The sequence below is a fragment of the Actinomadura livida genome (assembly GCF_014648675.1).
Classification (GTDB): domain Bacteria; phylum Actinomycetota; class Actinomycetes; order Streptosporangiales; family Streptosporangiaceae; genus Spirillospora; species Spirillospora livida.
On record NZ_BMRO01000021.1, the window covers coordinates 1 to 56,056 of the forward strand.

A 56,056-nucleotide genomic window follows, 5' to 3' on the forward strand; every position below is an offset into this window, starting at 1 on the left:
CACGCTGTTGAGTTCTCAAGAAACGGACACCCACCGCGCCGAACCCCGCTCCCGCGGACCCCGGCTCCGGGGCAACCACTCCAGCCTACCCGATCTGTCCCGCTTCATCCAACTCTGGGATAGTTCGGCCCAGTGCGTCCTTTTTCAAGCGGAGACATGTCTCCACCTGGTGAGTTCGTAGTGGGTTCCCCTCGGGCCGGCCGCCTTTCGGCGTCTCGCTTCCCCTTGGGGCGAGTAGAACATTAGATCCGCCCGCCGGGACCGTCAAATCAGCCTCGCCGAGCGCGAAACCCCAGGTCATCACAGCTTTCAAGGCTCTTATCCTGCCCTGGGACCCGGCCTTGTAACCGCACTGTGACGTGTGTTTGCCGAAGTTTGCCCTCGCGATGGCGACGGCCCACCCGGTTCACTCCGGGTGGGCCGTCGCACGGCGGTTCAGGACGAGGTCACCTCGACGCCGCCCACGTTGCGCTTGCCGCGCCGCAGGACGAGGAAGCGGCCGTGGAGGAGGTCGGAGGCGGCCGGTGCGGCGTCCTCCGATTCGACCTTGGCGTTGTTGAGGTAGGCGCCGCCCTGGGCGATGGCGCGGCGGGCCTCGGACTTGCTCTTGCACAGGCCGGACGCCGCCAGGAGGTCCACCACGGGCGGCAGCTCCCCCGGTGACACCTCCGCGCGCGGCACTTCGGCGAGCGCGGCGCGCAGCGTCCGCTCGTCCAGCTCCTCCAGGGCGCCCTGCCCGAACAGGGCCCGGGAGGCCGCCACGACGCGCGCGGTCTCGTCCTCGCCATGGACGAGCGTGGTCATCTCCTCGGCGAGCGCGCGCTGCGGGGCACGGGCGGCCGGGCGGTCGGCGCCCTGCTTGACCAGGTCCTCGATCTCCTCCCGGGAGCGGAAGCTGAAGACCTTGAGGAAGTTCTCCACGTCCCGGTCGTCGGCGTTGATCCAGAACTGGTAGAACGCGTACGGCGAGGTCAGCTCGGGGTCGAGCCAGTAGGTCTCGCCGCCGGCCGTCTTGCCGAACTTGGACCCGTCCGCCTTGGTGAGCAGGGGTGTGGTGAGCGCGTGCGCGGTGCCGCCCTCGACGCGGCGGATCAGGTCGACGCCCGCGGTGAGGTTGCCCCACTGGTCGCTGCCGCCGGTCTGCAGCCGGCACCCGTACCGCCGGTACAGCTCCAGGAAGTCCATGGACTGCAGGAGGACGTAGCTGAACTCGGTGTAGCTCATACCGGAGCTGTCGAGGCGGGCCCGGACCGTCTCGCGGGCCAGCATCCGGTTGACCGGGAAGTGCTTGCCGATGTCGCGCAGGAACTCGATGGCCGTCATCTGGCCGGTCCAGTCGAGGTTGCTGACCATCGTGGCGCCCGTCGGGCCGTCATGGAAGTCGAGGAACTTCGACACCTGGCCGTGGATCCGCTCCACCCAGGCGGCGACGGTCTCCTCGGAGTTCAGGACGCGTTCGGCGCTCTTCCCGCTCGGGTCGCCGATCAGGCCGGTGGCGCCGCCGACGAGGCCGAGGGGCCGGTGCCCGGCCCGCTGGAAGCGGCGCAGCATGAGGATCTGGATGAGGTTGCCGAGGTGCAGCGAGGGCGCCGTCGGGTCGAACCCGCAATAGAGCGTGACCGGTCCCGCGGCGAGCAGCGCCCGCAGTTCGTCCAGGTCGGTGGACTGCGCGATCAGGCCGCGCCACGCGAGATCGTCCAGGATGTCGGTCACGGTCTCCCTCGTCTCAGTTTCCGCGTTCGGTGTGCCCACCAGAGTGCCGGGTGGGCACGTGTCAGGCCAACGTTATTCAGCGCGCGCCGACGAAGGCATCGGCTGGGACGAACACCTCGTGCCCTGTCGTGAAGGTTACGCGGACGCCCCTGGCGTCCCAGGTCACCGACTTGACGGCGGGCGGTCCGCCGGGGCCGGCGCCGTGGTCGAAGTCGATGAAATGCCCGTACCCGAAGTTCGGCTCGGGGCCTACGAACAACTGGTAGGCGCGGTGCCGGCCGAAGACGAAGCTGCGTTCGTGGAGCAGGCCGACGTAGTGGGCCCTGGGCCCGCCGTGTTCGTCCTCGTAGGTCACCGACGCCGGCTGGCGGTGGACGTCGCCGAGCTTCTCGGTGCGGTGCAGCCAGCCGCTCGTGTCGAGAACGAAGAGCATCAGCAGCACCGCGAAGGCGATGTAGCCCGCCGTGCCCGCGAGGATCGGTGCCATCCTTGCCGGAGGTAACGGCGACGGTGTTGACCCGGCGCCCGCCGTCTGCGGAGCGGCGTCAGTCATCGGCGGTGACCTTCTTCCGGGGGACGTGCCGGCGGTACGGGGAGACGGTCGGGTCGCCGTCGATCCAGTAGCGCCACGGGACGTCCTTGGCGCCGTTCACGCCGGTGCGCGGCCCCGTCCTGATGAGGGCCGGGTCGGCGGGTTCACCGGCGTGGACGGTGAGCGGCCCTTCGGGGGAGCAGACGTCCAGCCCGTTCTGCTCGCGGGCGACGCCGAGCGCCTGGCAGAGCCGGGCGGGCCCCCGGGCAAGGTCGCGGACGGTGGAGCGCGGGCGCCGGGCCCGTGCCGCCTCCTCCCCCGCGACGATCTCGCCGGCGCGGAGCAGCACCGCCATGGACGTCCCGTCCGGCCCGCACACGAGGTTCATGCAGAAGTGCATGCCGTAGGTGAAGTAGACATAGGCGTGGCCGGGCGGCCCGAACATCACGGCGTTGCGCGCGGTCTTCCCCCGGAAGGCGTGGGAGGCCGGGTCCAGTGGGCCCGCGTACGCCTCGACCTCGCTGAGCCTGACCGCGACGTCCCCCTCGGGCGTGCGGTGCCTGACCACGTGCCCGAGCAGCGACGGCGCGACTTCTTCGACCGGCCGGTCGAAGAAGTCGCGTGGCAGCGGCTCTCCGCTCATCGAAATCACCTCGGGGGCGGCGTCACCGCCGTGTCGGCCGGATCTGGACGATCCGCGTGCGGGGGGTGCGGGTCAGCCGTCGGAGCCGGCGGCCCAGGCGGCGTGCTCGTTGACCAGCGTGCGCAGGGTGTCGAGCTGCTCGCGGACGCGGTCGGGGGCGGTGCCGCCGTACGCCTTCCGGGACGCCAGCGCACCCTGGACGTTGAGGACCTCGCGGACGTCCGGGGTCAGGTGCGGCGACACCTTGCCGAGCTCCTCGTCCGTCAGGTCGTCGAAGTCCTTGTCGTGGACCTGGCACCACACGACGAGGTGCCCGACGACCTCGTGGGCGTCGCGGAACGCCACGCCGCGGCGGACGAGCAGCTCGGCGAGGTCGGTGGCGAGCGCGAAACCGTCCGGCGCGAGGGCCTCCAGCCGCTCGGTGTTGACGCGCATCGTCGCGATGAGGCCGGACATGGCGGGCAGGACGAGCAGCAGCGTCTCGACGGCGTCGAACGCGCCCTCCTTGTCCTCCTGCAGGTCGCGGTTGTAGGTGAGCGGCAGGCCCTTGAGGGTGGTGAGCAGCCCGACGAGGTGCCCGATGAGGCGGCCCGCCTTGCCGCGTGCCAGCTCGGCGACGTCGGGGTTCTTCTTCTGCGGCATGATCGACGACCCGGTGGCGTAGGTGTCGTCCATCTCGATCCAGCGGAACTCCTGCGACGCCCAGAGGCAGATCTCCTCGCCGAGGCGCGACAGGTGGACGCCGATCAGCGCGGCGGCGAAGAGGAACTCGGCGACGAAGTCGCGGTCGGCGACGGCGTCCATGGAGTTGGGCGCGGCGGAGTCGAAGCCGAGCTCGGCGGCGGTGGCCTGCGGGTCCAGCGGCAGCGACGAGCCGGCGAGGGCGCCGGAGCCGAGCGGCGAGACCGCGGCGCGCCGGTCCCAGTCGCGCAGCCGCTCGACGTCGCGGGTGAGCGGCTGGACGTGCGCGAGGAGCTGGTGGGAGAACAGCACGGGCTGGGCGTGCTGCAGGTGCGTCATGCCGGGCGCGGCGACGCCGAGGTTGTGCTCGGCCTGCGCGATCAGCGCGGTCTCCAGCTCGACCAGCCGGGACACGATCTGGCGGGCGTGGTCGCGCAGGTAGAGGCGCAGGTCGGTGGCGACCTGGTCGTTGCGGCTGCGGCCCGCGCGGAGCTTGCCGCCGAGGGCGCCGAGCCGTTCCAGCAGGCCCCGCTCCAGGGCGGTGTGGACGTCCTCGTCGGCGACGGCGGGCCGGAACTCCCCGGACCGGCACGCCTCCTCCAGGTCGTCGAGGGCGCCGAGCATGCGGTCGAGCTCGTCGTCGGTGAGCAGCCCCGCCCGGTTGAGGACGCGGGCGTGCGCGCGCGAGCCCATCAGGTCGTACGGGGCGAGCCGCCAGTCGAACTGGACGCTCACCGAGAGCCGCGCGAGCGCGTCCGACGGGCCGCCTTCGAACCGTCCGCCCCACAGCCGCGTCGGTGCCTTGGTCACTGGTTTCCTCTTCTTCCCACCGCTGGACTCTGCTTCCATCTCACCACGCCGAGGGCGTATGCGCGCGGGCGTGGGGACGCCGCGCACGGCGTCCCCACGCGGTGACAAAGGCGCCTGCCACAGGGTACGGCGAAACCGTCCTCCGCCTTCACCCCGTTGCTTGCGGACGCCTGCTCAGGCGTCGCGGTCCCGCTTCGCCGCGATCTTGCTGGGCAGGCTCCACAGCTCGACGAAGCCCTTGGCGAGGCTCTGGTCGAAGGTGTCGCCGGTGTCGTAGGTGGCGAGGTCGTAGCTGTAGAGGGACGCGTCGCTGCGCCGCCCGGTGACGACGGCGCGGCCGCCGTGCAGGGTCACCCTCACCTCCCCGGACACGTGCTTCTGCGTGTCGGCGATGAACGCGTCCAGGGCGTCCTTCAGCGGCGAGAACCACAGGCCGTCGTAGGCGAGCTCGCCCCACCGCTGGTCGACGGACCGCTTGAAGCGGGCGAGGTCGCGTTCGACGGTGACGTTCTCCAGCTCCATGTGCGCGTTGATGAGCACGATCGCGGCGGGCGCCTCGTAGACCTCGCGGCTCTTGATGCCGACGAGCCTGTCCTCGACCATGTCGATCCGGCCGACGCCCTGGGCGCCGGCGCGCCGGTTCAGCTCGGCGATGATCTGGTACGGGGTGAGGGGGCGGCCGTCGAGCGCGACGGGGACGCCGGCGGCGAAGGAGATGACGACCTCGTCGGCCTCGCGCGGGGCGGCGGGGTCGGCGGTGTAGTCGTAGACCTCCTCGGTCGGGCCGTTCCAGATGTCCTCCAGGAACCCGGTCTCGACGGCGCGACCCCACAGGTTCTGGTCGATGGAGTACGGCGACTTGGCGGAGACGTCGATCGGGAGGCCCTTGTCCTCGGCGAACGCGATCGCCTTGTCGCGCGTCCAGGCGAAGTCGCGGGCGGGCGCGATGACCTTCAGGTCCGGGTTGAGCGCGGACAGGCCGGCCTCGAAGCGGACCTGGTCGTTGCCCTTGCCGGTGCAGCCGTGCGAGACCGTGGTGCCGCCGAACTCGCGGGCGGCCGACACCAGGTGCTTGACGATCAGCGGCCGGGACAGCGCGGACACCAGCGGGTAGCGGTCCATGTAGAGGGCGTTGGCCTGCATCGCGGGGACGCAGAAGTCCGCGGCGAACTCCTCCTTGGCGTCCACGACGACGGCCTCGGCCGCGCCGCACGCGAGGGCCCGCTTGCGGATGGTGTCGAGGTCCTCGCCGCCCTGGCCGACGTCGACGGCCACGGCGATGACCTCCCCGCCGGTCTGCTCGGCGAGGTACGGGATGGCGACGGAGGTGTCCAGGCCCCCGGAGTACGCCAGGACGACGCGCTCGCTCATGATCGTTATCTCCTGTGTGTGAAGTTTCCGTGGATGCTGGCTGGGACCGGGCCGTGCGGCCCTAGCTTCGTCGTTCGCGCCCGCCGGTGAGCCGCAGCAGCGCCTGCGCGACGTCGTCCCCGCCGTTCGGGTCGCGGGCGATGACGAGGATCGAGTCGTCGCCCGCGACGGTGCCGAGGATGGTCGGCCATTCGGCGTGGTCGATCGCCGAGGCCAGGTACTGGGCGGCCCCCGGCGGGGTCCGCACCATGACCAGGTTGGCGGACGCCTCGGCCGAGACGAGCAGCTCCGCGGCGAGCCGGGAGAGCCGTCCGGTGAAGGTCTCGGCGGTGCCGGTGCGGGCCCGCCGGATCCGCTCGCCGCCCTCCCCGGGGACGGCGTAGATCAGGCTGCCGTCGTCGGCGCGCAGCCGCACGGCGCCGATCTCCACCAGGTCGCGCGAGAGCGTGGCCTGGGTGACGTCGACGCCCTCGTCCGCGAGGAGCTTGGCGAGCTCCCCCTGCGAGTGGACGGGGTGCCGGGTCAGCAGCTCGATCACCCGGGCGTGCCGGGCGGCCTTGGTCATGGGGGTCGTCACCGGGCGCGCTCCAGGAGCCAGACGAGCAGCGCCTTCTGGGCGTGCAGCCGGTTCTCCGCCTCGTCCCAGACCCGGCTGTGCGGGCCGTCGAGGACGGACGCGGCGATCTCCTTCCCGCGGTAGGCGGGCAGGCAGTGCAGGACGATCGCGTCGGAGGCGGCACGGGCCAGCAGGTCCTCGGTGACGGCGTAGGGCTCGTACAGGGAGGTGTCCTTGCCGTCCTGGCCCATCGACACCCAGGTGTCGGTGGCGAGGACGTCGGCCCCGGCCGCGGCCTCGCCGGCGTCGTCGGTGACCGTCACCGACCCGCCGGTCTCGGCGGCGATCCCGGTGGCGCGGGCGACGACGGCGGGGGCGGGCGCCAGGGACGCGGGCGCGCCGATCCGGACGTGCATCCCGGCGGTGGCGCAGCCGAGCAGGTAGGAGTGCGCCATGTTGTTGGCGCCGTCGCCGAGGTAGGCGAGGACGGCGCCCGCGAGGCCGCCCTTCGCCTCCTTGACGGTCTGCAGGTCGGCGAGGACCTGGCAGGGGTGGAACTCGTCGGTGAGGGCGTTGACCACGGGAACGGTGGTGCCGGCGGCCATCTCGTCGATGCGCTCCTGCCCCGCCGTCCGCCACACGATGGCGCTGACCTGGCGTTCCAGGACCCGGGCGGTGTCGGCGATGGTCTCGCCGCGGCCGAGCTGGCTGGTGCCCGCGTCCATGATGAGCGGGTGGCCGCCGAGTTCGGCGATGCCGGTGGCGAAGGAGATCCGGGTCCGGGTGGACGGCTTGTCGAAGAGGACCGCCACGGACCGCGGGCCGTCGAGCGGCCGGAACCCGAACCGGTCCTTCTTCGCCTGGGCGGCCAGGTCCAGGACCTCGGCCTGCTCGGCGGGCGAGAGGTCGTCGTCGCGGAGGAAGTGCCTGGTCATCGTCAGCCCTCCTTTCCGGAGGCGGCGGCGTCGAGGATGGAGGGGAAGGCGTCGGTGAACGACCGCGCCTGCCCGGCGGTGAGGGTGAGCGGCGGGGCCATCCGCAGCGCGTCCGGCTGGAGCGCGTTGATCAGGAAGCCGGCGTCGCGGGCGGCGGCCTCCACGGCGGGGGCGTGCGGCCCGGTGAGGACGGCGGCGCGCCAGAGCCCGCGCCCCCGCACCCCCGCCAGCAGCGGGTGGTCGACGGCGCCGAGCCCGGCGGCCAGGGCCTCCCCCACCGAGACCGCGTTGCCGAGGAGGCCGTCCTTCTCGATCGTGGTGAGGACGGCGAGGGCGGCGGCGGCGCAGACGGGGTTCCCGCCGAACGTGCTGCCGTGGTCTCCCTTGGCGAACAGCTCGCCGTGGGCCCCGAACGCGATGCACGCCCCGATCGGCAGCCCCCCGCCGAGTCCCTTGGCGAGGGTGAGGACGTCCGGTTTCGCGTGCTTCATTGTCACGCTCCGCGCGACGGCGGGCGGGCGCCGAGACGCGACGCCTTCCCTCGTCGCTCGTTCCTCGCTCCTCGGTCCAGGCGTCGCCGCCCGCCCGAGCTCATGCTCGAAGGCGAACCAGGTCCCGGTGCGGCCGATCGCGGACTGGATCTCGTCGGCGACGAACAGCGCGCCGGTGGCGTCGCAGATCTCGCGGACGGCGGCGAAGTACCCGTCCGGCGGCGGGACGACCCCGGCCTCCCCCTGCGCGGGCTCCAGGAAGACCGCCGCGCAGTCCTCGCCGACCGCGGCCTTCAGCGCGTCCGCGTCGCCGTAGGGGACGAACCGGACGTCGATCCCGAACGGGCCGAACGGCTCCCGGATCGACGCCTTCCCCGTCAGCGCCAGCGCCCCCATGGTCCGGCCGTGGAAGCCGTTCTCCGCCGCGACGATGTACGACCGGCCGTTCGCTTTGCCGTACTTGACGGCGAGCTTGAGCGCGCACTCGTTGGCCTCGGTGCCGCTGTTGGCGAGGAACACCCTGCCGCCGCCGCCCAGCAGGTCCAGCAGCCGCTCCGCGAGCAGCACCTCCGGCTCGTGCAGGAAGAGGTTGGACGTGTGGGCCAGCGTCGTGACCTGTGCGGACACCGCCTCGACGAGGGCGGGGTGGCCGTGCCCGAGCGAGCTGACCGCGATCCCGGCGATCAGGTCGAGGTACTCGCGGCCGGCGGTGTCCCAGACCCGGCAGCCCTCGCCGCGCGCCAGCGCGAGCGGCGGGACGCCGTAGTTCGGCATGAACGCGGCCTCGAACCGCTCCCTGAGGCCGCTCATGCGGGATTCTTGCGGGGGGACGACCCCCCGCACCCCCCGATTCGCTCCGCTCATGTCGGTTCTGCTCCCGGTCCGCCGGGCAGCACCATCGTTCCGATCCCTTCGTCTGTGAAGATCTCCAGCAGCAGCGAGTGCGGGACGCGCCCGTCCAGCACGTGCGCCTGCGGCACGCCGCCGCGCACGGCGGTCAGGCACGCCTCCATCTTCGGCACCATCCCCGCCGAGAGGTCCGGCAAAAGCACGGCCAGCTCATCGGTGGTGAGGCTGTCGATCACGTCGTCGCTGTCCGGCCAGTCCGCGTACAGGCCCTCGACGTCGGTCAGGACGACCAGCTTCGTCGCGTCCAGGGCGACGGCCAGCGCCGCCGCGGCCGTGTCTGCGTTGACGTTGTAGACCTCGCCGTCGTCGCCGCGCGCGATGCTGGAGATGACCGGGATCCGGCCGTCGTCCAGCAGCGCCCGCACCGCCCCGACCTGCACCTCGACGATCTCGCCGACCTGGCCGATGTCGACGGGCTCGCCGTCCACCACCGCGTGCTTGCGCTCGGCGGTGAACAGGTTCGCGTCCTCGCCGGACATGCCGAGCGCGAACGGCCCGTGCCGGTTGATCAGCCCGACGACGTCGCGCTGGACCTGGCCGGTCAGCACCATCCGGACGACCTCCATGGCCTCCGGCGTGGTCACCCGCAGCCCGGCGGTGAACGTCGAGTCGATGCCGTTGCGGGCGAGCGCCGCGTTGATCTGCGGGCCGCCGCCGTGCACGATCACCGGCTTCAGCCCGGCGTAGCGCAGGAACACGACGTCCTCGGCGAACGAGTGGCGCAGTGCCTCGTCCGTCATCGCGTGCCCGCCGTACTTGATCACGACGGTCCGGCCGTGGAACCGCTCCAGCCACGGCAGCGCCTTGATCAGCGTCTCCGCCTTGCTGAGGACGCCCGCCCGGTTCTTGCGCATCTGCGCGCCCGACGTGATCGCGCTCATGTCGAGTACGCCGAGTTCTCGTGGACGTAGTCGGCCGTGAGGTCGGTCGTCCAGACGGTCGCGCTGTGCGTGCCCGCCGAGAGGTCGACGGTGATCGTCACGTCGCGGGGACGCAGGTCGACCTTGTCGCGGTCGTCGCCGGGCGCGCCGTTGCGGCACACCCAGACGCCGTTGATCGCGACGTTGAGGTGGCCGGGCTCGAACACCGCGTCGGTGGTGCCGACCGCGGAGAGCACCCGGCCCCAGTTCGGGTCCTCGCCGTGGATCGCGCACTTCAGCAGGTTGTTGCGGGCGATGGAGCGCCCGACGGTGACCGCGTCGTCGTCGCTCGCGGCGCCGACGACCTCTATCGCGATGGCCTTGGACGCGCCCTCGGCGTCCACGAGCAGCTGCCGGGTGAGGTCGGCGCACACCTCGGTGAGCAGCGCGGTGAACTCGTCCTCGCCCGGGGCCGTTCCGGCGGCGCCGGACGCCAGCAGCAGGACGGTGTCGTTGGTGGACATGCAGCCGTCGGAGTCGAGCCGGTCGAGGGTGACGGACGTGGCCGCGCGCAGCGCCCGGTCGAGCGTCTCGGCGGGAAGGTCGGCGTCGGTGGTGATGACGCACAGCATGGTGGCCAGCGACGGGGCCAGCATGCCCGCGCCCTTCGCCATCGCGCCGATCATGTAGCCGCCGGCGCCCTGCCGGAAGGAGATCTTCGCGACGGTGTCGGTGGTGCGGATCGCGTCGGCGGCGGCGAGGCCGCCGTCCCCGCGCGACAGCTCGGCGGCGGCCTTGCCGACGCCGGGCAGCAGCAGGTCCATCGGGAGCCGCTCGCCGATGAGGCCGGTGGAGCAGACCGCGATCTCGCCGGCCGAGTCCGCCAGCAGCTCGGCGGTCTTCTCGGCGGTGGCGTGGGTGTCCTGGAAGCCGGGGGCGCCGGTGCAGGCGTTGGCGCCGCCGGCGTTCAGCACGACCGCGCGGACGCGGCCGCCTTTGAGGACCTGCTCCGACCACAGCACGGGCGCGGCCTTGACGCGGTTGCGGGTGAAGACCCCGGCCGCGGCGCGGGACGGCCCGTCGTTGACGACGAGGGCCAGGTCGCGGTTCCCGCTGTCCTTGAGCCCGGCGACGACGCCGGCGGCGCGGAAGCCCCGCGGGGCGGTGACGCTCAAGGGGACACTCCGATCGTGGTGAGCCCGAGTTCTTCCGGGAGGCCGAGGGCGATGTTGGCGCTCTGCACCGCGCCGCCCGCGGTGCCCTTGGTGAGGTTGTCGACGGCGGCGACCACGACGATGCGGCCGGCGAGCTCGTCGAGGGCGACCTGGACGAGGACGGTGTTCGCGCCGAGCGTCATCGACGTGGCGGGCCACTGCCCCTCGGGCAGCAGGCCGAGGAACGGCTCCCCGGCGTAGGCGTCGCCGTAGGCGGCGCGCACCGCCGCGGCGGTGACGCCGGGCCGGGCCTTGGCCGTGCAGGTGGCGAGGATGCCGCGGCTCATCGGGGCGAGCGTCGGGGTGAAGGACACCGTGACTGGCTCCCCCGCGACCGCGCTCAGGTTCTGGATCATCTCGGGTGTATGCCTATGCGTGCCGCCGGCGGCGTACGCGGAGACCGAGCCCATGACCTCGCTGCCGAGCAGGTGCGGTTTGAGGGCGCGTCCCGCGCCCGACGTGCCGGACGCGGCGACCACGACGACGTCGGGCTCGGCGAGCCCGGCGGCGAACGCCGGGAACAGCGCGAGCGACACCGCGGTCGGGTAGCAGCCGGGGACGGCGACGCGCCGGGCGGCGCGCAGCGCGTCCCGCCCGCCGGGCAGTTCGGGGAGACCGTAGGGCCAGGTGCCCGCGTGGGGCGTCCCGTAGAACGCCTCCCAGGCGGCGGGGTCGGTGAGCCGGTGGTCGGCGCCGCAGTCGATGACCAGGACGTCCTCGCCGAGCCGCGCGGCGATCTCCGCGGACCGGCCGTGCGGCAGCGCGAGGAAGACGACGTCGTGGCCGGCGAGCGTGCCGGGGTCGGTCTCGGCCAGGACGCGCCCGGCCAGGGATCGCAGGTGGGGCTGGTGCGCGCCCAGTTCGGTGCCCGCGTTGGAGCCCGCCGTCAGCGCGCCGATCTCGAACTCTGGATGTCCCGCCAGGATGCGCAGCAGCTCGCCGCCCGCGTAACCGCTGGCGCCGGCGACCGCCGTCCGGATTCCCATGTCCACCCTGCCCTTCGAAAGCAATGAGTAAGAGTATGCATGAGCTTGGATTTCTATACAACTCGAATCCGGCCGGGGCAATTCGTCAATCAGGGTTGACACCCTCCGACTTGTCAACCTACATTGACGCCGTGCCAGGGAAGCTAATTAGCCATCTAAAGATTTGCTGTCTAATCATCAGGGCTCTAACATCACCCGCATGAAGAACTTCGGCTTCGACGACCTGGAAGCGTTCCCGTCGATGGAGGAGTGGCCGATCGGCCGCCTGTTCGGGCTCGCCTCCCGGCTGTCCGGGCCGGTCGTGTGGCGGATCATCGAGCGGCACGGCATCAGCCCGACCGGGTTCTTCCTGCTGCGGCTGCTCATCGTCGAGGACGGACTGCGCCCCGGCGAGGCCGCCAAGCGGCTGCTCGTCACCCCCGCCACGGTCACCTCCGTGGTCGACACCCTGGAGCGCAACGGGCACGTGCGGCGCGAGCGCTCCTACCGGGACCGGCGCGGGGTGATGCTGCGCATCACCGACTCCGGCCGGCGGCTGCTCGCCGAGAAGTCCGGGCCCATCGGCCGCGACCTGTCGCGGCTCTACGACGTCGCGGACGAGGCCGACGAGGCCGCCGTCCGCAGGTTCCTGCTCGCCCTGATCAGGCAGTTCGGGGACCACCCCCACCAAGAGACCTGCTCCCGCGGAGAGGGAGCGGAGGGAGAAGGCGCATGACCGACCCCTCGGAGGCCGCCGTCCGCACGGCCGGCCTGGAGAAGACCTATCCCCCGTCCGGGCCCCGTCCGGCGGTTCCCGCCGTGCAGGGCATCGACCTGGACATCCCGCGCGGCGAGTTCTTCGGGCTGCTCGGCCCGAACGGCGCGGGCAAGTCGACCACCATCGGGATGCTCACCACCCTGGTCGTCCCCACCGGCGGCAGCGCGCGCGTCCTCGGCCTGGACGTGGTGCGCGACGCCGTCGAGATCAAGCGCCGCATCGGGGTGGTGTCGCAGAACAACACCCTCGACAGCGACCTGACCGTCGCCGAGAACCTGGAGTTCCGCGGCCGGTACTTCGGGCTCGGCGCCCGCGACGCCCGCGCCCGGGCGGCCGAGCTGCTGGACCTGTTCGGGCTGGCCGACCAGCGCGGCGGCAACCCGTTCGAGATCTCGGGCGGGCAGGCCAAGCGCGTCATGATCTGCCGGGCCCTGATGCACGGCCCCGAGGTGCTGTTCCTCGACGAGCCGACCGCGGGGCTCGACCCGCAGACCCGGACCAACCTGTGGGAGGTGCTGCGCGGGCTGCAGGCCGCCGGGCAGACCATCGTGCTGACCACCCACTACATGGAGGAGGCCGAGGCCCTCTGCGACAGGGTCGCGGTCGTCGACCACGGCAAAATCCTCGCCAGCGGGACAGTGGACCATCTGAAGTCCAGCGCGGGCGCCGACACCGTCATCACCGTGGCCTACGACGCGGCCGTCCCAGAGAAGATCAGGGCACTCGCCGACCGTAAGGGCATCAGCAAGGTCGAGATCAACGACGGCCAGGTGCGCGTATTCGCCGCCGAACCCGACGGCCTCCTCGGCGAACTGGTCGAGCTGGGGTCTGCGGCTGGCGTCGGCGTTACCGACGCCAGCCAGCTGCGCCCCAGCCTGGAGACCGTCTTCCTCGCCCTCACAGGAAGGGACTACCGCGATTGACCTCTTCCCCCTGTTGAAACAGTGGGCTTCAACCTTCGCAGGTTGAGGTTTCTGCTTCTCAGACGGCAGCCGACCCGAATCAACGGCAAGGGACAGAGTGCTGCCCATCGGTCTTACGCCAGCTCCACAGACCTGACATTCCGCCGGCCCGGCGGTAGACCCGGCCGACTTGGCTCTCCCCGACCGGGCGTTACTCAACGTATCACTTGCTCCACGAGCAGTGGCCAGAATGGAGATATCCGGTGAGCACCACCGCCCCAGCCCCGCCGCCTCCGGCGCGGGCGACGCTCCCCCGCACGTTCGCCGCGATGATGGCGCGCGAGGCGCGGGTGATGCGCAAGAACTTCCTGTCCACGTTCGTCCGGGTGCTGGTGCAGCCGGTCATGTTCGTCTTCGTGTTCGCCTACGTGCTGCCGAAGCTCGGCGGCGGCGCGATGGCGGTCCCCGGCGGGCCGACGTTCTCCACGATCCTGCTGCCGGGCCTCGTCGGGTCGTCCATCATCATGCAGGCGATGATGGCGGTGATCTTCCCCCTCATGATGGAGCTGAACTGGCAGAAGTCGATCACCGACCGGGCGCTGGCCCCGGTGCCGATCCCGCTGCTGGCCGCCCAGAAGATCGTCGCGGCGGCGGTCCAGGGGCTGATCGGCGGGCTGCTGGTGTTCCCCGCGGTGCTGCTCATCCACGCCGAGGGAGAGGCGCCCAGCGTGGACGTGGCGAACTGGCCGGTGCTGGTCCTGGTCATGGTGGCCGGGTCGCTGCTGTCGGCCGCGGGCGGCCTGCTGCTCGGCACGCTGATGAACCCGCAGAAGGTCCAGGTGCTGTTCGGGATGGTGCTGCTGCCGATGACGATGCTCGGCTGCGTCTACTACCCGTGGTCCGCGCTGGACGACATCCGCTGGCTGCAGATCCTCAGCCTGTTCAACCCGCTGGTGTACATCAGCGAAGGGCTGCGCAGCGCCCTCACGCCGGACGTCCCGCACATGCCGGCGTGGGCGTTCCTGCTTGCCCTCGTCGGCGGGACGGTCCTGGTGACGTGGGCCGCGACCCGCACCTTCACCAAGCGCGTCCTCACCTGACGGACGCCGTCAGCGGCGCGCGCCGGGGCCGGTGATGCGGACGTCGCCGCGGGTGGTCACCACGAAGACCTGCCAGTTGTAGTAGGCGTAGTAGGCACGCGGGTCGCTCTTCATCCGCCTCGCGTGCCGCTGCACCGCGTCGACGTACAGCGGGGTCGGGTTGTAGGCGTGCAGCGCCCGCCGGTAGTCGTCCGGCGCCCCCGACGCCTTCAGGTAGTTGGCGGCCCCCATGACCGCGTCGCGCGGGTCGTGGATGTCGCCGCCCATCCCGTACTGCCGCCAGGTCGCGGGCAGGAACTGCATGGGGCCCTTCGCCCCCGCCCAGCTCGGCGACTTGATCCGGCCGTACTTCGTCTCCACGAGCATGATGGCGGCGAGCACCTGCCAGTCGATGCCGAACCGCTTCCCGGCGTCCTTGAAGTGCTTCAGCAGCACGCCCGCCGGGAGCGGCTCCCGGGTCCGGAACTTGCCGAGGTCGTCCTCCGGCTTCGCCAGCTCCAGGAGCTTGCGGACGGCGACCGTGTTGTCGCGCGTCGCGGCGGCGACCCCGCCCGGGAGCAGGTCGCGCGTGCGCTTCTCGAGCCCGTCGTCCTTCGCCAGCACCCGGTAGATCCGCTGCTGCCGCAGGGCCAGGTGGACGACCGCGTCGGGCGGCCCGGTCCGGGACGGGTCGCTGCGCACCCACTCGTCCACCGCGAGCCGCAGGGCCCGGTCGGTCCGCTCCAGGTCCTGGGCCAGGCCCGTGGGGTTCTTCGCCAGCTTGCCGTCGGGCTCCGGCAGGGGCGTCGCCGTGGGTGAGGCCGACGGCGACGCGGCCCGCGGCGCGGGGGCCCGCTCGCGCTCGCCGCCCCCTCCGCCGCCGCATCCGGCCGCCGCCAGCACCACCGCGGCGGCCAGGGCGCCGGACCGGCGTGTCGAGATCCGCATCATCCAGGCGACGATGCCCATCCCGGCGGCGCCGGTCAACCCGGAGGACGTACCCGGTTCGGCGGACCCGGCCCGGAGGACCCGGCCCGGAGGCGCGAGCGGGGCCCGGGGGTCTAGCCGCCCCCGGGCCCCTGAGGTTGCCGCCCAATTCGCACGCCGGCACATGAATGGACGCGGATCAGTCTCAGACCGTCGCGCGATCCCGTTACGCCATCGCCCTCCGAGCAGAGCGAGCCGGATTCGAACCGGCATCTCGACGGTTTCCGTCCACGTCCGCGCGATCCGGCGATCGGCGGCGAATGCTGAGTCTGGAGCGAGAGTCTGAGATTGAGCGGGCGGCCGCCTCTACCTGTTGGGCTACCCCGGCACGGGTGCCGGGGGCGGGAGTCGAACCCGCACTGTGTCGCACACCCTGGTCAGCTTCGGCTTCAGCTTCAGCTTGCGCTCCTCGCGCACCCCCCGCGCAGCGGCGGGGGGATCCTATTGAGTTGTCACTCGAGCCGTCCGCGGCCCCCGGAGGGCCGCGGGAGGCCGGTCACCCGAACAGGTAGCCGAAGACCGCCTCACCGACGCGCTGGTCGGTGACCTCGGTCCCGTTGGCCTCCTCGCGGGCGAACTTGACCGCGTCCTGCAGCCGCTCGACGCGGCCGAGCAGCTCGTTGACCCGCCTGGCCGGCAGCGCGCCCGAGAACTTCACCGTCGTCCAGTGGCCGACGCTGACGTCCTCGTAGTACACCTCGACCTGGGCCGGGTGCTTCTCGGTCGCCTCCGCCTTGACGTGGTTGCGGGGCACCTTCTTGGTCTTCACCGTGCGGACCGCCTCGGTGCGCCACACGTCGGTGGACGGGTCGAACGTCCACGTCTCCGCGGCGTCCAGCACCGGCAGCTTCTTGACGAACGTGTGCAGGTCCTTGAGCTGCTTCTCCAGGAAGAGCAGGTAGGAGACCGGGACGTCGCGCAGGAGCGTCGTGCCGTCGACCGTCACGTCGGCGCGGGCGACGCAGTTCGCCCAGTCCTTGGTGGCGGTGACGTCGAACAGCCGCGTCAGCGAGGCCGTCACGTCGCGCAGGACGTCGTCGACCTTCACCTGGACGCGGGTCGACTCGGCCGGCAGCTGCTCGCCCTCCTCGTCCTTCGGCTGGTAGGTCCGCGAGATGCCCGACAGCAGCGGGGCCTTCTGGACCGAATGGTGCGCGGCGGTCAGGTCCTGGAAGGACTTGCTCTTGACGCCCTTCTCGACCGCGATGATCTGGTTCAGCTTCGTCGGCACCCCGTCACTCCCCTCGATGCAGGACGACGCTAACAGCCCCTGATCGCCATATCACCGGGTTTTTCTACATGGGTCCTGCTTCGGTGATGCCCGCCGCGCGGTCCACGCGCAGCCGGCGGGTGATGCCGAGGGTGCGCAGGAACGGCACGTCGTGGCTGGCCACGACGAGCGCGCCCTCGTAGGCCGCGAGGGCCTGCGCGAGCTGCGCGGCGCTCGCCAGGTCGAGGTTGTTGGTCGGCTCGTCCAGCAGCAGCAGCTTCGGGGCCGGTTCGGCGAGCAGCAGGGACGCCAGCACGGCGCGGAAGCGCTCGCCGCCCGACAGCGTCCCCGCCCGCTGCTCGGCCCGCGCGCCGCGGAACAGGAAGCGCGCCAGCCCGGCCCTGATCCGCGCCGGCGGCACCGACGGCGCCTGTGCGCGGACGTTGTCCAGCACGCTCAGCTCCTCGTCGAGGACGTCGAGCCGCTGCGGCAGGTACCGCACGCCGTCCACGCCGATCCTGACGTTCACCCCCTCCTGGACGCGGTCGCCGACGAGCGTCCGCAGCAGCGTGGTCTTGCCCGAGCCGTTCGCGCCCTCCAGCGCGATCCGCTCCGGACCCCGGACGATCAGCTCCGACAGCGTCCCGGCCTCCGGCTCGGGCGCCGCCAGGCCCGTCACGGTGAGGACCGTCCGGCCGGCCGGGACGCGGGTGGCGGGCAGCTCTATGCGGATCTCCGCGTCGTCCCGGACCGCCTCCTCCGCCTCGGTGAGCCGGGTCCGGGCGCCGGCGAGCCGCTCCTCGTGCATGATGCGGTGCTTGCCGGCCGCCTCCTGCGCCTGCCGCTTGCGCGCGCCCATGATGATCTTCGGCTCCCGCTTGTTCTCGTACATCTTCTTGCCGTAGCGCTGCCGCCTGGCCAGCTTGACGTGGGCGTCCTCCAGCTCGCGCTTCTGGCGGCGCAGGTCGGTCTCGGCGGCCCGCACCGCCCGCTCCGCCGCCTCCCGCTCCACTTCGAGCAGTTCCTCGTAGGCGGACAGGTTCCCGCCGAACGACCGGACCGCGCCGTCGCGCAGGTCGGCGATCTCGTCGACGCGGTCGAGCAGCTCCCGGTCGTGGCTGACCACGACGAGGACGCCCGTCCAGGACGCGACGGCGTCGTACAGGCGTTGCCGGGCGTCCAGGTCGAGGTTGTTGGTCGGCTCGTCCAGCAGCAGGACGCCGGGGCGGGCGAGGAACAGCGCCGCGAGCGCGACCAGCACAGCCTCGCCGCCCGACAGCGTCGGGACGGCCCGGTCCAGGCCGAGGTGGCCGAGGCCGAGCCGGTCGAGCTCGGCGCGGGCGCGCTCCTCGACGTCCCAGTCGTCCCCGACGGCGGTGAAGTTCTCCTCGGTGGCCTCGCCGCGCTCGATGGCGTGCAGGGCGGCGCGCGTCGCGCTGATCCCGAGCAGGTCCGAGACCGTGGCGGTGTCGTCCAGGACGAGGTTCTGCGGCAGGTAGCCGATCTCCCCCTCGACGGACACGGTCCCCGACAGCGGCCGCAGCTCCCCGGCGATGATCTTCAGCAGGGTGGACTTGCCGGAGCCGTTGACGCCGATCAGGCCCGTCCGGCGGGTGCCGAACGCGGCGTCGAGGCCGTCGAGAACGGCGGTGCCGTCCGCCCAGGCGAACGACAGGCCCGAGCACACGATGGCGAATGACATGGGTGGCCTCCATGGGCGGTGAGCAGGTCAGGTGCTGGACACATGGAGACACCGCGGGTCACGCGACGTGCCGGCGGGCATGAGAAAGCCCGGCGGTACGGAGTCCGCTCTGAGGTCACGTGCGCGGGCCGATGACGGCCGGACGCGCGGTGTCGGACCTCAGATCCTCAATGGACTCCCCTGCCGGGCGGCGATGTGACGGAGTCGAGACTACCTCACCGCTTATCGCTACACAAGTAGCGTTAAGAAGTTCGCGAAAATGGAGGTGCCCCGGCCCGGAGTCGGGCCGGGGCACCTCCGTGCCGGTGGGTCAGGCGCCGCGCAGGACCGCGCCGGTGCGGTCGGACGCGGACGCCACGGCGGCGGCGCGGGCCCGCGACGCCTCCTCGGCGGTGAGGGTGCGGTCGGGCGCGCGGAACCGCAGGGCGTAGGCCAGGGACTTGCGGCCCTCGCCCACCTGCTCGCCGGTGTAGACGTCGAACAGCCGGATCGCCTCCAGCAGCTCGCCCGCGCCCTCGCGCAGCGCCGCCTCCACCTCGCCCGCCGGCACCGAGGCGTCGACGACCAGCGCCACGTCCTGGGTCGCGACCGGGTAGCTCGACACGTGCGGCGCACGGACCGTCGCGGGATCGCCGAGGCGACGCAGTTCCAGCTCCATCGCGCAGGACCGCGCGGGCAGCCCGTACGCCTTGAGGGTGCGCGGGTGCAGCTCCCCGGCGTGGCCGACGAGGATGTCACCGGCGTAGAGCGCCGCGCAGCGGCCCGGGTGCCAGGGGGCGTGCCGGTCGGCCTTGGCCGTCAGCTCGACACCGACCTCGCGGGCCACCGTGCGGGCCGCCTCGATCGCGTCCGCCCACAGCGCCGGGCGGCCCTCGCCCCACCAGCCGGACGGCTCGCGGTCGCCCGTCAGGACGACGGCCACCCGGTACGGCTGGTCGGGCAGCGCCGCCTCGAGAGCCGCCAGCTCCTCCTGCGTCGGCCCCCGGTCGACCGGTAGGCGGGGCGCGCGCTCGGGCGCGTCCGGACGCGGCCGGAAAACCACGCCCAGCTCGTACAGGGCGGTGTCGCCGAAGCCGCGTCCCACGTTGAGCGCCAGCACCTTGAGCAGGCCCGGCAGCAGCGTGGTCCGCAGCAGCGGCTCCTGCTCCGACATCGGGTTCGCGAGACGAAGCGTCCGGCGGCGGGCGTCGTCCTCGGGGAGCTGGAGGCCGTCCAGGTCCTTGCCGGCGACGAACGGGAAGGTCAGCGCCTCGACGTAGCCGGCGCCCGCGAGGGCGCGGCCGACGCGGCGGCGCAGCCGCTGCGTGGCGGTCAGCCCCTTCCCCGCGACCGGGCGCGGGGCGCGGGCCGGGATGTCCTCGTAGCCCTCCAGCCGGATGACCTCCTCGGCGAGGTCGTTGGGGTCGGTGAGGTCGTGGCGCCAGGACGGCGGCGTCACCGCCAGCGTCCCGTCCCCCTCGACCGTGCAGCCGACCTGCTCCAGGCGGCGGACGACCGCGTCCCGCCCGTAGGTCACTCCCGCGACCCGGTCGGGGTGGCCGGCGTCCATCGTGACGGTCACCGGCTCGACGGGCACCTCCGCGTGGGTGACGCCCGGCACGATCTCCGCGCCGCCCAGCTCGGCCAGCAGGCGGACCGCGCGGTAGGACGCGTACAGCGGCAGCTCGCGGTCGACGCCGCGCTCGAACCGGTAGGACGCCTCGCTGTGCAGCCGGTGGCGGCGGCTCATCCGGGCGGTGCCGATGTCGTCGAAGTGCGCCGCCTCGATGACCATGTCGGACGAGCGGTCGTCGATCTCGGTGGCGAGGCCGCCCATCGTGCCCGCCATCGAGATCGGGCCCGACTCGTCGGTGATGAGGATGTCCTCGGTGTCCAGCTCCCGCGTGACGTGGTCGAGCGTCTCCAGCTTCTCGCCGGACGCGGCGCGCCGCACGACGATCGGGCCGGTGAGCTTGTTCCGGTCGAAGGCGTGCAGCGGCTGGCCGAGCTCCAGCATCAGGTAGTTGGTGATGTCGACGGCCAGCGACACCGGGCGCATCCCCGCGCGGTGCAGGCGGACCCGCATCCACATCGGGGTCGCCGCGTCCGGGTCGAAGCCGCGGACCTCCCGCAGCACGAACCGGTCGCACGCGGACGGGTCGGCGATGCTCGCCGGGTAGGCGTCCCGGTCCTCCTCCGGCCCCCGCGGCAGTTCCACGTCGGCCGGGTCCTTGAACGGCACGCCGTAGGCGGTCGCGGCCTCGCGGGCGACGCCGCGGATCGACAGGGCGTAGGCGCGGTCGGGGGTGACCGCGATGTCCAGGACGTCGTCGCGCAGGCCGAGCAGCTCGATCGCGTCCGCGCCGACGGGCGTGTCCGGCGGCATGACGAGGATGCCGCTGTGGTCCTCCCCGATGCCCAGCTCGCTGACCGAGCAGATCATGCCCTCGGACACCTTGCCGTAGGTCTTGCGGGCGCCGATCTCGAAGCCGCCGGGCAGCACGCCGCCCGGCAGGATCACCACGACGCGGTCGCCGGCGGCGAAGTTCGTCGCGCCGCACACGATGTTCTGCGGCTCGCCGGTGCCGTTGGCGTCGCCGACGTCCACCTGGCAGTAGCGGATCGGCTTCTTGAAGCCGGTCAGCTCCTCCACCGCCAGGACCTCCCCGACGACGAGCGGGCCGGTGATGTCGGCGCCCGCCCGCTCGACGGTCTCGACCTCCAGACCCGCCGCGATCAGCTCGGCGGCCAGCGCGCGGCCGTCCACGCCGGCCGGGAGCTCGACGTACTCGCGCAGCCAGGAAAGCGGGGCCCGCATCAGATCTCCATCCCGAACGGGAGGGTGAACCGCACGTCGCCCTCCACCATGTCGTACATGTCCTCCACGCCGTGGCGGAACATCAGCGTCCGCTCGACGCCGACCCCGAACGCCCAGCCGCTGTAGCGGTCCGGGTCGACGCCGCAGGCCACCAGCACCCGCGGGTTGACCATGCCGCAGCCGCCCAGCTCGATCCAGCCCTCCGAGCTGCAGGTGCGGCACGGGTCGCCGCCCGGCTCGGCGGACGCGCCCCGGCACACGAAGCACTGCATGTCGACCTCGGCCGACGGCTCGGTGAACGGGAAGTACGACGGACGGAACCGCGTCTTCAGGCCCGCGCCGAACATGCCGCCCACGAACGCGTCGATGCCGCCGCGCAGGTCGGCCATCGTGAGGCCCTCGTCCACCGCGAGACCCTCCAGCTGGTGGAAGACGGGGCTGTGCGTGGCGTCCAGCTCGTCGGTGCGGAACGTGCGCCCCGGCACCACGACGTACACCGGCAGTTCACGCGACAGCAGTGCCCGGATCTGCACCGGCGAGGTGTGCGTCCGCAGCACCAGCCCGGTCTCCTCCGAGCCGACGAAGAACGTGTCCTGCATGGTGCGGGCGGGGTGGTCGGGCTTGAAGTTCAGCGCGTCGAAGTTGAACCACTCGGCCTCGACCTCGGGCCCCTCGGCGACCTCGAAGCCCATCGAGACGAAGACGTCGGCCATCCGCTCCTGCATGGTGGTCAGCGGGTGGCGGGCGCCCCGGGGGGCGCGGTCCCACGGCAGCGTGACGTCGACGGTCTCCTCGATGAGGACGCGCTGGTCGCGCTCCTCCTCCAGTTCGGCCTGGCGCTCCTTCAGCGCCTTGGACACCGCGCCGCGGGCGGCGCCGATGCGTTTGCCGGCTTCGGCGCGGGCCGCTGGCGGCAGCGCGCCGATCTCGCGGTTGGCGAGCGCCAGCGGCGAGCGGTCCCCGGCATGGGCCAGGCGGACCCGCTTCAGCTCGTCGAGGTCGGCCGCCGCGGCGATGGCCGCGAGCGCCTCCTCGCGGGCCCGCTCCAGCTCCTCCGGCTGCAGCGCGGACACCTCGACGGGGTCATAGGACTTGTTGGGTGCAGACATGGTGGTGTGATCGACTCCGGTCGGCGTGGGACGCCCGCAGTCTAGTGCGCGGGCGATGAGGATCCGGAAAACGTGCGCGTGACGCGCTGGCCCTGCGGGACCCGGTGGCGCCTCCGCCCGTGTCGCCGGGCGGCCGCGCGGCGTGCGCCGCGCTCAGGTGGCGTAGTCGGGGGCCCCTGCGGGCACGGTAAATCGGAACTCGGCGCCGCCGCCGGGCGCCCGCCGCACGGTGATCACGCCGCCGTGCGCCTCGACCAGGCCCTTGACGATGTAGAGCCCGAGGCCGGTGCCGCCGCGGCGGTTGCCGCCGGGGCCGCGCCAGAACTGCCGGAAGACGCGCTGGGCGGCCTCGGGCGGAATGCCCTCGCCCTCGTCGCGCACCGACACGGCCGCTCCCTCCTTGTGCGCATCCGGCTCCACCACGATGGTGACAGTGCCGGCTCCATGGCGCACCGCGTTTTCCACGAGGTTACCCAGGATCTGGCCCATCTTGTCGGGATCGAGCCACATCTCCGGCAGGACGCCGCGGGACTCGAAGCGGAACCGGTCCTCCGGCTCCCCGGCGGCGACGCGGCCCGCGATGACCTTGCGGACCTCCTCGGGCAGGTCGACGACCTGGCGGTGCATCTCCAGCCGGCCGGCCTCGATGCGGGACACGTCCAGCAGCTCGGTGATCAGGCGGGTGACCCGGTCGGCGTCGGCGTTGACCGTCTCCAGCATCACGCGCTTCTGGTCGTCGTTGAAGCGGTGCCACTTGGCCAGCAGCGTGGCGGTGAAGCCCTTGACGCTCGTCAGCGGGGACCGCAGCTCGTGCGCCACGGTGGAGACGAGGTCGGCGCGGTCGCGTTCCTGGCGGGCGCGGTGCAGCGCGTCGCGCAGGCACACGGTGAACCGTTCCACGCCGCCATCGGCGTCCCGCCGGTACGCGGCGGTCACCAGCAGTTCGGTGCCGCCGGGCAGGAACAGCACGCGCTCGGGGTGGCGGGTGCGGGTGCGGAGGCCGTCGTAGGGGGCCAGGCACTTCCACCAGTCGCGGCCCTCCGCGTCGTGCAGCGGCAGGACGTCGCGGAAGTCGCGGCCCAGGGCGGACGCGGCGGCGATCCCGGTCATCCGCGCCGCGGCGGCGTTGAAGACGACGACCCGGGCGTCGCGGTCGGCGACCAGCATCCCGTCGGGAAGGTCGTCCGGCGACACCCCCGCGGAGTCCGGCCCGAGCCCGGCCGCGGGCGCGCGCGCGGCCACGCGAGGGGGTTCCTCTCCGCCCACAGCGGCCTCCACAACACCGAAGAGAACGCGGCCTGTCGAGAAGAGACTCTAGCCGCAGTCGGGCATATGACGGGAGCCGGAAACCGCCCCGCGGAAAGGGATGTGTGGCACTCGGGCGGCGTTCCGGCGGGGACGGGACGGGGCGTCACCGGGACGCCGGGGACGTCAGCCGGACGCGGTGGACGAGTCCAGCGCATCGAGCGCGCCCTGCACGTCCGCGTGCACGCCGAACAGCCGGTGCAGCCCGGTGATGCGCAGCAGGCGCAGCTGTGCGGGGCGCACCCCGGCGAGCACGATCTCGCCGCCGGTCGCGGCGATCTGGTTGTGCGCCGCGACCAGCGCGCCGAGCCCGGCCGCGTCGCAGAACGGCACGGCGGTGAAGTCGGCCACCAGCCGGCGCGGCCCCGCGGCGTGCAGCTCCACGAGCCTCGCCCGCAGGACGTCGGCCGTGCGCAGGTCGATCTCGCCGTTGACCACGATGACGGCCGCGTCGCCGCGGACGCGGGCGACGGCGAGGTCCAGCCCGGCCTCGGGCTCGGCGACGGCGGCCCCGACGCCGGGGGCCGCGGCCGGTCGCGGAGCGGCCGGCGCGGAGGGCGCGGTGGGCGCGGTGGGCGCGGCGGCTCCGGGCGGAGCGGCCGTGCGGCACCTCACCTCCGGCACGCGCCGGCCCGCCGCCCTCCTGGACGGCCTGAACTCGTCGGTCATCACGTTTCGCCCCCAACTCTGCACGGCGCCGTCGCCGCCCCTGGTCAACGCACTGATCATCACCGTAGGCCGCGGAACCGGCCGGCGCACTCCCTCGCCGGACCCGTATCCCGCTCCTACCTGCGAAGGAGCCCCGCATCGCGGCGGACCCCCTGCCCGCCGCACGTGCGCAGAACATTTTCGCAGCTCACCGGCCGGAAAACGACACCGGAGGCGACCGATTGCGGCCATCCGATCACGCAACGCATCGAATCGCCGCACCAGCCCTCACGTTCGGTCGTCCCGCCCGGTCCTTCTCATCCCGGCGGAACCGCCCGGCCCGCCGGGCCGGCGCTCCGCTGGGCGCGTGCCGAGGCGTACAGGCATACGGCCGCCGCCGTCGCCAGGTTCAGGCTCTCCGCGCGCCCGTAGATGGGGACCCTTACGACCTCGTCGGCGTGGGCGAGGATCTCCTCGGGGAGCCCCCACGCCTCGTTGCCGAACACCCAGGCGGTCGGCCGCGCGAGCAGGCCCTGGTCGATCGCCTCGTCCAGGGTGCGGCCGCCCGCGCCGTCGGCGGCCAGGACGGTGAGCCCGGCCCCCTTCAGCTCGGCGGCGAGCTCGCCGAACCGCGGGCCGACGACGACCGGCAGGTGGAACAGGCTGCCCGCCGAGGCCCGCACGCACTTGCCGTTGTACGGGTCGACGGACGCGTCGGTGAACACGACCGTCTCCGAGCCGGCGGCGTCGGCGGTGCGCAGGACGGTGCCCGCGTTGCCGGGGTCGCGGACGTGCGCGAGGACGGTCACCAGCCGCGGCCCCGCCTTCAGCGCCTCGTCCAGCGGGACGTCGACGAACTCGCAGACCGCCAGCAGCCCCTGCGGGGTGACGGTCTGGGCGAGTTCGGCCATGATCTCGCCGCTGACGCGCAGGACCGGCGCGCCGGCGCGCTCCGCGGCGAGCACCAGATCAGGATGGCGGGCCTCGGCCTCGGCCGTGGTGAACAGCTCGGCGAGCCCGCCGGGGATCTCCAGCGCCTCGCGCACCGCCTGCGGCCCCTCGGCGAGGAACCGGTGCTCGCGGCGCCGGAATGCCCGCTTGGCGAGCCGGCGAGCGGCCTTCACCCGTGGTGATCGGAGGGAGGTCAGCTCGCGGCCCGCCATATCGCTGTGATCGCCTGTCGCCGGGATCCCGGGGTCAGGCGGCCTCCGAGCCCTCGGCCGGAAGCGCGTCCTTGGCGACCTTGACCAGCGCGGTGAACGCCGCCGGGTCGTTGACCGCCAGCTCGGCGAGCATGCGGCGGTCGACCTCGATCTCCGCGGCCTTCAGGCCCTGGATGAACCGGTTGTAGGTGATGCCGTTGGCGCGGGCCGCGGCGTTGATCCGCTGGATCCACAGCCGGCGGAACTGGCCCTTGCGGTCCTTGCGGTCCCGGAACGCGTAGGTCATCGAGTGGAGCTGCTGCTCCTTGGCCTTGCGGTACAGGCGCGAACGCTGACCGCGGTAGCCGCTCGACCGCTCCAGGACGACCCGACGCTTCTTGGCGGCGTTGACCGCCCGCTTCACGCGTGCCACGTGCTGAACTCCTTCGTGGGGGCCGGGGCCATGCCAGCCTCGGCCGGTCGCTGATGTTGCAGATCGAGGGCTACTTGCGCAGCAGCTTCTTGATGTTCTTGGCGTCGGCGTCGGCCACCACGGCCGGGCCGTCGAGCCGCCGGGTCCGCTTGGACGGCTTGTGCTCGAGCAGGTGGTTCTTGTTGGCGCGGCGGCGCATCACCTTGCCGGAGCCGGTCACCTTGAAGCGCTTCTTGGCGCCGCTGTGCGTCTTGGTCTTCGGCATGGTCGCCGTCGTCTCCTTCTTCCCGGCTCCCGTGCGGAACGCATGGGAGCGCGCCTGATCGGCGCATCGCACGGGGTTCCGTGGACACGCCAGGTCAGGCATCAATGTACGTGCGCCGCGACCCCGCTCCGGTGCGAGGTCGCGGAGTCCGGGACCGCCGCGTGGCCGGTCCCGAACGGCCGTCAGGCGGTGCTCTCGGCCTCCTGCCCGCGGGCCGTCTTCTTCTTGTGCGGACCGATCACCATGATCATGTTCCGGCCGTCCTGCTTGGGCCGCGACTCGACGAAGCCGAGCTCCTCGACGTCGTCGGCGAGCCGCTGCAGCAGCCGGTAGCCGAGCTCCGGACGGGACTGCTCGCGGCCACGGAACATGATCGTGACCTTCACCTTGTCCCCGGCCTTCAGGAACCGCACCACGTGACCCTTCTTGGTCTCGTAGTCGTGCGGGTCGATCTTCGGGCGGAGCTTGATCTCCTTGATGACCGTGTGCGCCTGGTTCTTCCGCGCCTCACGTGCCTTCATCGCGGACTCGTACTTGAACTTGCCGTAGTCCATGAGCCGGGCGACGGGCGGACGCGCGGTGGGCGCCACCTCGACCAGGTCGAGGTCCGACTCACGCGCGATCTCAAGGGCCTTGGCGATGGGCACTATGCCCACCTGTTCGCCGTTCGGGCCGACGAGCCGGACCTCGGGCACGCGAATGCGGTCGTTGATACGCGGTTCGGCGCTGATGGGACCTCCTTGGGGCCGTTCTCAAGTTCGTTGGACCGGTCGTACCCCGAGGCTTCCACAGGAAAAGCCCCGCACGACTCACGCACGGGGCCACCTTCGGTCTCCTGGACGGCGGAGCCGTCCGAGGACGACGGCGCTACGGGCGTGGAGCCCGCTCGCCGGACCGAGGACCCACCGGCTTCTGGGTCTGGGGTCGTCCCCAGACCGACACCGCGGGTTCCGGCGAGCCGCCCTGATGGGCGGCGAACAGGAACCGCGGCCTCTTCGGCCGGTCAGGTGGGAGGTGGCCTCCGCTTTGAGCGCCCGGTCCGCGCCACCGCATCGGTCGCGCGCACAGGGCCGGTCGGCCAACCACATTACCATCTGCGGGCACCGTGTGCCCCGGTCGATGGCCTGCGATCTCGCGGCTTTCGCGGCCGGTCGGCGTGAGGTACGCCACCTTCGTCAACGTGCCGGGACGCCGGCCCATTCCCGGACCGGGTGATGAGGTTGTGGCGGGATCGGCCTCTCGGCGTCCCCGGCCCCGGCTGTTACCGTGAGGCGACGACGGCCCGGTGGGGCCGGCACCAGGGAGGTGGTTCCCGCCATGCCCCCGGCAGGGGCCGGCGCCCCCGGTTCCCGCAGCTCCCTCGCACCGGTCAGGCTGGAGTTCGCCCAGAAGGCGTTCATCGTCTCCGGCGGGCGGCTGCTGCTGGTCCGCAAGGCCGCGTCCGACCCGTTCCATCCGGGGCGCTGGGAGGTTCCGGGCGGGCGCCTGGAGGTGGCGGGCGACCTGGACCTCGACGACCACATCCGCCGGGAGGTCTGGGAGGAGGTCGGCATCAAGATCGAGCCGGGGCCGCCGTTCCACCTCTGGCAGTGGTTCATGCCCGACCGCACGGCGCCCTCCCCGGGCGGGCGGATACGCGTCGTGGCGGCGGCCCGCCGCTGCCGGCCGCTGACGCTCGACGCCGGCCTGGAGAACCAGGACTCCGGCGACCACCTCGACGACTGCGCCTGGGTGCCGCTGGAGGAGATCGGCGCCTACGACCTCATCCCGAGCCTGCGTCCGGTGATGCGGGCGTTCCTGCTCCCGCCCCGCTGAGCCGCCGCGACATGGCCCCGACCCGACCGCCGGTGGAGTGGCCGGGCCTGGCGGGCACGGGCGAGCGCCGGTTCAGCCTCCTGATCATCGGGGACGTGGGGATCGAGGTCCGCGCGTCGCTCCCGGACGTCCGCTTCGCGGAGTTGCACGCGGATCACCTCTCCTACGCGCCGACCCGGGCCATGGTCGCCGGGACGGCCGTCAACCTGGCCCGGCGCGCGACGCGCCACTTCCGCCGGGTCGGCGTGCTGGCCAAGGTCGGCGACGACGACTTCACGCCGGTGATCCGCGGCGAGCTGCGGCGGCTCGGCGTGGCCGACCACCTGCGCGTCGAGGCGGGCGCGCCCAACGGCGTCGCGGTGATGCTGCGGGACCGGCCGTGCGGCGGCGGGCCGGGCAGCCGGCTCCTGGTCGTCCAGGACGAGCCGCCGGGCCGCCGCCTCACCGGGCCGGAGGTCCGCGCGGCGGCGGGCGTGATCGGGGGCGCGGACGTCCTGGCCGCCGACGGGTACTCGCTGCTGTCGCCGGTCTCGCGGGCGGCGCTGCACGCGGCGGCCCGGACGGCCCGGGACGCGGGGACGCCGGTCGCGTTCGACCTCGTCCCGCACGACGTCGACGCGCGGCTCCCGCCGGACGCCGTGCTGCCGATGCTGGGCCTGGCCGACCTCGTGATCTCCGAGGCTCCGACGCTCGCGCGGCTGCTCGGCCGTCCGGCGCCGGTCGCCGCGCACGAGGTGCGGGAGCTGCTGCCGGCGCTGGACCGCGCGGTGGCCGGGCGCCCGCTGTGGCTGCTGCGGTTCGGCGCGACGTCCCTGGAGCGGACGATCGCCTACCGGCGGGAGGGGGCGCCGCTGGAGTACCCGACCGGGTACGGGGACGGGGTCGAGCGCGTGGGCTTCGGCGACCGGCTGGCGGCGGCCGAGCTCTACTGGTGGCTCTCCTCGCCGTCGGCGGCGGCCTGAACGTTCTCCAGCCGGCCGGCCGCCGTGCGCATGGCCTGGAGGGTCCGGAAGAAGCTGCGCCTGCTGCCGGGCAGCCCGAACGTCTCCTGCCAGCGCCAGGTCCCGCCGCGCCCGGCGGAGGTGACGGCCCAGCGCAGGAACTGGCTGCGCACGCCGTCGCCGGCGTGGACGGTCGCGACGCCGTCCTCCTCCACCAGAAGGTAGGAGCGGCCCTCGCGGATGTACGCGCGCAGAGCAGCGTGGTCGGCGGGCGCACCCGGTAGCCCGTGCGCCTCCACGGCCGACCGCAGGCCGCGTGTCCCGGGCAAGAAGTGCCAGTGCGCGTGGTCGATGCAGGCGCCTCCGCCCTGAGTGGTGGCCGGGCCGTGCTCGAAGAGGACCAGGTCGCGGCTCCCGTACGCCTCGCCGTAGAGGCCGGCGACGCGGTCCCGCCACGCCAGGGCCCGGTCCCACATCCGCCGCCCGAAAGCCCCGGCGCACCGGTAGTGTTCGCGGGTCACCAGCAGCACGTGCCCGTCTGCGAGTGGCGCCACGTCGGGGATCAGCAGGAAGTCCGCGTCGCGCCCGATGACCCCCGACTCCCCCGGCAGGTCCGCCATGTCGTTGAACCGGAACCGCAGGGGCGGGCAGAGGACGCAGTCGTGACCGGGCTCGTTCCAGATCGTCGGCTCGGCCAAGGCCGCCTCCAGCACCAGGGACGGGGAACCGTTCCGCCTTCAAGGTCCCGGTGCCCGGCAGCGGCGGGCCGTACTGCCGGGGATACCGACATAGAACCCACGAGATACAAATCATCGCCAAATGGGCATAAAAAGCTCAGAAGGCTACATCGTGAATCAGAGACCTCCCCTCCCCGCACCCCGCGCCCCGCGCGACCGCGGCGCGCACCCGCGTTCCGCCGCCTCCGCCATCGACATGGCCGTCCTGCACGCCCGGCTGGAGGAGTCCCTGGACGTCCTCCGCGACACCTACGCGCCCGCGCTCGGCGACGGCGGCGGCTGGTACCACGAGCTCACGCGGCCCGAGCCGGGCAGCACCGCGACGGCCCTCGGCCTCCTGGCCTTCGTGGAGGCGGGCCGCCCCTTCGAGTACTTCGACGAGGGGCTCGCCTTCCTCGCCGCCCGGCAGACCACCTCCGGGGACGCGCTGCGGGACGGCGGCTGGGCCACCAAGACCAGCCTGGGCATGCCGGTCGTGGAGGCGACCGCATGGATCGCGCGGTTCCTCGCCCGCGCCCGCTGCGACCTGCGCGACGACGCGCCCGACCTCGAACGCGCCTACCGGTGGCTGGTGCTCAACCAGAACCCGGACGGCGGCTGGGGGTCGCTGCACGGCTGCCGGTCCAGGGTGTGGCCGACCTGCCTGGCGCTCCGCGCGCTCAGCCAGCTCAACCCCTACGCCCCGGCCGTCGACCGGGGCGTGGAGTGGCTGACCGCGGACCGGACCGCGCACCGCCCCGGCTGGGGACCGACCCAGGCGTCCCGGCCCACCGTCACCCACACCGCGTTCGTGCTGGTCACGCTGGCCGAAGCACGGCCGGACCTGAGGACGGAGCGGCTGCTGGACGCCTACGACTGGCTGCTGGAGCACCTCGGCACCGAAGACGACACCTGGATCGAGACCTACGACGTCTCCCCGCACGGCACCGTCTCCCCGCACGGCACCGGGGCGAAGCCGGTGTGGCGGCTCGCGCTCTGGCACTACGGCCTGCCCATCGCGCTCAACGCCCTGCTGCGGGACCCGCGCGGCCCGCACGGGCCGGCCGTCGCCCGCGCGTTCCGGACACTGGTCCGCGGCGAGGTCGCCGACCCGCGCCGGAACGGCTACCCGGGCAGCGGCCGGACGTCGCTGTGGACGCTGTGGTGGCGGCTGGAGACCCTGGTCGCGCTCGCCCGGCTCCCCCTCGCCGGGAACGCCGACGTGCTGCACTGGCTGCCGGACGCGACGGTCGTCCAGCGCGCCCACGCCCGGGACGTCCCCCTGGCCGAACTGCTGCCGCACAGCCGGCTCGTCGACCCGGTGGCGCTCGCGCGACGGCACTGGGCGGCGTCCCTATTGGTCCTGGTGTGCGCGGGCAGCGCGGTCGGCGTCGCGGCCGGGCTGTGGGGGTGGAAGGATTTCTGGCTGAGCGTGATCCTGCCGATCATCCTCACCGCCGTCAACGAGTCGATGCGGCGCCGGCGCACCCAGCGCGCGCCGCCGCCCGCCGCGTCCTGAGCCGGCTCACGCCAGGCGCGCCCGGCGGGCCAGCTCCGCCTCCCCGGCGGCGCGCATCGCCGCCACGGGCACGTCGTCGCGGCCGGTCATCAGCGCAACCTGCCGGACGGCCTGGTGCAGCAGCATCGGGAAGCCGCCCACGACCGTCCCGCCGGCCTTCTCGACCGCCACCGCCAGGGCCGTGGGCCACGGCGCGTACACGACGTCGAACAGGGCGGCGCCCGACGCGGCGACCGGAGCGGCGAACGCGTCCGCCGCCCGCCCCGGCAGTGTCGACACCACCAACTCGGCCGGGAGTTCCGCGGTCACCTGGTCGAGGGTGACGACCCGGACCGCGAGCCCGAACCGCTCCCCGACCCGGGCGGTCCCGGCGGCGCGCTCCGGGGTGCGCACCGCGAGCACCGCTTCGGCCGCGCCGAGCGCGGCGAGCGCCGCGAGGGCTGACGCGGCGGTCGCACCCCCGCCGAGCACCAGCGCTCTGCCGTCCGGCCCGCCGATCGTGACGCCGGCCTCGGTCAGCGCCGTCACCATGCCGTGCACGTCGGTGTTGTCGCCGTGGCGCCGCCCGTCGCGCAGGACGATCGTGTTGACGCCGCCGACCTTCACCGCCTGGTCCGACACGGCGTCCACCAAGTCCAGCGCGACGCGCTTCAGGGGCATGGTCAGCGACAGGCCCGCCCATTCGGGGCCGAGGCCGTCCAGCAGCCCCGCCAGGCCGTCCTCATGGCACTCGATCGCCTCGTAGGACCAGCCCTCCAGTCCCATCGCCGCGTACGCCGCCCGGTGCAGCACCGGCGACAGCGAATGCGCGATCGGCGCGCCCAGCACCGCGGCCCGCCGGGCCGTCTCCCCCACCGCCACTCCCTCGGCTCAGTTGCCCGGGTTCGCCCGCTGCCAGGCCCGGAACTCCTTCTCCAGCTCGAGCTGCTGCTCGTAGGTGGAGGCGAACTTGGTGATCCCGCGGTCCGGGTCGGTGGTGACGAAGAACAGCCACGTCCCGTCCTTCGGCTTCAGCGCCGCCTCGATCGCCGCGCTCCCCGGGTTGCCGATCGGCCCCGGAGGCAGCCCCTTGTACTTGTAGGTGTTGTACGGCGAGTCGTACTTGAGGTCCTCGTTGGTCACCGTGAGCGTCCGCTTGCCGAGCGCGTACACGACCGTGCTGTCGAACTGCAGCGGCATGTCCTTCTCGACCCGGTTGTAGATCACCCGGGAGACCTTCGGCAGGTCGCTGGGCCGGGCGCCCTCCGCCTGGATGAGGCTGGCCAGCGTGATGACCGTCCCCGGCTTCATCCCCGCGTCGCGCGCCTTGCCGACGAGGTCGTCGCTCGTCGCCTCCTTGTTGAAGCGGTCCACCATCTGCTTGAGGATCTGCCCCGCCGAGCCGTTCGGGTCGAGGTCGTAGCGGCCCGGGAACAGGTAGCCCTCCACCCTGTTGCTCGCGTACGGCGGGAGGCCCAGCCCTTCCGGCTTCTTCGCTGCGGCCTGGAACTCCTTCACCGGGATCCCGGTCTTCTTGGCCAGGAGCTCGAAGACCTCGACGGCCCGCCGGCCCTCCGGGATCGTGATCTGGGTGTCGGCCCGCGACTTGGGGTCCAGCAGCAGCGCCATCGCCGCCGCGGACGACATCTTCTGCCGCATCTGGTAGAAGCCCGGCTGGATGCTGGACGCGCGCGTCTCCGTCTGGAACACCTTGACGAACGCGCGGGAGCTCTTGACGACCTCGTGCTCCTCCAGCGCCTTGCCGATCACCGCGCCGCTGGCGCCGTCCTTGATCTGGACCGTGACGCTCCCCGTGCCCTGGCCGGCGTAGTCCGGGGGGTTCCACTTGTCGTCGAGCCACGCGTAGCCGAGCACGCCGCCGGTGCCGAACACCGCCACCAGGAACGCCATCGCGAACAGCGCCGCGGCCCGGCCGTTGCGCCTGCGGCGCTTCTGCACCTTGCGGGTGCGCCGCTGGTCCTTGCGGCTGGGCCGGCCCTCCGGCGCGGGTCGCCCGTCCCCGTACGGATCGCCGTACGGGTCCGAGAAAAGGTCCAAGTCGTTCATGAGCTCCCCCGGACGATCTCGCCTGGGGGGCTTCCCGTCAATCTCTCCGCGTCGAGTGCCGCCTGGAGCAGCACCGCCGCGGCGGCCTGGTCGACGACCTTGCGGCGCGCCTTCCCGTGCACTCCCCCCGCCCGCAGGCCGCTCTCGGCCGTGACGGTGGTGAGCCTCTCGTCGTGCAGCCGGACCGTCTCCGGGGGGAGCCGGTCCGCGAGCCGGTCCGCGAACCTGCGCGCCGCCTCCGCCGCCGGACCCTCCCGGCCCGACAGCGACGTCGGCAGGCCCACGACGACCTCGATCGCCTCGTACTCGGCGACCAGCTCCACCAGCCGGTCGACGTCGCCCTTGCCGCTCTTCACGGTCTCCAGGGGCGTGGCGAGCACGCCGCCGGGATCGCACCGCGCGACCCCGACCCGCACGCTCCCCACATCGACCCCCAACCGGACGCCGTATCTCATGGCTTCGCTCCGATCAGCGGCTCCGGGCGCCTCCCCGGCACCAGGCGCGTCCCCCGCGCGCCCCTTGCGAGCCTCGTCGCTTCGACCCCCGGTCGCTCTACCCCGATGTGCGGGGATCACGCGGCCCCTACTGCGCGTTCGACCGCGTCGAGGGCCTCGCCGATCGCGGCGGGGTTCGCGCCGCCGCCCTGGGCGAGGTCGTCCTTGCCGCCGCCTCCCCCGCCGAGGGCCTTCGCCGCCACGCCGACGAGCGCGCCCGCCTTCAGGCCCCGTTCGCGTGCGCCCTCGGTGACGGCGACCACCACGACCGGGCGGTCCTTCGGGACGCCGGTGACCATGACGACCGCCGGCCGCGCGACGAGCCGCCCCCGGACGTCGACCGCGAGCTTGCGCAGGTCGTCGGCCCCCGTGCCGTCGGGGGCGCGGTGGCCCACGAACGCGATGCCGCCCACGTCCTTGGCGGTGTCGGCGAGGGAGCCCGCGATGGCGAGGACCTGCTGGGAGCGGAGCTTCTCCAGTTCCTTCTCCGCGTCGCGGAGCCGGGTGACGACCCCGGAGATCCGCTCGGGCAGCTCCTCCTTGCGCGCCTTCAGCTGCTCGGCGAGCTGCGCGACCAGCACGCTCTCCCGGGCGAGGAAGCGGAACGCGTCGATGCCGACGAGGGCCTCGACGCGGCGGACCCCGGCGCCGATCGACGACTCGCCCAGCACCTTGATCAGGCCGAGCTGCCCGGAGCGGGCGACGTGCGTGCCGCCGCACAGCTCGCGGGAGTAGTCGCCGACCTCGACGACGCGGACCTCGTCGCCGTACTTCTCGCCGAACAGCGCGAGCGCGCCCATCGCGCGGGCCTCGTCGATCGAGGTGTGGAAGGCGCGGACGTCCAGGTCGCCGACCAGGACCTCGTTGACCTCGTCCTCGACGTCCCGCAGCACGCCGGCGGGGACGGCGCCGGACGCGGTGAAGTCGAACCGGAACCGGCCCGGCGAGTTCTCCGACCCGGCCTGCGCCGCCGACTCGCCGAGCGCGCGGCGGAACCCGGCGTGCACCATGTGGGTCGCGGTGTGCGAGCGAGAGATCGCCCGGCGCCGCTCCACGTCGACCTCGGCGTGGGCCGAGTCGCCCGCCTGGGCCTCGCCGCTGAGGACGCGCCCCCGGTGCACGATGAGGCCGGGCAGGGGCGCCTGCACGTCGGTCACCTCGACCACCGCGCCGTTGCCGAGCCTGATCACGCCGTGGTCGGCGAGCTGCCCGCCGCCCTCGGCGTAGAACGGGGTGCGGTCGAGGACGACCTCGACCTCGGTGCCCTCCCCGGCCGCGGGCGCGTTCGCGCCGCCGACCAGCAGGCCGACGAGGCGGGCGTCGCCGCGCAGGTGGCCGTAGCCGATGAAGTCGACCTCGCCGCCGGCGCCGGTGAGCAGCTCGTCGAGGACGGAGACGTCCAGGTTGCCGGTCCGCTTGTCGCGGGCGTCCTTCTTGGCGCGCTCGCGCTGCTCGCGCATGAGGCGCCGGAAGCCCTCCTCGTCCACCTGGAGGCCCTGCTCGGACGCCATCTCCAGGGTGAGGTCGATCGGGAAGCCGTAGGTGTCGTGCAGCTTGAACGCCTGGTCGCCGGCGAGCGTGCGGCCCCCGGACCGCCTGGCCTCCTCGACCGCCGTGTCGAAGATGGCGGTGCCGGTGCGCAACGTCTGGAGGAACGAGTCCTCCTCGGCGTCGATGACGGTGTGGATGTTCGCGGCGGTGCGCACCAGCTCGGGGTACTGCTCGCCCATCGCCTTGATCGCGACGTCGGTCAGCTCGTGCATGAGGCCCGCGTCCTGGCCGCCGAGCAGCCGCAGGTTGCGGATGGAGCGGCGCAGGATGCGGCGCAGCACGTACCCGCGGCCCTCGTTGCCGGGGCGGATGCCGTCGGCGACCATCATCGTCCCGCTGCGGACGTGGTCGGCGATCACGCGCAGCGACACGTCGGCGCGCCGGTCGCGGCCGTACCGGGCGCCGGTCAGCCCGGCGGCGCGGTCCAGGACGCGCCACAGGGTGTCGGTCTCGTAGATGTTGTCGACGCCCTGCAGGATCGCCGCCATGCGCTCCAGGCCCATGCCGGTGTCGATGTTCTTGGCGGGCAGGTCGCCGAGGATCGGGAAGTCGGTCTTGCTGTCCCCCGGCCCCCGCTCGAACTGCATGAAGACGAGGTTCCACACCTCGAGGTAGCGGTCCTCGTCGGCGACCGGCCCGCCCTCGCGCCCGTACGCGGGGCCGCGGTCGTAGTAGATCTCCGAGCAGGGCCCGCACGGGCCGGGAACGCCCATCGACCAGAAGTTGTCCTCCATGCCGCGCCGCTGGATGCGGTCGAGGGGGACGCCGACCTTCTCATGCCAGATGCTCTGGGCCTCGTCGTCGTCGTCGAAGACCGTGACCCACAGCTTCTCCTCGGGGAACCCGAAGCCGCCGTCCTCGCGCGGCCGGGTCAGCAGCTCCCAGGCGAACGGGATCGCCTGCTCCTTGAAGTAGTCCCCGATGGAGAAGTTGCCCAGCATCTGGAAGAACGTCGCGTGCCGGGTGGTCTTGCCGACCTCCTCGATGTCCGGCGTCCGCACGCACTTCTGCGCGCTGGTCATCCGCTGCGACGGCGGGGTGCGCTGGCCGAGGAAGTACGGCTTGAACGGGACCATGCCGGCGTTCACCAGCAGCAGGGTCGGGTCCTCGGCGACGAGGCTGGCCGAGGGCACCACCTGGTGCCCGCGCTCCTCGAAGAACGTGAGGAAGCGGCGTGCGACCTCTGCCGACTCCATATCAGTGGCCATCCTTGTCGTTCTCGATGATCGTGTATCGCGCCTTGAGCACCCGGCGTGGACCGGAACCCCGGTGGCCGGGCAGCTCGGCGTCCGGCGGAGCCTGGTCCATGCGGACGGCCTCGCGCAACTCCTCTTCACGGGCACGCATCTCGGTACGCACGTCCGAGGCGAAATGCCTCAACCGCTCGCCGGCGCCCTGCCCGGTGGACACCGCCCGCGCCGCGACCCCCTCGGGGGACCAGGCGCGCGCGATCCGGACGACGCGGCGCTTGACGCGGTGCGAGACGTAGACGCCCGCGCCCGCCCCGACCGAGAGCCAGAACAGCCGCCTCATCTGCGTCCCCTGCCCGAGGAGCGCGCCTGCAACTGCGGCCTGCCCGGCTCTGCGTCGCCGTCCCGACCGCCGAGGGCCTTGCGGACCCCGTAGGAGAACGCGGCGGCCTTCACCAGCGGGCCGCCCACCACCGACGTCATGACGGTGGTGACGGCGGAGACGTTCTGCGTGACGCCGGCCACCTGCTTGGTGATGACGTCGGTGCGGCCGAGCTGCTCGTTCGCGCGCTTGACCGTCCTGGTCATGTCGTTCATCAGCGGGCCCGCCTGGTCGCCGATGTCGTGGACGACCTTGGTCGCCTCGCCGAGGAGGCGGGAGAGCTTCAGCAGGGTGAGCGCGATGAACGAGACGAGCACCGCCCAGAACACCGCCACGATGAGACCTGCCAACTGTCCACCAGTGAGCATCAGGGCTTTCCGTTCGCGTGAGTTCGGCTCGGGGCCGGGCATGTGGCCAGAGACAGACCTTACCGGTCGACCGGCCCCTATGCCGGGACCACAGGCCGGGTCAGGGTCTGGTCACCGCCGGTCCGCGGTACCGCGCAGGACGGAGCGGATCCGTGCGAGCACTTCGGTGAACCTGGACTCGGCACCGTACTTGGTCGGGCGATAGTACTCCCGTCCGTCCACGGTGTCGGGCGCGTACTGCTGCCGGACGACCCCGCCGGGGTGGTCGTGGGCGTACTTGTAGCCCTGCCCGTGCCCGATCTTCGCCGCGCCCTTGTAGTGCGCGTCGCGCAGATGCCCGGGGACGGGCCCCGCGAGGCCCTTGCGCACGTCGCCGAGCGCCCCGTCCACGGCCATGATCACCGCGTTGGACTTGGGCGCCAGGGACAGGTGGATGACCGCCTGGGCGAGGTTGATGCGCGCCTCGGGCAGGCCGACGAACTCCACCGCCTGCGCCGCCGCGACGGCCGTCTGCAGCGCGGTCGGGTCGGCCATGCCGACGTCCTCGCTGGCGTGGACGATCAGCCGCCGGGCGATGAAGCGCGGATCCTCCCCGGCCTCGATCATGCGGGCCAGGTAGTGCAGCGCCGCGTCGACGTCGCTGCCGCGGATGCTCTTGATGAACGCGCTGACGACGTCGTAGTGCTGGTCGCCCTCGCGGTCGTAGCGGACGGCGGCCCGGTCGACGGCCTTCTCCAGGACGCCTGCGTCGATCACGGCGCCGTCCTCGACGACCAGGGCGGCGGCCTCCAGGTAGGTGAGGGCGCGCCGCGCGTCTCCGCCGGCCAGCCGGACGAGGTGGTCCTCGGCCGCCGGGTCCAGGGCGACCGCCCCGGCCAGGCCGCGCTCGTCGGCGAGCGCGCGGCGGATCACCTCGCGCAGCGCGTCCTCGCCGAGCGGCTCCAGGGTGAGCAGAAGCGACCGCGACAGCAGCGGGCTGATGACGGAGAAGAACGGGTTCTCGGTGGTGGCGCCGATGAAGGAGACCCAGCGGTTCTCCACGGCGGGCAGCAGCGCGTCCTGCTGCGCCTTGTTGAAGCGGTGGACCTCGTCCACGAACAGGACGGTCTGCCGCCCGGTCATGCCCAGCTCGCGCTTGGCCAGGTCGATCTCGGCGCGGACGCGCTTGACGCCGTCGCTGACCGCGGAGATCTCCACGAAGCGCCGGGACGTGACGTGGCTGACGACCGTGGCGAGGGTCGTCTTGCCGGTGCCCGGCGGCCCCCACAGGACGAGCGACATCGGCACGTCCCGGTCGACGAGCTGCCGGATGGGGGTGCCGGGGCCGAGCAGGTGCCCCTGTCCGACGACCTCGTCCAGCCCGCGGGGACGCATCCGCACCGCGAGGGGCTGCGCAGCTCCCGTACCGGCCGCGGCCCGGGACACCGGCGCCGCGGCGGCCTCCGGGGCCCTCCCCGCCTCCGCCGGCGCGTCGAAAAGGCCCTCCGGCTCACCCGATTCCGCCCTGCTGGTCACGCTCTGACATTATCCGGCGGTGCGGACACTCCCGGCCCGGGGAACCCGGGAACCCGCGAACCGGCTGTGGCGTTGGAACAGCCCGGAAGGCGGATACAGGAGCGTGACGGTGGCCGGTACGACCCCGCGGCGGCGGTACGGGCCGGCCGGGCTGCTCGTGATCCTCCTCGTCGTGGGCGGGCTCGTCTTCAGCTACGGCCTGGGCCATGCGCCCGTGTCCCGCGTCTGCACCGAGCAAGCGGTGAGCGCGCCCCTGAAGGACCACTCGTCACTGAAGCAGGGGCAGCCGGATGTCCCGCTGAACGCGTGCCTGTGCCTGGCCGTGCTGTTCACCCTCCTGCTGCTGGGCCTCGCCGCCGGTTCCGGGCGTCCGGCCTTCCGGTTGCCCGCCCGCGCAGGCTGGGCGGTCGTCCTGCGGCCCGAGGGCAGGCGCGTCCCCGTCCCACGGCACTCCCTCCAGGTGCTCCGGCTGTAGAGGACCGGCCGCAAGGCCACCGCGGCGCCCCCGGCGCCGCGGCAGTTCCGCACAGCCGTCCACAGCACCCGAGAGGACCCCTCGCATGTCCAAGAGCGCCCGCAACAGAAACGCCCGCAACACGAACCCCCGCGGCAAGAACGCCCGCCCCAAGAACGCGCTCACCGAGACGCAGGTGCCTTGGGGCACCATCGCCTTCTTCACCGTGATCGGGCTGGTGGCGTTCGTCGCCATCGGCTACGCGTTCATGCAGTCCAGGTCGTCCGCCGACGAGTCGATCGCCGGGCTGGTGACCAAGGACGACCTGAGCCGCGACCACGTCACCGGTACCGTCAAGTACGAGACCGACCCGCCGATGGGCGGCGAGCACGACGGCGCCTGGCAGAACTGCAACGGCCGCGTGTACGACGCACCGCTCCGCAACGAGAACGCGGTGCACTCCCTTGAGCACGGCGCCGTCTGGATCGCCTACCGTCCCGGGCTCCCCGCCGACCAGCTCGAGGCGCTGCAGACCAGGGTCACCGGCACCGACTACACGTTCATGAGCCCGTACCCGTCCCTGGACGCCCCGATCGCGCTCAGCGCCTGGGGCAAGCAGCTCAAGCTGCAGGACGCCGCAGACCCGCGCGTGGACGAGTTCCTCCGCGCCTTCGTGAAGGGCCCGCAGACACCGGAGCCCGGCGCACCATGCGACGGCGCCAAGGACACACCATGACCCGCGGACGGCGCCCCACCGTCGTCCTGGCGGCCCTCATCCTCCTGGCGGGCCTGACGCTGATCGCGGTGAACATGCTCCGCTCCGGCGCACCCGGCACCAACGGCCCCGAGGCCGGGTTCGCCCGCGACATGAGCACCCATCACGCCCAGGCCGTGCGGATGTCGTTCATCGTCCGGGACCGCACGGACGACCGCGACGTCCGCCTGCTGGCCTACGACATCATCAACACCCAGCAGGCCCAGATCGGCATGATGACCGCCTGGCTGGACGAGTGGGGCCTGCCCAAGACCGACCCGGCGGGCCCCATGCGCTGGATGGCCGGCCACGCGGGCCACGGCGGCGGGGCGGGCGCGATGCCGGGCATGGCGACGCGGGATCAGCTCGCCGACCTGGAGAAGGCGTCCGGCGAGGACGCGGAGGTCCGGTTCCTGCGGCTGATGATCGCCCACCACCGCGGCGGCGTGGACATGGCGGAGGCCGTGCTCACCCTCAGCGGCCACGACCGGGTGCAGCGGCTCGCCAGGACGATGGTGGACGGCCAGCGAGCGGAGATCGGCCAGATGAACGCGATGCTCCGCGAGCGGGGCGCCCCCGAGGCGTGAGGGGCGCCGGGCCACCTTCGCGATAGCGCTTGACAGGGCGGCCGTATCGCGGGTCACTGACGACCATGGCTCCGAACCTCAGCGGCTACCACCGGGCCCTCGATCTGTTCGAGGGCCTGGTGGCCGGCACTCCCCGGGACGGCTGGGACGCGCCGTCGCCCTGCGAGGACTGGACCGCCCGCGACGTCGCCGGCCATGTGACCGGCGGCCAGTACCTGATCATGGCGCTGGCGGAGGGGCGGCCCGAGCCCGACATCACCCGCGACCCGGCGCGGTTCGTCCCCGGCGACGTCCTGATGAGCTGGCGGACGGCGCGCAAGGAGTGCGCCGCCGCCCTCACCGCCGACGCCCTGGCCCGCCCCATCCCGTTCGGCGGGCTGGGCGAGCTGCCCCTGGCCGACTACCTGGAGGCGTACATCCTGGAGCCGCTGGTGCACGCCTGGGACCTGGCGAAGGCCACGGACCAGCCGTCCCGCCTTGACCCGGACCTCGTCCACCACGCCTTCGCCACCGCCCAGGTAGTCGCCGCGCACCTGAGAACCACCGGCCACCTGGCACCCCCGCAACGCCCCCAGAAAGGCGCGGACGAACAAACCCGCCTCCTGGCCTTCCTAGGCCGAACCTTCTGACTCCACCGGGCATAACGACACCGCACGCCCACCCCCTCAATCTGAGGGCACGAGTTCCAACGGTCTTGGAGGGGCTCGCCAGGGACACGCCGACCCGCATGATCACCCCACGGGTCGTGCGGCCGGAGGTCGTGCTGCGGCCGGAGGTCGCACGACCCGCCGCACGGGGCGCCGTTTCACGAGACGCGCCAGCGGATCGGGAAACGGCGCGCCGTGCGCAACGGGGGTTCCAGGGGGTCGCCCCCCTGGGAGATCACGAGAATTCGGCGAGGGTGCGTTCAGCCTCTTCGAGCCAGGCTCGGCGGGCGGTCAGGGCCTCTCCGGCTTCCTTGACGTCCTTCTCACGGCCGGCGTCGCGGGCCTTGGCGAGGCGCTTCTCGAGCTGGTCGATGGAGTTGCGCAGCTGGGTGACGGTGGCTTCGGCGCGTGCGCGGGCCTCGGGGTTGGTGCGGCGCCACTCGTTCTCCTCGGCGGCCCGGACGGTCTCCTCGATCTTGCGGAGCCGGCCTTCGAGGCGGTCGCGCTGGTCGCGGGGGACCATGCCTGCGGCCTCCCAGCGCTCCTGGACGCTGCGCAGCGCCTGCCGGGCCTGTCGGACATCCTTGACGGGCAGCAGCCGCTCCGCCTCGGCGAGGATCTTCTCCTTCTCGGCGGCGTTCCCCCGGAACTCGGCGTCGCGTTCGGCGAAGGCGGCGCTGCGGGCCTGGAAGAAGGTGTCCTGGGCGCCCTTGAAGCGGGCCCAGAGCTCTTCTTCGGCGTCCCTGGAGGCGCGCCCGGCGGTCTTCCAGCGGCGCATCAGGTCGCGGTAGGCGGCGGCCGTCTCGCCCCAGTCGGTCGAGCCGGACATGGCCTCGGCCTCGGCGACGAGGCGCTCCTTCTCCCTGCGGGACTCCTCGCGCTGGTCGTCGAGGGTGGCGAAGTACGCCTTGCGGCGCTTGGTGAAGGCGTTGCGGGCGGACGACAGCCGCTTCCACAGCGCGGTCTCGGTGGGCCGGTCGATGCGGTCGGCGGCCTTCCACTCCTCGACGAGCTGGCGCAGCCGCTCGCCGCCGTTCTTCCAGTGGGTCTCCTCGGCGGCGATCCGCTCGGCCTCGGCGACGATCCGCTCCTTGACCTCGCGGGCCTCGTGGCGGTGCTGCTCGCGCTGCGCCTTGACCTCTTCGCGGCGCCGTCCGACCAGCTCGGTGAGGGCGTCGAGGCGCCGGGCGAGGGCGTCGAGGTCGCCGACGGCGTGCGCGTCGGCGACGGCCTCGCGGAGCCGGTCGATGCTCTGCTGCGCCTGCGCGGGCTGCAGGTCGGTGGTGCGGACCCGCTGCTCCAGCAGGCCGATCTCGGTGACGAGCGCGTCGTACTTGCGCTTGAAGTAGGCCAGGGCCTCTTCGGGCGCACCGGCCTGCCAGGACCCGACGACGCGCTCACCGTCGGACGTCCTGACGTACACGGTGCCGTCCTCGTCCACCCGGCCCCAGGGATCGGTCGCGCTGGACACCCTTGCCTCCTGAATCGCGGGTCCGGATGCTTTCCCAGCCACCGGACCCTCCACACCTTAGTATCCCGTTCGCCTATTTCCCGGCGATCGAGACGTCCCGGATCGTGACCTTCTTCTTGGGTTCGCCGTCTCCGTCGGGCTCCGACCCGCCCTTGGCGATCTCCTGGATGACGTCCAGCCCCTTGGCGACCTTCCCGAAGACGGTGTAGTCGGGCGAGAGTTGCGAGTCCTTGTAGACGATGAAGAACTGGCTGCCGTTGGAGTCCGGCTGCGCGCTGTGCGCCATGGCGAGCGTGCCCGCCTTGTACTGGGCGCCTTCGGTGTTCTCGTTGGCGTACTGGTAGCCCGGCCCGCCGGCGCCCTCCCCGGTCGGGTCGCCGCATTGCAGGACGTTGAGCCCGCCGCTGGTCATCCGGTGGCAGTCGGTCTTGTCGTAGAAGTTCTTCTCGGCCAGGAACGCGAAGGAGTTGACGGTGCACGGCGCGTTCTCGCCGTCCAGTTCCAGCACGACGTCGCCGTGGTTGGTCTTGACGGTCGCCTTCACCGTTCCCTTGTGGACCGGCTTGACGGGCGGGGTCCCGAGGCCCTTGGGGGCACCCGGCACCTTCGCCGGCCTGTACGCGCACTCCCCCGGCTTGACCTGGGGGGTCGCGGACGCCTTCGCGGCGGCCTCGGACTCGTCGTCCCCGCCGGTGAACGCGACGATCGCGGCGCCGCCGGCGACGATCGCGGCCACCGCGCCGGCCGAGCCCACGACCTTGAGGCGGCGCGCCCGCGCCGCCTGCTGAGCCCGCTGCTGCTCCTGCCGCTCGTAGCGCGCACGCGCGAGCTGCTTCTTGCGGTCCTTCCCCGCCACGGGCTGCTCCTCCGATGTGATCAGGTGAACGTGCAGCGCATAGTAGCGGCCCCCGGAGTCGAACGCGTCCCGGCTTTCAGCGAGCGCTCAGGCGGCGGGGGCGCCGGGCGGCGGGACGCGACACGGCGACCCGGCGATCTCGTTCGCGGTGGCCGCGGCCGCGCCGGTACCCTCGGACAGGCCACCCGACTTGGTTCTAAGGAAGGACGACCGTGCTCGTCGCCGGGTTCCCCGCCGGATCTTTCGCCGCGAACTGCTACGTCGTGGCGCCCGCCGCGGGTGAGGAGTGCGTCATCATCGACCCCGGCGAGGACGCCGAGGGCGGGATCGAGGAGATCCTGCGCGAGCACCGGCTGAAGCCGGTCGCGGTGCTGCTGACGCACGGCCACCTCGACCACGTGTGGTCGGTGGCGCCCGTCTGCGGCGCGAAGGACGTCCCCGCCTACATCCACCCGGACGACCGCGACCTGCTCAGCGATCCGGCGAAGGGGCTGTCGCTCGGCGCCGGGCAGCAGCTGTTCGGCGGCCTGGAGCTGACGGAGCCGGACGACGTGCAGGAGCTGGCCGACGGGGCGGTGCTGGAGCTGGCGGGGCTGAGCTTCACCGTCGACCACGCGCCGGGCCATACCCCCGGGTCGGTGGCCTTCCGGACGCCGAAGACGGAGCAGATCCCGGACGTGATGTTCACCGGGGACCTGCTGTTCGCCGGCTCGATCGGACGCACCGACCTGCCGGGCGGGTCGTACGAGGAGATCCTCGCCAGCCTGTCGCGGGTGTGCCTCTCCATGCCCGACGAGACGGCCGTCCTGCCCGGCCACGGGACACAGACCACAATCGGCCGCGAGCGCGCTACCAACCCATTCCTCACCGGGCTTTTGCCGGGGGGTTCAGGGGGGTCGTCCCCCCTGAAGGGCTCGACGGCTCCCGCGGACGGCCCCGGCAAGGGATTCTGAGCCTAAAGACCATGAGTTCGAGTTTCCGGGCCCCCAAGGGGGTCAGTGAATACGTTCCGCCGCGCGCGGACCTCTTCTACGCCATCCGGGAGGCGTTCGCCGATCAGGCGCGGCTCGCCGGCTACGGCTACCTGGAGCTGGCCGTCTTCGAGGACACCAACCTGTTCAGGCGCGGTGTCGGGGAGTCCACCGACGTGGTCTCCAAGGAGATGTACACGTTCGAGGACAGGGGCGGCCGCTCGCTGACGCTGCGTCCCGAGTTCACCGCGTCGGTGCTGCGGTCGGTCCTGGAGAACAACCTCCACAAGGGCGCGCTGCCGGTGAAGGTGTGGACGACGGGGCCCGCGTTCCGCGCCGAGCGGCCCCAGCAGGGCCGCTACCGGCAGTTCTACCAGCTCGACCTGGAGGCGATCGGCAGCGAGGACCCGCGGGTCGACGCCGAGACGATCGCGATCGCGTGGAACTGGTACCGCTCCCTCGGGCTGACCCGGGTGCGGCTGCTGCTGAACTCGCTCGGCTGCAAGGAGTGCCGTCCCGCGTACCGGGCCCTGCTGCAGGAGTTCCTGCGCCGCCTGGACCTCGACGAGGACACCCGCGCCCGGATCGAGATCAACCCGCTGCGGGTGCTGGACGACAAGCGCCCCCAGGTGCGCGAGCAGCTCACGGACGCGCCCCTGATGGCCGACCACCTGTGCCCGGCGTGCAAGGCGTACCACGACCAGGTCCGCGAGCTGCTCGGCGACCTCGGCATCACGTGGGAGGACACCCCCACGCTCGTCCGGGGGCTCGACTACTACACCCGGACGACCTACGAGTTCGACCACCCGCTGCTCGGCGCCCAGTCCGGCATCGGCGGTGGCGGCCGCTACGACGGGCTGTCGGAGGACATCGGCGGCCCGCCGCTGCCCGGCATCGGGTTCGGGCTCGGCCTGGACCGCACCGTCCTCGCGCTGGAGGCCGAGGCGCCGGAGGCCGGGGACGCCGCGGTCGCCGCCCGGCCGCGCTGCGAGGCGTTCGGGGTGGCGCTCGGCGAAGCGGCCGAGCGCCGGATGTTCGCGCTGGTCGACGAGCTGCGCCGGGCCGGGATCGCCGCCGACATGGCGTTCGGCGGCAAGAAGCTCAAGGGCGCCATGAAGGACGCGGACCGCTCGGGCGCCCGCTACGCCGTGATCCTCGGGGAGCGGGACATCGCCGACGGCGTCGCCCAGGTCAAGGATCTCGCCGAGGGCGAGCAGGCCGCCGTCCCGCTCCCCGCCATCGTCACGACGTTGAAGGAAAGGCTCTCGAAATGATCCGCACCCACGAGGCGGGGACGCTCCGCAAGGAGCACGCCGGGCAGCAGGTCACGCTGGCCGGCTGGGTCGGCCGCCGCCGCGACCACGGCGGCGTCACCTTCATCGACCTGCGCGACGCCTCCGGCACCGCCCAGGTCGTGTTCCGGGAGGAGGACGCCGCCCACGACCTGCGCTCGGAGTACTGCGTGAAGGTCGTCGGGGAAGTGCGCGTCCGGCCGGAGGGCAACGAGAACCCCGAGCTGCCGACCGGGGACATCGAGGTCGCCGCCGCCGACATCGAGGTGCTGTCGGAAGCGGCGCCGCTCCCGTTCCCCATCGAGGGCGACGTCAACGTCAACGAGGAGATCCGGCTCAAGTACCGGTACCTCGACCTGCGCCGCGACGCCGTCGCGCGGGCGGTGAAGGTCCGCTCCGAGGCGTCGTTCCTGGTGCACGAGGTGATGCGCGAGCACGGCTTCGTCAACATCGAGACCCCGACGCTGACCCGGTCGACGCCCGAGGGCGCCCGCGACTTCCTGGTCCCCGTCCGGCTGCAGCCGGGCCACTGGTACGCGCTGCCGCAGTCGCCGCAGCTGTTCAAGCAGCTGCTCATGGTGGGCGGGCTGGAGCGCTACTACCAGATCGCCCGCTGCTACCGGGACGAGGACTTCCGCGCCGACCGGCAGCCGGAGTTCACCCAGATCGACATCGAGATGTCGTTCGTGGACCAGGACGACGTCCTGCGGGTCTCCGAGGACCTCGTCTCCCGCCTCTGGAAGGAGATCGGCGGGTACGAGATCCCCCGGCCGATCCCCCACATCACCTACGCCGACGCGATGGCCCGGTACGGCTCCGACAAGCCCGACCTGCGGTTCGGCCTGGAGCTCACCGACATGACCGAGTACTTCGCGGGCACGTCGTTCCGGGTGTTCCAGGCCCCGTACGTCGGCGCGGTCGTCATGCCGGGCGGCGCGTCCCAGACCCGCCGGGAGCTGGACGGCTGGCAGGACTGGGCGAAGGCCCGCGGCGCCCGCGGCCTCGCGTACGTGCTCGTCCAGGAGGACGGGACGCTCGGCGGCCCGGTCGCCAAGAACCTCTCCGACGCCGAGAAGGAGGGCCTCGCCGCGCAGACCGGCGCCGGCATCGGCGACGCGATCTTCTTCGGCGCCGGGAAGCGGCACGCGACGCAGGAGCTGCTGGGTGCCGCCCGGCTGGAGATCGGCCGCCGCCGCGAGCTGATCGACGAGTCGGCGTGGAAGTTCGTGTGGGTGGTCGACGCGCCGGTCTTCGAGCCGGTCGAGGACGACAAGGGCGAGCAGATCGGCTGGACGGCCGTCCACCACCCGTTCACCGCGCCGAAGGCGGAGTTCGCCGCCACCTTCCAGGACGACCCGGGCGGCGCGCTCGCGAACGCCTACGACCTCGTCCTGAACGGCACCGAGATCGGCGGCGGTTCGCTGCGAATCCACCGCGCGGAGATGCAGCAGCGGGTGTTCGACGTGCTGGGCATGTCGAAGGAGGAGGCCGAGTCGAAGTTCGGGTTCCTGCTGGAGGCGTTCAAGTTCGGGCCGCCCCCGCACGGCGGCATCGCGTTCGGCTGGGACCGGATGGTCATGCTCCTGTCCAAGCAGGACTCGATCCGCGACGTGATCGCCTTCCCGAAGGCGGCGTCCGGCTACGACCCGCTGACGGCCGCGCCGACGCCGATCACGCCGCGGCAGCGCGCCGAGGCCGGTGTCGACGTCGACCCCGAGGAGAAGACCGAGGCCGCCGGGGCCTGACCGGCGGAAAACGGTGCGTGGCGGGCGCCGTCCCTAGCGGGCGGCGCCGCTCGGCGTCCGGTACACGTCGTAGACGCCGTCGATGGAGCGGACGGCCTTCAGGACGTGGCCGAGGTGCTTCGGGTCGCCCATCTCGAACGTGAACCGGCTGACGGCGACGCGGTCGCGGGTCGTGGTGACCGAGGCCGACAGGATGTTGACGTGCTGGTCGGACAGCACGCGGGTCACGTCCGACAGCAGCCGGGGACGGTCGAGGGCCTCGACCTGGATGGCGACCAGGAAGACCGAGTCCTCCCCCGGGGACCATTTCACGTCGATGAGCCGGTCGGGCTGCGACTTCAGGCTGGCGACGTTCGCGCAGTCGGCGCGGTGGACGGAGACGCCGTGCCCGCGCGTGACGAACCCGACGATCTCGTCGCCCGGCACCGGGGTGCAGCACCGCGACAGCCGCACCCACACGTCGGGGTCGTCGGCCACGACGACGCCCGGGTCGCCCGCGGGACGGGTCCGCTTGCGGCGGGTCGGCAGCGCCAGCTCGGCGAGGTCCTCCTCGGCGCTCTCCACCCCGCCGAGGGCGTCCACGAGCCGCTGGACGACGTGCTGCGCGGAGACCTGGCTCTCCCCGACCGCCGCGTACAGCGACGACACGTCCGGGTAGCGCATGTCGCGGGCGAGGGCGAGCAGCGCCTCCCCGGACATCATCCGCTGCAGCGGCATGTTCTGCTTGCGCATCGCCCGGGCGATGGCGTCCTTGCCGGACTCGATCGCGGTGTCGCGGCGCTCCTTGGAGAACCAGTGCTTGATCTTGTTGCGGGCGCGGGCGCTCTTGACGAAGCCGAGCCAGTCGCGGCTCGGGCCCGCGTCCGGCGACTTGGAGGTGAAGACCTCGACGGTGTCGCCGTTGTCCAGGGTCGATTCGAGGGGGACGAGGCGCCCGTTGACACGGGCGCCGATACATCGGTGCCCGACCTCGGTGTGGATCGCGTACGCGAAGTCGACGGGGGTCGCGCCCTGCGGCAGCGCGATCACGTCGCCCTTCGGCGTGAACACGAACACCTCGGAGACCGACAGGTCGAACCGCAGCGACTCCAGGAACTCGGCGGGGTCGGCGGTCTCCTTCTGCCAGTCGAGGAGCTGGCGGAGCCACTGCATGTCACCGGCCTTGCGCCCGGCGACCGTCTCCTCCTTGTACTTCCAGTGCGCGGCGACGCCGTACTCGGCGCGGCGGTGCATGCCCCAGGTCCGGATCTGCAGCTCGACGGGCTTGCCGCCGGGGCCGATCACGGTCGTGTGAAGCGACTGGTACATGTTGAACTTCGGCATCGCGATGTAGTCCTTGAACCGGCCGGGGACCGGGTTCCACCGCGCGTGGATGGTGCCGAGGGCGGCGTAGCAGTCGCGGACGCTGTCGACGAGGACCCGGATGCCGACCAGGTCGTAGATGTCGTCGAAGCTGACGTCCCGCGCGATCATCTTCTGGTAGATCGAGTAGTAGTGCTTCGGGCGCCCGGTGACGGTCGCCTTGATCCGCGCGTCGCGCAGGTCGGCGGAGACGAACTGGATCACTTCCTGGAGGTAGACGTCGCGGCGCGGGGCGCGCTCGGACACCAGCCGGGCGATCTCGTCGAACCGCTTGGGGTACATCGTGGCGAACGCGAGGTCCTCCAGCTCCCACTTCAGCGTGTTCATCCCGAGGCGGTGCGCGAGCGGCGCGAACACCTCCAGGGTCTCGCGGGCCTTCTTCTCCTGCTTGTGCCGCGGCATGTAGCGCAGCGTGCGCATGTTGTGCAGCCGGTCGCCGAGCTTGATCACCAGGACGCGGATGTCGCGGGACATCGCGACGACCATCTTGCGGACGGTCTCGGCCTCGGCGGCCTCCCCGTACTTGACCTTGTCGAGCTTGGTGACGCCGTCGACGAGCGCGGCGATCTCGTCGCCGAAGTCGGCGCGCAGCTGGTCGAGCGTGTAGGGGGTGTCCTCGACGGTGTCGTGCAGCAGCGCCGCGCACAGCGTCTCGGTGTTCATGCCGAGCTCGGCGAGGATGGTGGCGACGGCGAGCGGGTGCGTGATGTACGGGTCGCCGCTCTTGCGCTTCTGGTGCCGGTGGTGGTGGGCGGCGACGTCGTAGGCGCGCTCGATGAGCCGCAGGTCCGCCTTGGGATGGGTGTTGCGGACCGTCTTGATCAGTGGTTCGAGTACCGGGTTCATAGCGGGGCCGCGCTGGGCGCCCAGCCTGGCGAGCCTTCGGCGCACCCGGGCGGCAGATGGCGGGATCGTGGCCTGTGCGGGCCTGGACGGTACGGCGGGCTCATCAGGGGCCTGCTCTCCGGAAGCCGGGTCTTCGGCGGCCCGCTCGCCGGAGGTCTGGGCTCCGGGAGCCTGCTCCTCGGGGGCCTGCTCGTCAGGGGCCGGGGCGGCGGGAGCCTGGGCGGGAGCGTCGGTCGCGGGGGGGCGCGGTGGCGCCCCGGGTTTCTTCGCGGACGCCCGGGACGGTTCGGAGGGCGGCTCCGCGGGCGCTCCGGCGGCGGGCCGGCCGGCCGGTGCCCCGGCTCGCGCGGTGCGGCGTGGCGGTGGCGCGCCGGACGGGTCGGAACCCCGCGCGGCCCGCTCTTCCGCGGTCTCCGCCACCGGGCCGGTCTCGGCGGCCCGGACGGCGTCGTTCACCGCGTCGGTCGATACCACCTCACCGGGCACCCAGCCTCCTCGATCCATCCGGGCGCATGATCATCGCGCCCCGCGGGATGCGCCCGTCCCCACCGGTCCCTGATGGGCGCCAGTGTATCCGGCGCCCTTTTCGTACTAGACCGTAACCAGCGAATGGACGTCCATATTCCGCAGCTTGTCGCGCCCGTGCAGGAACGACAGTTCGAGGAGGACCGACAGGCCGGCGACCTCGGCGCCGCTGCGGCGGACGAGATCGGCGGCGGCCCTGGCCGTCCCTCCCGTGGCCAGGACGTCGTCGACGATCAGCACACGGTCTCCGGAGTCGAGCGCGTCGAGGTGGATCTCGATCGTCTCGGTCCCGTACTCGAGATCGTAGGTCTCCGCGTCGGTCCGCGACGGCAGTTTCCCCTTTTTCCGCACCGGGACGAACCCCGCGCCGAAGTGGTAGGCGACGGGCGCGGCGAGGATGAACCCGCGGGCCTCGATCCCGACGATCTTGTCGATGGTGCCGCGGCCGTGGTGGTTGACGATCGCGTCGACCACGCCGGCGAACGCGACGTGGTCGGCCAGCAGGGGGGTGATGTCCTTGAAGACCACCCCGGGCTTGGGGTAGTCGTCCACGTCGCGGATCCGCTCCCGGATCAGCTTTGCGAGGTCCACCATGCGCTCCTACCTGCCTCCGCGTCGTTTCCGCCGGGTTCCGCGTCCGGGGCCGCAGACGAAGACGGCGGCGGACTCGCTCCGCCGCCGTTCTCGTCTAATACGTCTGGTACGTCTTCTACTCAAGCCGGCCGGTGCCGGCGGCGGGGGTCCCGCCGGCCTCGTGCCCTGACCGGCGCGGCGTCAGGCGCCGGACTTGCCGGTGGCCTTGACCTTCGCGCGGCCCTTGGGTTTGTCCTCGGGCTCGGGCTCGTCGGCCGCGGCGGTCTCGCCCGCCTTGCCGTCCTCGTCCTCGGTCTCGCCGGCGGCCCCGTCCTGCTCGCCTGCGTCGTCCTTGGCGAGGTCGACGCGGTCGGTGCCCTCGTCGTCCTCGTCCTCGTCGTCCTCGTCGAGGTCGTCGGACACGTCGTCCTTGAGGACCTGCATGACGGCCTGCTTGACGAAGCGGACCTCGACGCCTTCCGCGATCTCCAGCAGGAGGCCGTCGTCGTCGACGTCGACGACGGTGGCCTGCATGCCGCTCGTCGTCAGCACCCGCGAACCGGGCTCGATGGAGTTCTGCAGCTGCAGCTGCTCCTTCCGGCGCTTGCTCTGCGGCCGGATGAGCAGGAAGTAGAAGACCAGGGGAATGGCGAGGAGGAGGAGCAGGTTGAAGGCCCCGCTGCCGCCCGACTCCGCCGCGATAATCATGTCGCCGCCCATCACTGGGGCATCCTTCCGATGTCGTTGGCCCAGCCTGGTGACCGGACCGGTCATGTGCAACGGGACCGCCGGCTGGAGGCGGTGAACCAAGTCCCGGAGTCTAGAGAGTACGCCAGACCCCGGCAACGACGTGACGTCCGGCGACGCCGGGAAGTTCCCAACCCGTTACCGGGATGATCACTCGCCGGGCCGGCCGGTGTCCCCGTCGACGTCGAACAGCGTCCCCGCCATCGGCGCGGTCGGCGGCTGCGCGAGGCCCAGGTGGGCCCACGCCGCCGCGGTGGCGACCCGGCCGCGGGGCGTCCTCGCCAGCAGCCCCTGGCGCACCAGGAACGGCTCCGCGACGACCTCCACGGTCTCGGGCTCCTCCCCCACCGACACGGCGAGGGTGCTCAGCCCGACCGGCCCGCCGCCGAACTTGCGCATCAGCGATTCCAGCACGGCGCGGTCGAGCCGGTCGAGGCCCCGTTCGTCCACCTCGTACAACGCGAGGGCGGCCCGCGCGGATTCCTGGGTGACGGTCCCGTCGGTGCGGACCTCGGCGTAGTCGCGGACGCGGCGCAGCAGCCGGTTGGCGATGCGGGGCGTGCCGCGGGACCGCCCGGCGATCTCGGCGGCCGCGTCGTCGCCGATCTCCACGCCCAGCAGCTTCGCCGACCGCCGGACGATGATCTCCAGTTCGGCCGCGTCGTAGAAGTCCATGTGGGCGACGAACCCGAACCGGTCGCGCAGCGGGCCGGGCAGCATCCCGGCGCGGGTGGTGGCGCCGACCAGCGTGAACGGCGCGATGTCCAGGGGGATCGCGGTCGCCCCGGGGCCCTTCCCGACGACGACGTCGACGCGGAAGTCCTCCATCGCCATGTAGAGCATCTCCTCGGCGGGCCGCGCCAGCCGGTGGATCTCGTCCAGGAAGAGCACCTCGCCCTCGGCGAGGGTGGACAGCACCGCGGCGAGGTCGCCGGCCCGCTCGATCGCGGGACCGGAGGAGATGCGCAGCGGCTGCCCCAGCTCCGCCGCGATGATCATGGCGAGGGTGGTCTTGCCGAGGCCGGGCCCGCCCGACAGCAGCACGTGGTCGGGCGTCCGGCCGCGGCGCAGCGCGCTCTGCAGCACCAGCGACAGCTGCTCGCGCACCCGTTCCTGCCCGACGAAGTCGCCGAGCTTGCGGGGCCGCAGCGCGGCCTCGATCCGCTGCTCCTCGGCCCCGTCCGCGTCCGCCGACACGAGCCGCTCGGGCTCGGCCGCACCCCTCGCGGGGGGCGGACCCTCCACACCCTCCAGCTCGCCGCCCATTATTTGCTCAGCTTCCGCAGGGCGGACTTCAGCAGCGCCGCGACGGGCGGGGTGTCGCCGCTCCCGTCGAGGTCGGCGGCGACGGCGTCGACGGCCGCGTCGGCGTCCTTGGCCGACCAGCCCAGGTTGATCAGGCCCATCTGGACCTGCTCGCGCCACGGTTCGGCGCGGGCGGGCGCGCGGACGCCGCCGGGGCCGTCGCCGACCGGGCCGCCCAGGCGGTCCCTGAGCTCCAGGACGATGCGCTGGGCGCCCTTCTTGCCGATGCCGGGGACCTTGGTGAGAGCGGTGACGTCCTCGCTCGCCACCGCGTGCCGCAGCGCGTTCGGGGTGTGGACGGCCAGCATCGCCAGCGCCAGCCGTGGGCCGATGCCGCTGGCCGTCTGCAGCAGCTCGAAGACCGTGCGCTCGTCGTCGTCGGCGAACCCGAACAGGGTGAGCGAGTCCTCGCGGACGACGAGCGAGGTCGGCACCGTCGCCTCGTCGCCGACCCGCAGCCCGGCCAGGGTGGCGGGGGTGCATTGCACCGAGAGACCGACGCCGTGCACGTCGATCACCGCGCCGTCGGGCCCGGCGGCGGCCACCCGGCCGCTGACGAAGGCGATCACTTGACGGTTCCTCCTCTGCTCCGGGCGGCGAGCCGCGCGCGCTCGGCCCTGGCCGCCTCCTCGATCCGGGACCGCTGCGCCGCGGCGAGCCGCTGCCGCGGACCACCGCGCCACACGTGGCAGATGGCCAGGGCGAGCGCGTCGGCCGCGTCCGCGGGCTTGGGGGCCGTGTCGAGGGACAGGAGCCTGGTCACCATCCGGGTGACCTGGGCCTTGTCGGCCCGCCCGTTGCCGGTGACGGCGGCCTTGGCCTCGCTCGGGGTGTGCAGCGCGACGGGCAGCCCGCGCCGGGCGGCCGCCAGCATCGCGACGCCGGCGGCCTGCGCGGTGCCCATCACGGTGCGGACGTTGTGCTGCGAGAACACCCGCTCGACGGCGACGGCGTCGGGGCGCAGCTCGTCCATGAGCGCCTCGATGCCCGACTCGATCCCCAGCAGCCGCAGGGCGACCTCGTCGTCGGGGTCGGTCCGCACGACGGACACGTGGACCAGGTGGAGCCGCTTGCCCGGGACGCCCTCGACGACCCCGACCCCGCACCGGGTGAGCCCGGGGTCCACCCCCATCACCCGCAAGGCCACTCCTTCGATCACTTGTTCGGCCGCCAACGCTACCAACACGGGGCCGGATCGTGGAGGGCGCGGCGGGCGTGTTCTGGAAGTGGCCAGGGGTGATGGGCGGTGGGCCGGGGCTCAGTCCAGGGTGGCGAGGACGTCGTCGGAGACGTCGAAGTTGGCGTAGACCTCCTGGACGTCGTCGGAGTCCTCAAGGGCGTCCAGGAGGCGGAAGACCTTCTTGGCGTTCTCCTCGTCCAGGGGGACCGTGACGCTCGGCAGGAACTTGCTCTCGGCCGACTCGTAGTCGATCCCGGCGTCGACCAGCGCGGTGCGGACCGCGACCAGGTCGCCCGCCTCGCTGACGACCTCGAAGCTGTCGTCGCCGAGGTCGTTGACCTCCTCGGCGCCCGCGTCCAGGACGGCGAGCATCACGTCGTCCTCGCTGGTGCCCGCCTTGGGGACGATCACGACGCCCTTGCGGTTGAACATGTAGGACACCGAGCCCGGGTCGGCGAGGGAGCCGCCGTTGCGGGTGAGGGCGACGCGGACCTCGGAGGCCGCGCGGTTGCGGTTGTCGGTCAGGCACTCGATCAGGACGGCGACCCCGCCGGGCGCGTAGCCCTCGTAGGTGATGGTCTGCCAGTCCGCGCCCCCGGCCTCCTCACCGGCGCCGCGCTTGCGCGCGCGCTCGATGTTGTCGTTGGGGACGGAGTTCTTCTTCGCCTTGTAGATGGCGTCGTAGAGGGTCGGGTTGGCGTCCGGATCGCCGCCGCCCGTACGGGCCGCCACCTCGATGTTCTTGATCAGTTTGGCGAAGAGCTTGCCCCGTTTCGCGTCGAGGGCCGCCTTCTTGTGCTTCGTCGTCGCCCACTTGGAATGGCCGGACATCTGTCACTCCTCCTCTGTGGTCCGGCGCACCAGATCGGCGAAGTAGTGGTGCACGCGGAAATCGCCTGTCAACTCCGGATGGAACGCGGTCGCCATGAGGCGCCCCTGGCGGACGGCGACGATCCTACCGGCGTTCGGGCCGCCGTCGGCGCGTCCGATGATCTCGACGCCGTCCCCGACGGACTCCACCCAGGGAGCGCGGATGAAAACGGCGTGGTACGGCGTGTCCCCCATGCCGGTCAGCGCGACGCCGGACTCGAACGAGTCGACCTGCCGGCCGAAGGCGTTGCGCCGGACGGTCATGTCGATCCCGCCGACCGTCTCCTGGCCGGCCGCGCCGTCCACGATGCGGTCCGCGAGCATGATCATGCCGGCGCAGGATCCGTAGGCGGGCAGGCCCGCCTCGATCCGCTTGCGCAGCGGCTCCAGCAGCTCGAACGAGCGCGCCAGCCGCCACATCGTGGTCGACTCGCCGCCGGGCAGGACGAGCCCGTCGACGCGCTCCAGTTCGTCGGGGCGGCGCACGCGCAGGGTGCGGGCCCCGGCGGCCTCCAGCGCGCGCACATGCTCGCGCACGTCGCCCTGCAGGGCCAGTACACCGATCGTCGGCACAGCGGTCACGCGAAAAACCTTCCGGGGGTGCGGGGGGTCGTTCAAGCCTAGACGTTCGTTACAACGCCGCTCGTCATGGCACGTCTTCCCCGAGCCGCTGCTCAGACGTGCTTGAAGCGGCGCAGCGGGAGCTCCAGCGGCAGGAACCCGTCCTTGCCCCGGTCGGCGATGCCGCGGCCGAACATGTGCTCCTCGGCGAGCGCGAGCCCGAACTCCTCCGGGTCGAACGGCAGCGGGACGTCGGGGGCGCCCGCGTCGATGGCGCGCCAGAACGGCCGCTCGGCGGGGAGCCGCTCGCCCTGGTCGACGACGACGCCGTCCTCGGCGGTGACGAACACGTCGCGCAGCAGCCGGCCGGACTCGTACCAGCGGAACCAGCAGCCGCGGATGACGTTGTGCAGGACGAGGACGCCGCAGTGCGAGCCGGGCAGCGCGGCCGCGGCGGTGTCGGCGATGCGGCGGGCGTCGTCGTCGAGGCAGAACAGCCGCCGGTCGCACAGCAGCAGGGCCCGCTCGAACGCCCCGACGAACAGCTCGTCCTCGTACGGCCAGAGCGCGAAGTCGAGGACCGTGTCGCCGGTCTCGGTCAGGGTGTCGGCCGGGTACAGGCCCCGCGCGATCGCCGCGGCGGCGTCCGGATCGGGCACCAGGCCCGGCCGGAACACCTCGGTGGGTTCACCCGCGCTCGCGCAGGCCAGCGCGACCGACCAAGCCATGCTCTCCC

Annotated in this window: 54 protein-coding genes; 13 read left to right on the forward strand and 41 right to left on the reverse strand. The window is 72.6% G+C overall.

Annotated elements, in window-relative coordinates:
- Positions 1-435: 435 nt before the first annotated feature.
- From tyrS to argC, 11 genes are all read right to left on the reverse strand, one after another.
- Positions 436-1,713 carry a tyrosine--tRNA ligase gene (tyrS, locus tag IEZ03_RS33755; protein ID WP_184885015.1) on the reverse strand — a complete coding sequence of 426 codons (1,278 nt, stop codon included), beginning with the start codon at positions 1,711-1,713 and terminating at the stop codon, positions 436-438.
- Positions 1,714-1,789: 76 nt separating this feature from the next.
- Positions 1,790-2,200, reverse strand: coding sequence for a hypothetical protein (locus IEZ03_RS33760; RefSeq protein ID WP_184885017.1), 411 nt, complete (start codon positions 2,198-2,200; stop codon positions 1,790-1,792).
- Positions 2,201-2,258: 58 nt separating this feature from the next.
- Positions 2,259-2,888, reverse strand: a complete 630-nt coding sequence (locus IEZ03_RS33765; protein WP_184885019.1) for a DNA-3-methyladenine glycosylase — start codon at positions 2,886-2,888, stop codon at positions 2,259-2,261.
- Between the two features lie 72 nt (positions 2,889-2,960).
- Entirely contained in the window at positions 2,961-4,418 is a 1,458-nt protein-coding gene (gene argH, locus IEZ03_RS33770; RefSeq protein ID WP_221480745.1) for an argininosuccinate lyase, read from the reverse strand.
- A 135-nt stretch (positions 4,419-4,553) separates the two neighbouring features.
- The gene (locus IEZ03_RS33775; protein WP_184885021.1) at positions 4,554-5,750 is read right to left on the reverse strand and encodes an argininosuccinate synthase; all 1,197 of its coding nucleotides are present in this window, start codon (positions 5,748-5,750) and stop codon (positions 4,554-4,556) included.
- Between the two features lie 61 nt (positions 5,751-5,811).
- On the reverse strand, positions 5,812-6,315 hold the full coding sequence (locus IEZ03_RS33780; RefSeq protein ID WP_132048128.1) for an arginine repressor: 504 nt from the start codon (positions 6,313-6,315) through the stop codon (positions 5,812-5,814).
- 8 nt (positions 6,316-6,323) lie between these two features.
- Positions 6,324-7,241, reverse strand: coding sequence for an ornithine carbamoyltransferase (gene argF / locus IEZ03_RS33785; RefSeq protein ID WP_184885023.1), 918 nt, complete (start codon positions 7,239-7,241; stop codon positions 6,324-6,326).
- Positions 7,242-7,243: 2 nt separating this feature from the next.
- Positions 7,244-8,542: an aspartate aminotransferase family protein gene (locus IEZ03_RS33790; RefSeq protein ID WP_184885025.1), complete on the reverse strand. Its 1,299-nt coding sequence runs from the start codon at positions 8,540-8,542 to the stop codon at positions 7,244-7,246.
- Between the two features lie 50 nt (positions 8,543-8,592).
- Positions 8,593-9,495, reverse strand: coding sequence for an acetylglutamate kinase (argB, locus tag IEZ03_RS33795; protein WP_184890677.1), 903 nt, complete (start codon positions 9,493-9,495; stop codon positions 8,593-8,595).
- 23 nt (positions 9,496-9,518) lie between these two features.
- Positions 9,519-10,676: a bifunctional glutamate N-acetyltransferase/amino-acid acetyltransferase ArgJ gene (gene argJ, locus IEZ03_RS33800; RefSeq protein ID WP_184885027.1), complete on the reverse strand. Its 1,158-nt coding sequence runs from the start codon at positions 10,674-10,676 to the stop codon at positions 9,519-9,521.
- A complete protein-coding gene (argC, locus tag IEZ03_RS33805) occupies positions 10,673-11,701 on the reverse strand; it encodes an N-acetyl-gamma-glutamyl-phosphate reductase (protein ID WP_184885029.1) in 1,029 nt (342 codons plus the stop codon). Before argC ends, argJ begins: the two co-directional genes overlap by 4 nt.
- A gap of 199 nt (positions 11,702-11,900) precedes the next feature.
- Here argC and IEZ03_RS33810 point away from each other — a divergent pair, with 199 nt between their 5' ends.
- From IEZ03_RS33810 to IEZ03_RS33820, 3 genes are all read left to right on the forward strand, one after another.
- Positions 11,901-12,416: a MarR family winged helix-turn-helix transcriptional regulator gene (locus IEZ03_RS33810; RefSeq protein ID WP_184885031.1), complete on the forward strand. Its 516-nt coding sequence runs from the start codon at positions 11,901-11,903 to the stop codon at positions 12,414-12,416.
- Positions 12,413-13,381 carry an ABC transporter ATP-binding protein gene (locus IEZ03_RS33815; RefSeq protein ID WP_184885034.1) on the forward strand — a complete coding sequence of 323 codons (969 nt, stop codon included), beginning with the start codon at positions 12,413-12,415 and terminating at the stop codon, positions 13,379-13,381. Before IEZ03_RS33810 ends, IEZ03_RS33815 begins: the two co-directional genes overlap by 4 nt.
- A 242-nt stretch (positions 13,382-13,623) precedes the next feature.
- Entirely contained in the window at positions 13,624-14,460 is an 837-nt protein-coding gene (locus IEZ03_RS33820; protein ID WP_229808745.1) for an ABC transporter permease, read from the forward strand.
- 9 nt (positions 14,461-14,469) lie between these two features.
- Here IEZ03_RS33820 and IEZ03_RS33825 read toward each other — a convergent pair whose 3' ends face one another.
- The 11 genes from IEZ03_RS33825 to infC all read right to left on the reverse strand — a co-directional run bounded on the left by IEZ03_RS33825 (position 14,470) and on the right by infC (position 26,768).
- Entirely contained in the window at positions 14,470-15,426 is a 957-nt protein-coding gene (locus tag IEZ03_RS33825; protein ID WP_184885036.1) for a lytic transglycosylase domain-containing protein, read from the reverse strand.
- Positions 15,427-15,922: 496 nt separating this feature from the next.
- Positions 15,923-16,657: a DUF7873 family protein gene (locus IEZ03_RS33830; protein WP_131950614.1), complete on the reverse strand. Its 735-nt coding sequence runs from the start codon at positions 16,655-16,657 to the stop codon at positions 15,923-15,925.
- 64 nt (positions 16,658-16,721) lie between these two features.
- Entirely contained in the window at positions 16,722-18,338 is a 1,617-nt protein-coding gene (locus tag IEZ03_RS33835) for an ABC-F family ATP-binding cassette domain-containing protein (protein ID WP_184885038.1), read from the reverse strand.
- Positions 18,339-18,648: 310 nt separating this feature from the next.
- Positions 18,649-21,135, reverse strand: a complete 2,487-nt coding sequence (gene pheT, locus IEZ03_RS33840) for a phenylalanine--tRNA ligase subunit beta (RefSeq protein ID WP_184885039.1) — start codon at positions 21,133-21,135, stop codon at positions 18,649-18,651.
- Positions 21,135-22,244 (reverse strand): phenylalanine--tRNA ligase subunit alpha, encoded by a 1,110-nt coding sequence (gene pheS, locus IEZ03_RS33845; RefSeq protein ID WP_184885041.1) that lies wholly within the window; start codon positions 22,242-22,244, stop codon positions 21,135-21,137. Before pheS ends, pheT begins: the two co-directional genes overlap by 1 nt.
- A gap of 153 nt (positions 22,245-22,397) precedes the next feature.
- On the reverse strand, positions 22,398-23,486 hold the full coding sequence (locus IEZ03_RS33850) for a sensor histidine kinase (protein ID WP_268248586.1): 1,089 nt from the start codon (positions 23,484-23,486) through the stop codon (positions 22,398-22,400).
- Between the two features lie 189 nt (positions 23,487-23,675).
- The gene (locus IEZ03_RS33855) at positions 23,676-24,218 is read right to left on the reverse strand and encodes an STAS domain-containing protein (protein ID WP_184885054.1); all 543 of its coding nucleotides are present in this window, start codon (positions 24,216-24,218) and stop codon (positions 23,676-23,678) included.
- Positions 24,219-24,514: 296 nt separating this feature from the next.
- Entirely contained in the window at positions 24,515-25,360 is an 846-nt protein-coding gene (locus IEZ03_RS33860; protein ID WP_132048086.1) for a TrmH family RNA methyltransferase, read from the reverse strand.
- 34 nt (positions 25,361-25,394) lie between these two features.
- The gene (rplT, locus tag IEZ03_RS33865) at positions 25,395-25,772 is read right to left on the reverse strand and encodes a 50S ribosomal protein L20 (RefSeq protein ID WP_131974900.1); all 378 of its coding nucleotides are present in this window, start codon (positions 25,770-25,772) and stop codon (positions 25,395-25,397) included.
- Between the two features lie 70 nt (positions 25,773-25,842).
- A complete protein-coding gene (gene rpmI / locus IEZ03_RS33870) occupies positions 25,843-26,037 on the reverse strand; it encodes a 50S ribosomal protein L35 (protein ID WP_131975075.1) in 195 nt (64 codons plus the stop codon).
- Between the two features lie 182 nt (positions 26,038-26,219).
- On the reverse strand, positions 26,220-26,768 hold the full coding sequence (gene infC / locus IEZ03_RS33875) for a translation initiation factor IF-3 (protein WP_131950606.1): 549 nt from the start codon (positions 26,766-26,768) through the stop codon (positions 26,220-26,222).
- Between the two features lie 586 nt (positions 26,769-27,354).
- Between infC and IEZ03_RS33880 the strand changes: the two genes are divergently transcribed.
- Together IEZ03_RS33880 and IEZ03_RS33885 are read left to right on the forward strand one after the other, a co-directional pair.
- Positions 27,355-27,852 (forward strand): NUDIX domain-containing protein, encoded by a 498-nt coding sequence (locus tag IEZ03_RS33880; RefSeq protein ID WP_184885056.1) that lies wholly within the window; start codon positions 27,355-27,357, stop codon positions 27,850-27,852.
- 11 nt (positions 27,853-27,863) lie between these two features.
- Positions 27,864-28,814: a carbohydrate kinase family protein gene (locus IEZ03_RS33885; protein ID WP_184885058.1), complete on the forward strand. Its 951-nt coding sequence runs from the start codon at positions 27,864-27,866 to the stop codon at positions 28,812-28,814.
- Here IEZ03_RS33885 and IEZ03_RS33890 read toward each other — a convergent pair.
- Positions 28,778-29,491: an HIT family protein gene (locus IEZ03_RS33890; RefSeq protein WP_184885060.1), complete on the reverse strand. Its 714-nt coding sequence runs from the start codon at positions 29,489-29,491 to the stop codon at positions 28,778-28,780. The genes IEZ03_RS33885 and IEZ03_RS33890 overlap by 37 nt on opposite strands.
- Before the next feature lie 151 nt (positions 29,492-29,642).
- On the opposite strand from IEZ03_RS33890, the gene IEZ03_RS33895 reads away from it, so the two are divergent.
- Complete coding sequence (locus IEZ03_RS33895; protein WP_184885062.1) at positions 29,643-31,028, forward strand: prenyltransferase/squalene oxidase repeat-containing protein; 1,386 nt, start codon at positions 29,643-29,645, stop codon at positions 31,026-31,028.
- Between the two features lie 6 nt (positions 31,029-31,034).
- Here the strand turns inward: IEZ03_RS33895 and IEZ03_RS33900 are convergent, their stop codons facing one another.
- The 7 genes from IEZ03_RS33900 to IEZ03_RS33930 form a co-directional block, all read right to left on the reverse strand.
- Positions 31,035-31,883 carry a shikimate dehydrogenase gene (locus IEZ03_RS33900; RefSeq protein ID WP_184885064.1) on the reverse strand — a complete coding sequence of 283 codons (849 nt, stop codon included), beginning with the start codon at positions 31,881-31,883 and terminating at the stop codon, positions 31,035-31,037.
- 15 nt (positions 31,884-31,898) lie between these two features.
- Positions 31,899-33,074 (reverse strand): endolytic transglycosylase MltG, encoded by a 1,176-nt coding sequence (mltG, locus tag IEZ03_RS33905; protein ID WP_184885066.1) that lies wholly within the window; start codon positions 33,072-33,074, stop codon positions 31,899-31,901.
- Positions 33,071-33,529 carry a Holliday junction resolvase RuvX gene (gene ruvX, locus IEZ03_RS33910; RefSeq protein ID WP_184885068.1) on the reverse strand — a complete coding sequence of 153 codons (459 nt, stop codon included), beginning with the start codon at positions 33,527-33,529 and terminating at the stop codon, positions 33,071-33,073. Before ruvX ends, mltG begins: the two co-directional genes overlap by 4 nt.
- Before the next feature lie 116 nt (positions 33,530-33,645).
- Positions 33,646-36,315 carry an alanine--tRNA ligase gene (gene alaS / locus IEZ03_RS33915; protein ID WP_184885070.1) on the reverse strand — a complete coding sequence of 890 codons (2,670 nt, stop codon included), beginning with the start codon at positions 36,313-36,315 and terminating at the stop codon, positions 33,646-33,648.
- Between the two features lies 1 nt (position 36,316).
- Positions 36,317-36,652 (reverse strand): hypothetical protein, encoded by a 336-nt coding sequence (locus IEZ03_RS33920; protein ID WP_184885072.1) that lies wholly within the window; start codon positions 36,650-36,652, stop codon positions 36,317-36,319.
- Positions 36,649-37,059 carry a DUF948 domain-containing protein gene (locus IEZ03_RS33925; protein WP_132050376.1) on the reverse strand — a complete coding sequence of 137 codons (411 nt, stop codon included), beginning with the start codon at positions 37,057-37,059 and terminating at the stop codon, positions 36,649-36,651. Before IEZ03_RS33925 ends, IEZ03_RS33920 begins: the two co-directional genes overlap by 4 nt.
- A 111-nt stretch (positions 37,060-37,170) precedes the next feature.
- Positions 37,171-38,433: a replication-associated recombination protein A gene (locus IEZ03_RS33930; RefSeq protein WP_221481430.1), complete on the reverse strand. Its 1,263-nt coding sequence runs from the start codon at positions 38,431-38,433 to the stop codon at positions 37,171-37,173.
- A 250-nt stretch (positions 38,434-38,683) separates the two neighbouring features.
- Here IEZ03_RS33930 and IEZ03_RS33935 point away from each other — a divergent pair, with 250 nt between their 5' ends.
- From IEZ03_RS33935 to IEZ03_RS33950, 4 genes are all read left to right on the forward strand, one after another.
- Complete coding sequence (locus tag IEZ03_RS33935) at positions 38,684-39,049, forward strand: hypothetical protein (protein WP_184885076.1); 366 nt, start codon at positions 38,684-38,686, stop codon at positions 39,047-39,049.
- 85 nt (positions 39,050-39,134) lie between these two features.
- The gene (locus IEZ03_RS33940; RefSeq protein ID WP_184885078.1) at positions 39,135-39,764 is read left to right on the forward strand and encodes a thioredoxin-like domain-containing protein; all 630 of its coding nucleotides are present in this window, start codon (positions 39,135-39,137) and stop codon (positions 39,762-39,764) included.
- Positions 39,761-40,369, forward strand: coding sequence for a DUF305 domain-containing protein (locus tag IEZ03_RS33945; RefSeq protein WP_229808747.1), 609 nt, complete (start codon positions 39,761-39,763; stop codon positions 40,367-40,369). Before IEZ03_RS33940 ends, IEZ03_RS33945 begins: the two co-directional genes overlap by 4 nt.
- 65 nt (positions 40,370-40,434) lie before the next feature.
- Positions 40,435-40,998, forward strand: coding sequence for a TIGR03086 family metal-binding protein (locus IEZ03_RS33950; RefSeq protein WP_184885082.1), 564 nt, complete (start codon positions 40,435-40,437; stop codon positions 40,996-40,998).
- A 253-nt stretch (positions 40,999-41,251) separates the two neighbouring features.
- Here the strand turns inward: IEZ03_RS33950 and IEZ03_RS33955 are convergent, their stop codons facing one another.
- Complete coding sequence (locus IEZ03_RS33955) at positions 41,252-42,487, reverse strand: DUF349 domain-containing protein (protein ID WP_184885084.1); 1,236 nt, start codon at positions 42,485-42,487, stop codon at positions 41,252-41,254.
- A 73-nt stretch (positions 42,488-42,560) separates the two neighbouring features.
- Positions 42,561-43,343 carry a peptidylprolyl isomerase gene (locus IEZ03_RS33960; RefSeq protein WP_184885085.1) on the reverse strand — a complete coding sequence of 261 codons (783 nt, stop codon included), beginning with the start codon at positions 43,341-43,343 and terminating at the stop codon, positions 42,561-42,563.
- 212 nt (positions 43,344-43,555) lie between these two features.
- Here IEZ03_RS33960 and IEZ03_RS33965 point away from each other — a divergent pair, with 212 nt between their 5' ends.
- From IEZ03_RS33965 to aspS, 3 genes are read left to right on the forward strand one after another with little or no spacing between them, the layout of a single operon-like run.
- Positions 43,556-44,296: an MBL fold metallo-hydrolase gene (locus IEZ03_RS33965; RefSeq protein WP_184885087.1), complete on the forward strand. Its 741-nt coding sequence runs from the start codon at positions 43,556-43,558 to the stop codon at positions 44,294-44,296.
- 11 nt (positions 44,297-44,307) lie between these two features.
- Positions 44,308-45,588, forward strand: a complete 1,281-nt coding sequence (gene hisS / locus IEZ03_RS33970) for a histidine--tRNA ligase (protein WP_184885089.1) — start codon at positions 44,308-44,310, stop codon at positions 45,586-45,588.
- Entirely contained in the window at positions 45,585-47,351 is a 1,767-nt protein-coding gene (gene aspS, locus IEZ03_RS33975; RefSeq protein WP_184885091.1) for an aspartate--tRNA ligase, read from the forward strand. Before hisS ends, aspS begins: the two co-directional genes overlap by 4 nt.
- A gap of 33 nt (positions 47,352-47,384) precedes the next feature.
- On the opposite strand, the gene IEZ03_RS33980 is transcribed toward aspS, so the two are convergent.
- The 9 genes from IEZ03_RS33980 to IEZ03_RS34020 all read right to left on the reverse strand — a co-directional run bounded on the left by IEZ03_RS33980 (position 47,385) and on the right by IEZ03_RS34020 (position 56,048).
- Entirely contained in the window at positions 47,385-49,559 is a 2,175-nt protein-coding gene (locus tag IEZ03_RS33980; RefSeq protein ID WP_184890679.1) for a RelA/SpoT family protein, read from the reverse strand.
- A gap of 591 nt (positions 49,560-50,150) precedes the next feature.
- The gene (locus IEZ03_RS33985) at positions 50,151-50,678 is read right to left on the reverse strand and encodes an adenine phosphoribosyltransferase (protein ID WP_184885093.1); all 528 of its coding nucleotides are present in this window, start codon (positions 50,676-50,678) and stop codon (positions 50,151-50,153) included.
- Between the two features lie 180 nt (positions 50,679-50,858).
- On the reverse strand, positions 50,859-51,377 hold the full coding sequence (gene yajC / locus IEZ03_RS33990) for a preprotein translocase subunit YajC (protein WP_184885095.1): 519 nt from the start codon (positions 51,375-51,377) through the stop codon (positions 50,859-50,861).
- A 177-nt stretch (positions 51,378-51,554) separates the two neighbouring features.
- The gene (ruvB, locus tag IEZ03_RS33995; RefSeq protein WP_184885097.1) at positions 51,555-52,670 is read right to left on the reverse strand and encodes a Holliday junction branch migration DNA helicase RuvB; all 1,116 of its coding nucleotides are present in this window, start codon (positions 52,668-52,670) and stop codon (positions 51,555-51,557) included.
- The gene (ruvA, locus tag IEZ03_RS34000; RefSeq protein WP_184885099.1) at positions 52,670-53,278 is read right to left on the reverse strand and encodes a Holliday junction branch migration protein RuvA; all 609 of its coding nucleotides are present in this window, start codon (positions 53,276-53,278) and stop codon (positions 52,670-52,672) included. Before ruvA ends, ruvB begins: the two co-directional genes overlap by 1 nt.
- Positions 53,275-53,850 (reverse strand): crossover junction endodeoxyribonuclease RuvC, encoded by a 576-nt coding sequence (gene ruvC / locus IEZ03_RS34005; protein ID WP_132043636.1) that lies wholly within the window; start codon positions 53,848-53,850, stop codon positions 53,275-53,277. The genes ruvA and ruvC overlap by 4 nt, the downstream gene beginning before the upstream one ends.
- Before the next feature lie 117 nt (positions 53,851-53,967).
- Positions 53,968-54,720, reverse strand: coding sequence for a YebC/PmpR family DNA-binding transcriptional regulator (locus IEZ03_RS34010; protein WP_132043634.1), 753 nt, complete (start codon positions 54,718-54,720; stop codon positions 53,968-53,970).
- A gap of 3 nt (positions 54,721-54,723) precedes the next feature.
- Entirely contained in the window at positions 54,724-55,341 is a 618-nt protein-coding gene (gene pdxT / locus IEZ03_RS34015) for a pyridoxal 5'-phosphate synthase glutaminase subunit PdxT (RefSeq protein ID WP_308428016.1), read from the reverse strand.
- Between the two features lie 92 nt (positions 55,342-55,433).
- Entirely contained in the window at positions 55,434-56,048 is a 615-nt protein-coding gene (locus tag IEZ03_RS34020) for a DUF6928 family protein (protein WP_184885101.1), read from the reverse strand.
- Positions 56,049-56,056 lie beyond the last annotated feature (8 nt).

Coding starts and splice junctions, on each gene's coding strand:
- IEZ03_RS33760 (WP_184885017.1), bottom strand. CDS start 2,200: ATGGCACCGATCCTCGCGGGCACGGCGGGCTACATCGCCTTCGCGGTG.
- IEZ03_RS33765 (WP_184885019.1), bottom strand. CDS start 2,888: ATGAGCGGAGAGCCGCTGCCACGCGACTTCTTCGACCGGCCGGTCGAA.
- argH (WP_221480745.1), bottom strand. CDS start 4,418: ATGGAAGCAGAGTCCAGCGGTGGGAAGAAGAGGAAACCAGTGACCAAG.
- IEZ03_RS33775 (WP_184885021.1), bottom strand. CDS start 5,750: ATGAGCGAGCGCGTCGTCCTGGCGTACTCCGGGGGCCTGGACACCTCC.
- IEZ03_RS33780 (WP_132048128.1), bottom strand. CDS start 6,315: ATGACCAAGGCCGCCCGGCACGCCCGGGTGATCGAGCTGCTGACCCGG.
- argF (WP_184885023.1), bottom strand. CDS start 7,241: ATGACCAGGCACTTCCTCCGCGACGACGACCTCTCGCCCGCCGAGCAG.
- IEZ03_RS33790 (WP_184885025.1), bottom strand. CDS start 8,542: ATGAGCGGCCTCAGGGAGCGGTTCGAGGCCGCGTTCATGCCGAACTAC.
- argB (WP_184890677.1), bottom strand. CDS start 9,495: ATGCGCAAGAACCGGGCGGGCGTCCTCAGCAAGGCGGAGACGCTGATC.
- argC (WP_184885029.1), bottom strand. CDS start 11,701: ATGGGAATCCGGACGGCGGTCGCCGGCGCCAGCGGTTACGCGGGCGGC.
- IEZ03_RS33810 (WP_184885031.1), top strand. CDS start 11,901: ATGAAGAACTTCGGCTTCGACGACCTGGAAGCGTTCCCGTCGATGGAG.
- IEZ03_RS33815 (WP_184885034.1), top strand. CDS start 12,413: ATGACCGACCCCTCGGAGGCCGCCGTCCGCACGGCCGGCCTGGAGAAG.
- IEZ03_RS33835 (WP_184885038.1), bottom strand. CDS start 18,338: ATGTCATTCGCCATCGTGTGCTCGGGCCTGTCGTTCGCCTGGGCGGAC.
- pheT (WP_184885039.1), bottom strand. CDS start 21,135: ATGCGGGCCCCGCTTTCCTGGCTGCGCGAGTACGTCGAGCTCCCGGCC.
- pheS (WP_184885041.1), bottom strand. CDS start 22,244: ATGTCTGCACCCAACAAGTCCTATGACCCCGTCGAGGTGTCCGCGCTG.
- IEZ03_RS33855 (WP_184885054.1), bottom strand. CDS start 24,218: ATGACCGACGAGTTCAGGCCGTCCAGGAGGGCGGCGGGCCGGCGCGTG.
- IEZ03_RS33860 (WP_132048086.1), bottom strand. CDS start 25,360: ATGGCGGGCCGCGAGCTGACCTCCCTCCGATCACCACGGGTGAAGGCC.
- rpmI (WP_131975075.1), bottom strand. CDS start 26,037: ATGCCGAAGACCAAGACGCACAGCGGCGCCAAGAAGCGCTTCAAGGTG.
- IEZ03_RS33880 (WP_184885056.1), top strand. CDS start 27,355: ATGCCCCCGGCAGGGGCCGGCGCCCCCGGTTCCCGCAGCTCCCTCGCA.
- IEZ03_RS33885 (WP_184885058.1), top strand. CDS start 27,864: ATGGCCCCGACCCGACCGCCGGTGGAGTGGCCGGGCCTGGCGGGCACG.
- mltG (WP_184885066.1), bottom strand. CDS start 33,074: ATGAACGACTTGGACCTTTTCTCGGACCCGTACGGCGATCCGTACGGG.
- ruvX (WP_184885068.1), bottom strand. CDS start 33,529: ATGAGATACGGCGTCCGGTTGGGGGTCGATGTGGGGAGCGTGCGGGTC.
- alaS (WP_184885070.1), bottom strand. CDS start 36,315: ATGGAGTCGGCAGAGGTCGCACGCCGCTTCCTCACGTTCTTCGAGGAG.
- IEZ03_RS33920 (WP_184885072.1), bottom strand. CDS start 36,652: ATGAGGCGGCTGTTCTGGCTCTCGGTCGGGGCGGGCGCGGGCGTCTAC.
- IEZ03_RS33925 (WP_132050376.1), bottom strand. CDS start 37,059: ATGCTCACTGGTGGACAGTTGGCAGGTCTCATCGTGGCGGTGTTCTGG.
- IEZ03_RS33930 (WP_221481430.1), bottom strand. CDS start 38,433: ATGCGTCCCCGCGGGCTGGACGAGGTCGTCGGACAGGGGCACCTGCTC.
- IEZ03_RS33940 (WP_184885078.1), top strand. CDS start 39,135: ATGTCCAAGAGCGCCCGCAACAGAAACGCCCGCAACACGAACCCCCGC.
- IEZ03_RS33945 (WP_229808747.1), top strand. CDS start 39,761: ATGACCCGCGGACGGCGCCCCACCGTCGTCCTGGCGGCCCTCATCCTC.
- IEZ03_RS33950 (WP_184885082.1), top strand. CDS start 40,435: ATGGCTCCGAACCTCAGCGGCTACCACCGGGCCCTCGATCTGTTCGAG.
- hisS (WP_184885089.1), top strand. CDS start 44,308: ATGAGTTCGAGTTTCCGGGCCCCCAAGGGGGTCAGTGAATACGTTCCG.
- aspS (WP_184885091.1), top strand. CDS start 45,585: ATGATCCGCACCCACGAGGCGGGGACGCTCCGCAAGGAGCACGCCGGG.
- IEZ03_RS33980 (WP_184890679.1), bottom strand. CDS start 49,559: ATGAACCCGGTACTCGAACCACTGATCAAGACGGTCCGCAACACCCAT.
- IEZ03_RS33985 (WP_184885093.1), bottom strand. CDS start 50,678: ATGGTGGACCTCGCAAAGCTGATCCGGGAGCGGATCCGCGACGTGGAC.
- yajC (WP_184885095.1), bottom strand. CDS start 51,377: ATGGGCGGCGACATGATTATCGCGGCGGAGTCGGGCGGCAGCGGGGCC.
- ruvB (WP_184885097.1), bottom strand. CDS start 52,670: ATGGGCGGCGAGCTGGAGGGTGTGGAGGGTCCGCCCCCCGCGAGGGGT.
- IEZ03_RS34010 (WP_132043634.1), bottom strand. CDS start 54,720: ATGTCCGGCCATTCCAAGTGGGCGACGACGAAGCACAAGAAGGCGGCC.
- IEZ03_RS34020 (WP_184885101.1), bottom strand. CDS start 56,048: ATGGCTTGGTCGGTCGCGCTGGCCTGCGCGAGCGCGGGTGAACCCACC.